This is a genomic window from Leifsonia sp. fls2-241-R2A-40a, from assembly GCF_030209575.1.
Lineage (GTDB): Bacteria > Actinomycetota > Actinomycetes > Actinomycetales > Microbacteriaceae > Leifsonia.
Genome location: NZ_JARVRS010000001.1, coordinates 1,961,074 through 2,018,112, shown reverse-complemented (window position 1 = coordinate 2,018,112; position 57,039 = coordinate 1,961,074). Strand labels below are relative to the sequence as shown.

The following is a 57,039-nucleotide window of genomic DNA, read 5'->3' as shown; positions in this document are numbered from 1 at the left end:
GACGATCGCGTCGCAGGATGCGACATCGGGCGCGAGCGGCTTCTCGCAGAGCACCGGCTTGCCGGCGGCGATCGCGGCGAGGGTGAACTCCGCATGGCTTGCATCGGCGGATGCGACGACGACCGCATCCACGTCCTCCGCGGCGATCAGCTCGAGCGGCGACTCCGCCACGCGTGCGTTCCGCAGGCCGCCCGCGACGGATGCCGCGCGGGCGGCGTCGAGATCGGCCACGGCGGTCACCGTCGCGCCGGAGATGCGTCCATCGGCGATGGCGGCGTGGTCCGAGCCCATGATCCCGGCTCCGATGACGCCGACCCGGACCGTCATCGTGCCGCCTCCGCAATGGCGATGCGCTGCGCAACCGTGACGCGCGCACCGCTCTCGGAGCTCGCGGCGATCGCGTCCAGGACCTCCGCCGCCGCGACGGCATCGGCGAGGCCCGCGCCATCGGCGCCGGGAACACCGGCGACCGCCTGGAGGAAGCCCTCGGCCTCGATCACCTTGAGGTCGTCGTAGCTGAGGCTGAGCGCCGAGCCCGGCTGGAACGCTGCGGACGCGCCGTCACCCGGCCCCGTGAAGACCGTGGCCATCGGCAGGTCCTGCGCGTGCTCGCCTCCCGCCTGCAGGAGCTCGCCCATCCTGCGGAAATCCCACTCGAGGGCGCCGTGGGTCCCGTGGATGCGGAAGCCGTAGTCGTTCTGGTGCCCGACCGCGACGCGGCTGGCCTCGAGTGTGACCTTGGCGCCCGAGTCCAGAGTCAGCAGCGACGCCGACCAGTCCTCGTTCGCAACTGTGACGAGGTCGCCCTCCTCGGCGCGGACGTGGCCGGTCGTCGCGCCCGTCGGCCGACGCCGCTCGCCGATGAAGATCGCGCCTGCCGAGGTCACGTCGACGACCTCTCCGAGGAGGTAGCGGATGAGGTCCACGCCGTGAGCGGCCAGGTCCCCGACGACACCGTGTCCGGCCCGCTCGAGTTCGTAACGCCAGGTGAACGCGCCAGCAGGGTCGGCGGCGTAGTCCCCGAGCAGCCGGAAGGACGCATGCGTCGGAGTGCCGATCGCCCCCTCGGCGATGAGCCGCTTCGCGCGGCGGACCGCTGGAGCGTTGCGGTAGTTGAAGCCGACCCGGGCGGTGACGCCCGACTCCAACGCCGCGGCCTCGACCGCTCGCGCATCGGCAGCGTCCACGCCGACCGGCTTCTCAATCCAGATGTGCTTGCCCGCCCGCGCGAAGGCCTCGCCGATCTCGCGGTGCAGGAAGTTCGGGGCCGTGATGCTGACCGCATCGATGTCCAGTGCGTCGACGAGCGCGCGCCAGTCGGTGGCGGCGCGCTCGAATCCGAAGAGCGCTGCCGCTTCCTCCGCGCGACCGGGGACCTCGTCGGCCACGGCGGCGAGTCTCGGCCGGAGCGGAAGACCGGGGAAATGCTCCGAGACCCGGCGGTAGGCGAGCGTGTGCACCCGGCCCATCCATCCGAATCCGACGACGGCGACCCGTAGTTCGCCCGGGTTCGTGCGTTTGCTCTGCACTCGTTCTCCACTCCATCGTGCGTCCGGTTCTGCGGTCATTGGACCGGTCCAACGCTGTCAGCATGCCGCACCCGCGGCCGTCTGTCAACGCCGCATCCGCGGCTAGAGTTGCAGCATGGAGTCCCCGAACGCTCAGCCGACCATCCGCACGGTGGCCGCCCGCGCGGGGGTGTCGAAGTCGCTGGTCTCCCTGGTGCTTCAAGGGTCGCCGAAGGTCAGCCCGGAGCGTCGCGCAGCCGTGGAGGCCGCGATGGCGGACCTCGGCTACCAGCCGAGCCTGGTCGCCCAGAGTCTCAGCGCCCGCCGCACCGGGGTCTTCGGCGTAGTAATGAACGATCTGCGCAATCCGTGGTTCGTGAACTGCCTGGAGGGATTCGCCGGTGCCGCCGGCAAAGCCGGTTACCGGACGGTGCTCGCCGACGAACGGCTGGATGACGCCGGCGGGGGCCTCGTGGAGAGCGTCCTCCGGCTCCACGTCGACGGACTGGTGCTGATGGGCACGATGGACCCGTCCGCGGTCCTGCGAGACGCGGCGCGTCGGCGGCCGACAGTCGTCGCCGCCAGCCGGGACTTCGCCGGTGCCGGACTGGACGTGGTGGCGAACGACGACGTCGTGGGCACCCGGCTCGCCCTCACACATCTCTGGGAGCTCGGTCATCGGCGGATCGCCCACATCGACGGGGGTCGCGGGGCGATCCCCGCCATCCGCCGCGACACCTTTCGCGGCTTCCTCGCCGAGCGCGGGGTGCACGATCCCGCTGTGGAGGCCGGTGGCACGACAGAGGGCGACGGCTACGCGGCTGCACTGCGCCTACTCGCCATGGAGCAGCGGCCGACGGCGATCTTCGCGTTCAACGACGTGGTGGCGACGGGCGTGCTCGCCGCTGCGGGCGAGAGCGGGTTCACCGTCCCGCGGGACCTCTCCGTCGTCGGATACGACAACACGTCCCTCGCCGCGATGCGGCTGGTGAACCTCACGTCTGTCGACAACGCCAGCACCGCCGTCGGCGCCACCGCCGCCGAAGCGCTCGTCAGGCGGCTCGAGGAGCCCGAGGCCGACGGCCGGCTGACGCTGGTCGAGCCGACCCTCGTGGTGCGAGCGACCACCGCTCCTCTGCCGTGAGCGCGGCGCGGTCCGCCGACGAGTCGACCGCGCACCCGCTCAGAACCACGGACGCAGGACGTCTCGATTGCGCCGGTGCTCCTGCACGATCGCATTGAAGTCGTAGTGGTCGACCGCGAGCACATCCTGCTCTATTACGACCCATCCGGCATAGCCCGCGGCCACCAGACCGTCGAGGAAGCCGGCCACATCGAGGTCACCGTCGCCAAGCGGCACGAAGGTGCCGCCGCACCAGACCTCCACCATCCCACCTCCTGCCCCGACGATCGAGCGAAGGCGATCGCGGTCGACGTCCTTGAGGTGCACGTGGTTGATGCGCGAGCCCCAGCGGGCCCACGCCTCGGCCGGGTCTCCCCCGCCGATCAGCAGGTGCCCCGTGTCGAGAGTGAGGCCGATGTCGATGCGGTCGAGCAGCTCGTCGATCTCGTCTGGGGTCTCGACGAACGTGCCCGCGTGGTGGTGGAACGTGGGCTCCAGGCCCCTGTCACTCACCCGACGGGCGGCGTCCGCGAGATTGCGGCCGACCCGCTCCCAGCCGTGTGCATCCAAACCGTGGCCCTCACCGGCGCCCGGATGCGCGCGACGGTAGTCGTCGCCGGAGTCCGCGAGCGTCGGACGGGGCGCGATCGGCCCTGAGCCGGCCGCGGCGAAGACGTCGAGCGCCGCCTCGAGTTCGGGGACTGCAGCGGCGTATCGCGCGTCATCGCTCAAGGGCAGCTCGATCCAGCCACCCGCGAGGTGCAGGCCCGCCGCCCGGAGACGTGTGCCCAGGTCGCCGTCCTCGCCGACGCCGTCGAGGAAGCCCCGCGGCCCGAGGTCGACACCGTCATATCCGGTCTCAGCGAGGGCGGCCAGCACGGCGGCGCCGTTCGGGAGGGCGACGGGACTGTCCTGCGGCGTCAACTCGAAGACGCCGAAGCTGACCGGGGCACCGGCGACGGCGATGTCGGGGGTACGTTTATCCATCGTTGACCTCCTATGGTCTATGTGCTTACATCTTTACATACTTGTGCACTGACTCCGCCCCGGCGGGTCACACCCCGTCATGGCGGATCGCGGCGCTCATGACCCAGCCGAAGGGCTGGTCGCCCGCGGACGGAGACGCCATGCGACGCGACGAGCTCACAATGCTGACCACCCTTACCTGCGCGGTCTTCGTCATCCTGCTCAACGAGACGCTCACCGGCGTCTCACTGACCGTTATTGCCCACGAACTCGGCACCCACGTCGGCGACAGCCAGTGGGCGACCTCCGCGTACATGCTCACCCTCGCCGTCCTCCTTCCACTCACGGGCTCTCTCCTGAACAGGCACAGGACCCGCACCATCTTCCGCTGGTCGTGCGGACTCCTGGCCGTCGGAGTCGTCATCAGCGCGACAGCGCCGACAATCGCCTGGCTGGTTGCCGGCAGGGTCATCCAAGCGGCCGGAAGCGTGGCGGTCATCCCGATGCTCCTGACGACCATCTTGAGGACCTCGACCCCGGGCGGTCGCGGCCGCGCTCTGAGCATCGCCGGGCTGACCACCGCCGTCGCGCCGGCGCTCGGGCCGGCGGCCGCCGGCATGGTCCTGGCTCTCACCGGATGGCGGGGTCTCTTCCTCCTGCAGCTGCCGCTCTATCTCGGCCTGTTCATCGCGGCCCCTCTGCTCCGCCGCGACCTCCGCACGGGCCAGTCCGACGGCGGCTTTGATCTGCCGTCGATCGCGTTATCCGTTCCCGGATTCGGCGGAGTCGTCGTCGCCGCGGCCTCCGTCGGCGCTCCGGTCGGACTCCCCGCGCTCGCCTGCGGCCTGCTCGGGATCTCCGCCTTCGCGTGGCGTCAGCGCGCGCTCGGCCCCTCACGGGCGACGCTCGACCTCAGCACAATCCGACGCCGCGGGTTCGCGCCCTCAGCGCTCACCCTCGCCCTCGTACTCGTCGCACTGTTCGGTGCGTTCGCGCTCTTCCCGTTGCTTCTCCTGGGCACTGCGCATCTCACGCCGCTGCAAGCCGGTCTTCTGATGCTGCCCGGCGGCCTGCTGATGGGAGCGGTCGCACCATCGGCCGGTCGCGCGGCCGATCGCGGCCTGGGGCGGGTGGTCATCGTGTCGGCCCTCGTACTGCTGGCGTGCGGGCTGACCGGGTGCGCGGTCGCCGCGAACGAGAGCGCAGAATGGCCGGTCTGGTTCGGCCTCCATCTTCTGATCGGATTCGCATTCGGACTGCTGATGACGCCGCTCTACTCCCGGGCGCTCGCCCACGTTCCCGAGCCGCAGCACGCACACGCCAGCGCTCTCCTCGGGATCACGCAGCAGCTCGCCGCCGCCACCGGAACCGCCAGCGCGATCGCCCTTGCCGGCATAGGAGGTCGAGTGCCAGGTACCCCGGGAGCGGACGGCAGCGTGATCAGCCTCGCGGTAGGAGCGGCCATCGTCTTGGTGGCGACGGCTCTGGCGTACGTCGGCGGCGTGGGGCGGCGAATGCCGCCGTCTGCCTGACTAGCCGAACACTTTGCCTTCGAGCTAACTCAACGCATTGTCCACAACAATGCGTCCGCAACCCCAGCGTTACAAAAGACTCCGAGGTCGTGCCCTCGCAGTCTAGGCGCGCAGACAACACCTCAGACTTCCAATTGCTGAGAAGCCACTCCACGTCGGCTGTGGTGCCCGAGAGACGCTGTGAACTTGATCCGTTGCTCGCGGGCGATTTGGTTGACCCCAGAGGCGACAATGCGGACGCGAAAGCGAAAGACGGAAGATCCGGAAAGGGAAGGACGGCTAGACCCATAGAGAACTAGCAGATGAGCCGGATCGGTAAGAACGACCGGGAAACAGCAGTAGTAAACAGGCGACCAAAGGCAAATCCAAGAGGGATGCACGCAGGCACTTAAGTGACGGCTTCCCCCAGGGCCTGGTCTCCCTGCATACTTCCACACGTGCCTTTGCTCGAACCGTCGGCTGCCCTTAGCTCGTTTGAGTCGGCGCTCCGCGAGCTGATGTTGCACGCGTACAAGCAAGCCTGGGGCGACGGGTGGCTCGACCGGGTGTCAACAGAGCAACAGCGGGCGAAGTGGGATCAGCGCCGCGATGCAAGCCGAACCCGGACCCGCCGGGGCGTGGCGGATATTGAGCGGCCAGGCTTGGCCTGGTGCGAGTGCTACGAGCTGATCAACATTGTCGAACAGAACTGGGAGCCTGTGGCTGCAGCGTTGGGCGACCGCGCGAGCACGCTTCCCCTACTACGACGATTCGATGCTCTTCGAAACGACGTCGCTCACAGCCGTCCGCTAGTCCCTTTTGAGCGCGATCTGCTCTCTGGAATCGCGGGCGAGATAAGAAATCGGGTGACGCTTCTACATGAGTCGTGAAGCTAGTGCGGGAGAGATCTACCCCCGAATCGAGTCAGTCGTTGACAGCTTCGGAAACCAGAATCGCCCCGGACTCGATGCAGGGGCACAACAGTCGCTGGTGAGGGTCGACTCGATTCTCCATCCGGGTGATGTCGTGACGTTTGAATGCCTGGGATGGGATCCCGAGGATCGTCCTCTGATCTGGCGACTCGAGGGTCGCAGCGCGACACGTGGCGCAATCACGGCCGACGGAAGGTCTGGAGAGATCTCCCAACTGACGTGGAACGTGACAGTCGACGACGTTGCCGAGGGCACGTTCGCGCAGATTCGACTTGTCTCAGACGCTCCATACCACCGCAATGGCTACTACGACCAAGAAGTAAACCTCGCGTATAGGGTACGTCCGCCGCTTTAGGCCACGCCCTCTGAACGACAAACTCCGCAGCACTTGGCGCGGATCTTGAGGGCCTTTCCGTCGCCCGATCGTAGCTCCCCTCCCGGTGCTACGTGCCGGGCTTTCGCGGCGTATCCTCCCTCCGCTTCGCTCCAGTCCGGTACTCCACGGTCCCGGCACTGCGCCCCTCTCGCTTTCTATCACTCGCCGGAAAGGCACTCAAAAGCGATCGACCTGCGGAGTGAGCGAGATGCGGGTATTCATCATCGACACCGGAGAAATGGCTCCAAAACTGCAAGGCGGACTCCTAAGGGTGGAAGGACCCTGGACCCCGACTGCCGCGGAGAAGATGGAATGCGTGGAGACCGTCGGCCAGCACGTCATGGAGGGGTGGGCGATCGCCGCCGACCCGCACTCGCCCATCGGTTGGCTTGCAGCGCTCACCGCGGAGACCGCTTGCGTGCCCTTCGTCAATCTGAAGCGGCTCGGCGGCATCCGGTAGGGGCGAATTTCGCATTTGCGCGTCAAAACCTGCTGGGAAACACAACGTGTAGGTATGAGGGCATTCGTTCCGCAGGCCGTACCGCGCGGCAGCTCGCCGACGGGCTCGGTGGCGCACCGGATCAGGCTGGTCCCTGCCCGGCCGGGAGAGCGCGACTTGTCGGAAAAACCCGGGTGCGCGCCAAATGCGCGCCAAAACGCCCGGCGAACCGGAAGTAGTAAGTAGAGGGTCATTTCCGAACAAAGGACAAGACTGCCCGATTTCGGAAGTCCGAAACGACGTGTGAGGGAGGTGAGTGCGGGTGCGCGGTGGAGTAGCCCGGTGGAAGCGGGGACAGCAGTCCCACGGGGTCAAGCAAGCAGTCCAGTACGCCTTCTCCGGCGTCTGTGACGCCACCCTCACCGCTAAAACGGCTGACGGTGTCATTGCCGCCGCCGGCTACGCCGGCGCTCTGATGACCCGCTACATCGTCGAGAATGGTGCCGTCCGCGACGACCTGCTCACCGGAGACCAGCTCAAGGACTGGGTGGACGGACTCGACCCGCTGACCGGGGAACGTCGCGGACGCGACCTGGAGTCCCCCGTCGCGGACTTGATCTTGGATGCGACGATCAACGCCCCGAAGTCGTTCTCGATCGCCACCATGCTCGACCCCGACCTCGCCGCCGCGTACGAGGACCTGCAAGACCGGCTCCGCGACCGGATAGTGAAACTGTGGCAGTCCGAGCTCAACGCCCGCCGCGGCCAAGGTGGCAGCGTCCGCGAAGACCTCGCCCGCATCGAGATCGTCGAACTCCGCCACGAACGCTCCCGCTCCCTGGATCCACACAAGCACCGCCACCTCTGGCTCAACGTCAAAGTCCAAGGGCAAGACCGCAAATGGTCCAACATCGACACCCGGGTCGCGTTGCGGTTCCAGAACGTGATCAACGCCGAAGGCGACCTCGCCTCCCGCACCGACCCCACCTGGATCACCGCCCTCGCCGCGAAAGGGTTCACCCTCAACGCCGAGGGGGAGATCACCCAGCTGCAGCACCTGGTGCGGCCGCTGTCGAAGCGGTCCGCGCAGATCGAAGCCAACAAGACCATCCGCACGGTCTGGTGGAAGCAACAGCACTGCGGGCAGGAACCCTCCCGTGATGTGCTGAATCAGATCGACCGATGGGCCTGGGCCGCCGGCCGACCGAACAAACCTGGCAACCTGGACGAAGACGACTGGACCGAGCTCATCCGCCAAGAGATGAGGTCGGCGGACCCGACGATCAGTGAAACCCGTTCCCCCGCTCGTCTGGCTGCAGTCTCGATTGACGACCTGGATCTGGAGCTTCTGGCGGCCAGAGCAGTCGTTGATGCGGATACACGGTCAACAGGCACGGGCGGCCGATTCAGCGACATGGACATCCGGGCCGGCGCCATTCGCGCGATCGCGGCCTCTGGGGTTCTGGGCGAGCGCAGTGAGCTTGCGGCAACTATTGACGCGGTCTCAGAGGCTGCTACTCGCACCTACACGGTGACGTTGCTGAACGAGCCTGATATGCCGAAGCACGTCAAGCATCGGATGTCCATCGCAACGGTTGTCGTGAAGACCACTCTCGCGAACCGGATCGACGCGATGGCAGCACCCGGAGATGCCGTCTCAGCCCGCGAGATCACGGCGATCGCTCACGCGCTCGACCCGGAGCGCGTCCTCGATGGTGACCAGAGCGATGGTGCTGCCGCACTTGCCGGCACAGCCTCGATCGTCTCCGTCACCGGCGCCGCAGGAACGGGTAAGACCACCATGCTCAAGGTCGCCGGAGCCGCGCTTCGCCGGCACGGACACAACATGGTCATCGTCGCTCCGACCAAGAGGGCCTCGACAGTCGCCGGGAGGGAAACCAACAGCGCCGCTTCCTCCCTCCACCAGCTCCTCCATGACTACGGATGGCGGTGGACAGAGAGCACCTCTGGCAGCACAGTGTGGACGCGACTGCTCCCCGGAGCTGTCGACCCAACGACCGGAGCGGAGTATCGAGGCCCTCGAATCGCGATCCGACCGGGTGACCGGATCGTGGTCGATGAGGCCGGCATGCTCGATCTCGAAGCCGCAAACGCTCTTCTGGACGTCATCGAACGCACGCGAGCAACTATCGCGGTCGTTGGCGACGACTACCAAGCCCTCCCCGTCGGACACTCCGGCGCGATGGCCCTGTTCCGATCCGCAGCGTTCGTTGAAGTCGAACTGACGAACATCCACCGATTTCATGATCCCGATTGGGCTGATCTCACGTTGCGACTCCGCGACGCCGACGGCGCTGAAGAAGCACAGCGGCTCGCAGAGGAGCTGATCGACAAGGGGCACGTCGCTTCCGTCACCGCCGAGGGCGACGCCCGGCAGATCATGGTTGACGGATGGTTTGATGCCACCCTTCGCGGCCAGACGATTGCACTCGTCACCGCCACGCACGCCGAAGCCCAGCAGATCAACGACAGCATCCAGACACACCGCGTCGCGTCCGGCGCCCTCACCACCGACCGTCAAGTGCTCGGTCAGGCGAATCAGCCGTGCTTCGTGGGCGACGTCGTTCAGACTCGACGCAACGACAGAATCTCCGGAGTGGAGAACCGTCAAACCTGGATCATCAGGGCCATCACTAAAGATCACGTCCTCCTCGCCAGCGTTAGCGACTCGTCCCACCTGAGGAAGATCACCCACGAGTACGCCGGCTCCCACCTGCATCTCGGATACGCCAGCACCGTCTACGGCGTCCAAGGCGAAACCACCGAACGATCCATCGTCGGCCCTGGCGTCGATGCGGCAGGCCTCTACGTCGGACTCACCCGCGGACGAGGACGAAACGAAGCCATCGTCATCGCAGGAACCACCAGCACCGCAATCAGCGAGCTGGCCGACACTATGCAGCGTCAGCCCCGAGAAGAGACGCTCGAGAAGTCCCGGATCGCCGCCCGCCGCGAACTCGCCCGAGCATCCCGTAGCGACCCGACACGAGTCTCGTCCCCGGCCGAAGCGCCGTCGCCCTCGCATCGCTTCTGAGTTGGACGGCCGACTACGCCGTCCCCAGCCCTGAGACCAAGAGCGCAAGGCCGGGTCGACTACGACCCGCCAACGTCGCATCGACGGCGTGGTACCAGAGGATCGCCACGCCAAGCGCGTCAGCCTGCTCCTGAGCAACCGGTCGAACGCCCCCACGCACAAAGATCAACGCCTGCCGACCATCGGACGCTGCAAGCGTGGCAGCCTTCTCAACCGCATCGACATCGAGGTTCCCACGTCGGTTGTCGACCCAGGCAAGGTAGCGGGAACTGTAGAGGTCACAGAGCTGGCGGGCGGGATTTTGCGCCGCGACGGCGTCCACCGCACCCAGGTAGATCATCCATTCGCGGCACAACTCGACCGCTTCATCGGCGGAGACACCGAACGGCCTCGGCGCCGGAGGCTCCCGTTCCACCCCACCAGTCTGCCCGATACCACGGTCATCCGGCCCTAGCACCCATGCAGACCTCTAGGCCCGCTTTCGCTCCGCCTAACGCTGCTGAACGAGGCCCTCGGCAAACCAAGCAACGATTGTCGTCGCGGCATGGAAGGCCGACCGGGCTTCATCGAGTGCGACCTGACCATCGCGGTGGCGGTCCTCCTGGCCGTCCCAGATCGCCGACATCATGTCCACAAGGAAGGTTGCGTTGTTTCCCGCGTGGTCTGCGCGCTCGTCCAGAGGAATGGTCCACGGACGCGGCGCACGACGCATCACACCCAACATTGTCCCAAGGGTTGCGCCCGCGTTGTTGGGTTCGATGGTCTTATGCGCCGCCGTCTCGACAGCCTTCACCGACATCTTGTAGGCCTCGCCCGCATTCGGATTGAGTTGATAAGCCGCAGTGAACGCACGGTGCAGCAGTTGTCCAGCCGTACCGGCGAGGTCAATAGTCTGCGAAATCTGGTCAAGCACCCCTTCGGGCAGGCGCTCGCCAAGCCGCCATGCGCCGGCTTCCTCGTCGTATTGAAATTCCCACTTCGACGAGGCCAGCTCGAAGGCGTAATCAATATCTGGCGGATGCCCCTTATATGGATACTGGATGTACGCCAGCGCATCGGCAATACGTAGGAGCTCCAACTCGCTTAGCGAGCGCAGCCGTTGTTGGACGTCGTCCCCGTGAACAGTGACTCGTGCGGGCTGGCCGAGATCGATTCGAGTCAACGCCCGAACCCGGTGAGCGAGCTCCTCGTCCATATATCGACCAGCGGCGAAGTCGAACGGGAGGGTTAGAGCGGTGAAGATCCACCCTAGGAGCGGCTCCTTGAGCTCATCAGGTACTCCGTCGCGTAAGACGAGAAGCTGCTGGTACTGCTCGTTGCTATAGCCGAAGGGCCGGAATCGCGCATCGCTCACGCTGTGCACCCTAGCTCAGCGGATCCTCTCGTGCTTCGGACGCCGGTTTGCCGGACTCGACGCCCTCACCCGTTCGAACTAAAGGAAGCAATACGGCCAGAGGCCTATTACAAAGAACGGTTGAACGTTGCGTTCGAAAGTTCACAGAAGAAACGCTGCTCCTACGGCGTGACTACATATTGACTACAAACGCCCGAGATCCAATGCGATCTCACGTGATCTCAGAGCATCCACTTCCGCGGAAACTCAACGATCTGTCACTGTACGAGGGCCTGTGTCACGCCCTGACTTCGACTGAAAATCGAAAGGTCACCGGATCGACGCCGGTCGGAGCCACCAGAGAAAACCCCCGGTCCCAGGCGGAATCCGGGGGTTTTTTGTTTGGCTCCGTCCGCGACGGTGTACGTGATCCTGGGGTTCGACACCGTGCAGACGTCGACGTGGATGCTGAGCACGTGCGTGGCCGGATCGAAGCCGGCGCGCATTTGGAGCCGCATCGGGCGCCGGCCGCTGATCGCCGGCGGCAACGCCAATGGCGATGTGCGGATGCTGGACTTCCCCCGTCGCGGAGGCACGGGTCTTGCACTGCTGATCCACCACGATGACGACACCGGACGTGGAGACTGGTCCGAGGTCTTTCCGGCGGCTCCATCTGCATGAGTCTTAGGAGTCGCCGGAAGTCTCAGCGTCGCGCGCGCACCGGAACCCGATATGCGACATCCCCGTGTCCTCCGCCTGCGGCGAGCGAGCCGCCGGCCGGAAACGGAGGCAGTAGTCGGGAGAGCACAGATGCGAGCCGCCCTTGAGCACGCGCCGAGGGATCTCAGGGAACTCCGGCTGTGCACTCGCAGTCGCGAGAAGGTTCTGGCGCTTGCCGGCGTCCACCGGCTTGTCAGACAGGCGCAGATGCCGCGGCGTGTAGTAATCGGTCGTCCACTCCCAGACGTTGCCGACCATGTCGAAGAGGCCGTAACCGTTCGCAGGATACGAGCCCACCGGTGCGGTCCCCCCGACACCCTGATTGTCATACGGAAAACGTCCCAGCCAGGAATTGGCCTGCGCTTCGCCGCCGGGATAGATCTCCTCGCCCCATGCGAATCGCGCGCCCTCCAGCCCCCCGCGCGCCGCATACTCGTGCTCGGCCTCGGTGGGTAGCCGCAGCCCCGCCCAGGCTGCGTACGCCAGGGCGTCCTCGAACGCGATATGCACCACCGGATGCTGCATCCTGTCAGCGACAGACGAGCCCGGCCCGAACGGCGCGCGCCAGAAAGCGCCCGGCGTCCACGCCCACCAGTTGCGCCATTCATTCAGATCGACCGGACCGGCCGACGGGGTGAACACCATCGCACCAGGGACGAGAACGGCCGGATCAGCGCCGGGAAACGCGGCCGGGTCGAGCTCACGCTCGGCAACGGTCACGTAGCCGGTTGAATCGACGAACTCGGCATACTGCTCGTTGGTGACCTCGTAGCGATCCATCCAGAACGAACCGACTTCACGCTCGTGCACAGGTCGTTCGTCCGGGTAGAACTCGTCCGACCCCATCAGAAATGCGCCACCGTCAAGCAGCACCATGTCCCGAGTCCGCGTGCTCATGCTCCTCACCCTAGCTCGCGGCCCCTCCCTCGGAGAGGGCCCGTGAGAGGCGACGATTCGGCCACATGTGCGCTGAGCACCGCGCGAGCCCGACGAGCCGGCTTCAGGCGTTGAACCCGCGTTCCCGGTAGAGGTCGACGCTCTCCTTGAGCGCTTTGAGCACGTAGGGCGGGAACTCCATGCCGCTGTGCTGCGCCCAGAGCAGCTGCGCCTCGATCCGGCCGACCTCGCGCGCGTACTTCTCGAGGTCGTCGGCGAACCCGAGCACGCTCGCGACGCCACCCATCTGGGCGCGGTAGCGGTCTTGGCCGTTCGTGCCGACGAGGTTGTACGTCTTCTCCCTCAGGATGCGCGCGAGGTAGAGCTGCCACGGCTTGAGCTCGCCGCTCTGCACCAGTTGCGTCGCGCTCATCCGGTAGAACGCGAAGTGGCCCGGCTCCTGCCTGCGGATCGGGCTGATGATCGTCTCGGCGATCGCGGGCTCGCCGAGGTCCAGCATCCCGTCGTAGAGGACGTTGTACGCCAGCACCGCCTGCCGTTCGGTACTCGCGCCGGTCAGGTAGTAGAGCAGCCGCGCGATGTCCTGGATCGAAGAGAAGTGAGCGAGGGCGCCCATGATCTTGATCTTGAACGAGACGGCGAGCTCCGGTTGGGCCGCGGGACGGCCGAGATCCTGCTGCAGACGGTCGAGGATCAGTCCGTGCTGGATCTCCTGCGGCTGCCACACGTCGGCGTAGAACATGCGGTCGACTTCGTGCACGTCCGGCAGCAGGACGAGCAGCTCGAGCACGTTCCGGTCGACTTCGAGCTCCACCCGCGCGAGGTAGTCGATGACGTGGCCGTAGCGATCGGCGACGGCCGCCGGTGCGCGGACGTCACGGTCGACAGAGTCGAGAGCGATCGGCGGATGCTGCTCCCCGAGCCGTTGGACGTGCTCGAGGATCCTCTGCGGAGAGATGCGATCTGCCATCACGTCCATCATGGACCGACATCGTCCCCGTGTCAGGCTTCGCTCGTCGCGACGAAACCTGACGGAAATCCCGACTGCCTACCCTGACGACATGGCAGGGGCAGACGCGTCCGGAGCGGGCGAGTGGAACCGGTTCGCCGAGGGCTCGGTCGAACGGCGGATGCTGTCCGCGTTGAGCGACCGTGTCGGCACCGCGCTCCGCCCTCGCCAGCTGATGGTCGCGGACGGGGTGCGGGTCGAGGTCGAGGGGATGGACGCGGCCGGCACGATCGTCGTCCAGCTGGTGGCCAACCAGGGCGCGTACAAGCCGGCCTTCCGCAACAAGGTGCTGGCCGACATGCTCAAGGTCATCTGGCTGCGGCAGGTGTTCGCGGACGTGGCACGCGCCGCGCTGGTCGTGACCACGGTGACCGCTCAGGCGCTGGGCGGATGGGTGTCGACGGCGGCCGCCGACCTGGGCGTCGAGGTCTGGGTGCTCGACGGCGACGACGTCGTGCCGCTGCCCCACCAGAGTTAACATGCGCGCAATATCCCGGTGCGACTTCGCGAAACACGGCCTTACTACGGTGGTGAATCAACAAGCGGACTCCGCGCGGCAGACATCGAACTCGCCGCGCACGCTCTCCGCCATCTGGGAACGGGCCTGACGGGTTCGTGCACGGCATGGAGGGTGTGGATGGTGACGCCAGCGGTACAACTGACCTCGGTGGGCAAGGCCTACGGATACGGTTCCTCGGCGATGATCGCGCTGAAGGACGTCGGTCTGTCGATCGAGCCGGGACGGTTCGTCAGCCTGATCGGGCCGAGCGGATGCGGCAAGTCGACGCTCCTGCGCATCGTCGCCGGCCTCGAGACCGCCGATCGCGGTGAGGTGCGCGTCCACGACGTGACGCCGAGCGAGGCGGGCGCGGCGAAGCTCATCGGGCTCGTGCCGCAGACGCCGGCGCTGCTGCCGTGGCTGACGGTGCTGAAGAACGTCAGCCTGCCGCAGAAGATCAATCCGGGCGCGGCCAAGCGACGGCAGCGCATCGGCGACTTCGCCGACCGCGGCGACCGCATGCCGGCCCCGGACATGCTCGAGCTGCTCGACCGCGCCGGCCTCGCGGACGCAGCCCACAAGCTCCCCGCCCAGCTTTCCGGGGGCATGCAGCAGCGCGCGGCCATTGTGCGCGCGTTCGGCCTGCAGCCCGATGTTCTGCTGATGGACGAGCCGTTCTCCGCGCTCGACGAGTTCACGCGCGAGAGCCTCCAGGACCAGCTCCTCGATCTGTGGGACGAGTTGAAGACGACCGTCCTGTTCGTGACGCACTCGGTGTCCGAGGCCGTGCGCATGTCCGACACGGTCGTCGTGATGGCGCCGCGACCGGGACGGATCGTCGACGTGATCGACATCGACCTGCCGCGTCCGCGCAACCAGAAGCTGTTCGAGGAGCGTCGCTTCCACGAATACGAAGACCTGATCAGGGACCGCCTGCACTCCGCATGGCGATCGACGGATGCGGCCTAGGGAGGCAGCGATGAGCGTCGCAACAGAACGAGCAACCGTGTCGCCCCCTCTGCAGGAGGACGTCCCCGCCGAGCCTTCGCGGTTCAGCCTCAAGCATCCCAAGTCCCGCATCGCCTGGATCCACCCGGCCGTGTGGCTGCCGCTCATCGCCATGCTCGCCGTCCTCGGCGGCCTCTGGCAGTGGGGCGCGGCCTCCATGCCGTACCTGCTCCCGCCGCTGCAGGCGATCGGCGACTCCCTGGGCGGCAACCTCGGGTACTACCTCGGCAACGCCCTGATCACTCTGGGCGAGGCGACGGCCGGACTGGCCATCGGCTTCGTCGCCGCCTTCGTGATCGCGGTGCTGATCAGCGAGCTCCCGCTGGCGCGGAGGGCAATCATGCCGATCGCCGTGGTGCTGAACGTCACGCCGTTGGTGGCGATCGCCCCCGCGCTCGTCGTCGCTTTCGGGTTCGGACCGCTGCCCAAGCTCATCATCACGGCGCTGATCTGCTTCTTCCCCATCCTCATCAACACCGCGGTCGGTCTGCGCTCCGTCCCGCAGCAGGTCATGCAGGTGTACAAGACGATGGATGCCTCGCGGCTGGAGATGCTCGTCCACCTGCGCATCCCCAACGCGCTCCCCTACATCTTCGCGGCCCTGCGCATCGTCTTCCCGCTCTCGATCATCGGCGCCGTGGTCGCAGAGCTCTCCGCGTCCGGTTCGACGGGCGGTCTCGGGACGGTCATCAGCGTCGCGTCGTCGATGAACCAGCTCGCCGTCGTCTACTCGGCCATCTTCGTCCTGGCCGTCATGGGCGTCCTCCTGCTCGGCGTCATCACGTTGATCGAGCGTCGTGCCCTGCATTGGCACGAGAGCTCCACCGACTGACCGCGGCCGTCGCGCCTCTCCGCCCCCACACCCTGTCGCCGCCCGGCGACGAGGCCCACCCCTGCCATCGCGCAGCCCTGCACCACCCCATCCCCGAAGGAGTGACCCATGCAGCACCGTCTCATCAAGGCCGGGCTCGCGTCCCTCACCGCCGTCGTCCTGACGCTCGGTGTGGCCGCTTGCAGTTCCGGATCGTCCACCGGCTCCGCATCGTCGGGAACCGCCATCTCGTCCAAGCGCTGCGAGCAGAACAAGGCGGCCGGCCCGATCACGTACCTCTCCGGCTACCAGTTCCAGTCCTCCGCCTCGATCCTGGAGTACATCGCCGCCAGCAAGCTCGGCTACTTCTCCGACCTGTGCCTGAACGTGTCGCTCAAGCCGGGAAGCGGCGACACCGCCCAGAACACGAAGCTGCTCGCGAGCGGGCAGGCGACCGTCTCGGCCATCGCGCAGCAGGACCTGATCCAGGCGCGCGCCAACGGCATCGACATCGAGGGCATCTCGTCCTACTCGAACGCGGGCCTCGACATCCTGATGACCAACCCGGGCATCACCGACCTCACGCAGCTTGACGGACAGGTCGTCGGCCACAAGGGCTACGTCCCCGCGTCGGTGGAGGCGATGATGGTCAAGGCCGGCGTCGCCTGGGACTCGCTGAAGCTGGTCAAGGAGGGCTATGACCCCTCGGTGCTGCCCCGCAAGCAGGACGGCCTCGCGGCGCTGACCGGCTTCATCTCCAACGAGCCCAACCAGCTCAAGGCGGCCGGCGACAAGGTGACGGTCTGGCAGCCGGTCACGTACGGCATCCCGAGCTCCCTCGGCGCGATGGCCGTCAACCCGGCGTTCGCGAAGGCGCACCCGACGGCGGTGCAGGACATCCTGCGCGCCGCCCTGCACGCCTACGACTACTGCACCGCGAGCGACGCGAACATCGAGGAGTGCGTCGGCTTCGCCGCGGACCTGTCCGGCGGCGCCACCTACGACAAGAAGCTCAACGCGACCATCTGGAAGACCGAGACGCAGGTCGTGGCCGACAACCCCACCCCCGACCAGCCGCTCGGAGGCATGGACCCGAAGAACGTCACGAAGCTCGTCGACATGCTGCACCAGTTCCAGATCGTCCCCGACTCCGTGACCGGTGACACGGCGGCGAAGTGGTTCGACAACTCCTACATCGAAGCCATCTACACGGGCGACACGCTCATCTGGCCCGCCCCGTAAGACGACACCGACCCCAGCGAAAGGCGCTCAATGCCCGCGAAAGACTATGGGATCTTCCTCCCGATCGGAAACGGCGGCTGGATGCTCTCCACCACCGCCCCCCACCCCGAAGCCACGTACGCCTGGAACAAGCGCGCGGCCGTGCACGCCGAGAACATCGGCCTCGACTTCATCATGTCGATGGCGAAATGGCGCGGCTTCGGCGGGACCACGGATCACTGGGGCCGCTCATTGGAGTCGATGACCATGATGTCGGCGCTCGCCGAGGCGACGGAGCGGGTGCAGATCTGGGCCACCATGCATGCCAACGTGCACAACCCGGCAGTCGCGGCGAAGATGTACGCCACGCTGCAGGACGTGTCCGGCGGCCGCGCGGGAATGAACATCGTCAACGGCGCCTACGCCGGGGAGTTCGAGCAGTTCGGGATCTGGGACGCGACCCTCAGCCACGCGGACCGATACACGATGACCGAGCTGTGGACGGAGGCGGTGACCCGGCTCTGGACCGAGGACTCCGTCACCATGCGCACGCCGTACTTCGAGCTCGTGGACTGCGAGTCGCGTCCCCACCCCTCGTCCACGCCGACCATCATCAGCGCGGGCAAGTCGGAGGCCGCCCGTGCCTTCCAGGCTCGGTTCGCCGACGGGGCCTTCCTCGCCGGCGACAGCCTGGAGGAGATGAAGGACCTCTCGGCCGACGTCCACGCCCGGGCGGCGGCGAACGGGCGGGTCTGCAAGACCTACTCGATGCTCACCGTCGTCCAGGCGGAGACGGACGCGCTCGCCGAGGCGAAGGTGAAGGAGTGGGGCGCGGGCGTCGACCGGGAGGCGCTGGCGAACATGCGCGCGTCGTGGGGCGTGCCCGAGGACCAGGCCCGGGCCTGGGCGTCGGGCGCGGTCGGGGAGGCGGCCTTCCAGACCGCCTACGTGGCCGGTTCTGCGGACACCGTCACCGAGCACATCCAGTACATCGTCGGCGAGGCGGACCTCGACGGCCTGATGCTGATCTTCCCCGAGTACGACCAGGACATGGTGCTGTTCGGCGAGACGGTCCTCCCGGCCCTCCGGGCCCACGATGCGGGCGGCGACCGGTGAGCGCCCTCCGCGATGCGCAGCTCGCTCAGCTGACCCGGCCGGGCACCACGCCCGCCCTGGTCGTCGTCGACGTCCAGCGCGACTTCGGCGACCCGGCCGCGCTCGGCGCCTACGGGCTGACCGAGGAGGTGGTCGCCGAGCTCGACGCGACGGTGACCCGGATCGGCGCCCTGGTCGACGCCGCCCGCGAGGCCGGCGTCCCGGTGGTCTGGGTGGAGCTGGGCAGCGACCCGGCGCGCCCGTGGCGCTCCAGCAACTGGCTGCGCGAGGGCGACTACGATGCACCGATGGCCCCGACAGAGCCCTGCATCGTGGGCTCGGCGGGTGCGGAGTGGTACCGCATGCAGCCCGCCGACGGCGAGCTGCGGGTCGTCAAGCGCGGCTACAGCGGCTTCCTCGGGACCGACCTCGACCAGCGGATGCGCTCCGCCGGCTACGACTGGCTCACCATCGTGGGCCTCACCAGCGAGTGCTGCGTCGACGCCACCGCGCAGGATGCGATGCAGCTCGACTGGCCGGTCGTGGTGCCGCGGGACGCGACGGCCGCGTACGACCTGGCCGTGAACGAGGCGGCGCTGGTCCAGCTGGAGCTCAATGTCGCCGTGCTCTCGGACAGCGACGAGGTCGTCTCGCTCTGGAAGCGGGTGACCGCATGAGCGGCATGCATATCGCGTACGACCTCTCCTTCACGCACACCGAGGGCCGCTGGGCGCAGCCGGGTTCGTGGGTCGGGCAGCAGTTCCCCGACGTCCGCATGTACCTGGAGGTCGCGAAGACCGCCGAGCGCGCCGGCGTCGACATGCTGTTCTTCGGCGATGGATCGGGCATCCCGAGCACCTGGCGGGGGAGCATCGACCCGGCGGTCGAGTGGGGCATCCAGTGGCCGAGGCAGGACATGTCGCCGGTCATCGCTGCGATGTCGATGGTCACCGAGAAGATCGGCTTCGGGCTCACCTACTCCTCGACCTTCATGCACCCCTTCTATGTCGCCCGCCTCCTCAACTCGCTCGACCACGTCACGGGAGGCCGGATCGCCTTCAACGTCGTGGCGTCGAGCCGAGGGGCCGACGCGGCGAACTACGGCTACGCCCAGCTCATCGACCACGACCTCCGGTACGAGCGGATGGAGGAGTTCATCCGCGTGTGCAGGGCGCTGTGGGACTCGGTCGCCCCGGATGCGATCATCCGCGATGCGGCGACCGGGCGGTTCGCCGACCCGTCGAAGGTGCACCCGATCGACCACGACGGCGAGTTCTTCACGGTGAAGGGGCCGCTCGCCTCCGTACCGAGCCCACAGGTGCACCCGCTGATCGTGCAGGCCGGCAACTCGCCCCGCGGCATCGCGGGCTCGGCGTCCTTCGCCGACCTCGTCTTCGGGTTCGGCGGCAGCCTTCCCGGCCAGCAGCGGCACCGCCGGATGCTCGACGAGGCGCTCGTCGCCGAGGGGAGGGATCCGGCGAAGGTCGGCATCCTCTGGGCCACGCAGGCGATCGTGGGTCGCACCACCGCGGAGGCGATGGCCCGGCGGGATGCGGTGCTCGACTTCTGGACGGAGGAGGCCGTCGGCGCGATGCTGTCGCACAACGCCGGGTACGACTTCTCGACCCTGCCGGACTCGTTCCGGCTGGGCGATCTCCGCGACGAGATCGTGGCGGCCCAGGCGAGCCCTGCCGGTTTCGTCGGCTCGCTCGTGGCCGAGCTCGGTGAGGACCACACCCTGACCCGGGCGGAGTTCTTCACGCACGGCTTCGGGGCTGCGACCGGGCTGGACCACACCATCGTCGGCGACGCCGCGACGGTGGCGGACGCCCTGCAGGAGAACTTCGCGCAGACCGGGTCGCGCGGCGGGTACATGCTGTCGAGCCCGCTGTCGATGCCGTCCGGCCTCGCCGAGCTGAGCGAGCTGCTCATGCCCGAGCTCCGCCGGCGCGGGGCGCTGGCGCCGCGCTATCCCGGGTCGACGCTTCGCGAGAATCTGGCGGTCTGAGATGAGCGGCGCGGTGCGGCGGTCGACCGCGGACTGGCTGGCCCTGAGCAGCCTCTGCCTCGGTTTCTTCATGCTCCTGCTGGACAGCACCATCACCTCGGTGGCTCTGCCCGCGCTGATCACGGGCCTCGGCACCACGGCCACCCTCGCGATCTGGGTCAATAGCGGCTACCTCATCGCCTACGCCGTCCCGCTGCTGATCGCGGGCCGGCTCGGCGATCGGTTCGGCCGCCGGCGGGTCTACCTGATCGGGCTTGCGGCGTTCACCGTCGGCTCGGTGCTGTGCGCGCTGTCGCAGGACATCGGCTCGCTGATCGGCTGGCGCGTCGCGCAGGGGGTCGGGGCGGCGCTCATGACTCCGCAGTGCCTGACGATCATCCGGACGCTGTTCGCCCCGCCGCGGCTCGCGATCGCCCTCGGGATCTGGGGTGCGGTCGGCGGAGCCGCGACAGTCGCCGGGCCGATCCTCGGCGGGCTCCTTGTCGGGGCCGCAGGCTGGCCGTCGATCTTCGCGGTCAACCTGCCGATCGGTCTGGTCACCGCTGTCGCGGTCCTGCGATGGGTGCCGGTCTCCGAGCGGCATCCGGCGCGCATCCCGCTGTGGGCGATGGCGGGCAACGCGCTCGGCGGATGCGCACTGGTGCTCGGGATCCAGGGCACCGATGCCGCATCGCCCACCGTTGCGGGGGTGCCGCGGTGGCTCCTCGTCGTGGTCGGCATCATGCTCGTGGTCGGCGTGGTGTGGGTGCAGCGGCGGTCGGGCGACCGTGCGCTGCTGCCCGTCGCGTTGCTCCGCCGCCGCGGTTTCGTCACCGCGTCCTGGGGCGCCGCCGCCGCTGCGTTCTGTGTCGGCTCCGCGCCCATCCCGCTGATGCTGGCGCTGCAGGCCGAGCGCGGGCTGAATGTCGTCACGGCGTCGGTCGTCCTGGTGCCGATGGGGCTGGTCTGCCTCGTTGCTGCGCCGTTCTCCGCACGCCTCAACAACACGGTCGGCCTACGGGTGGTCGCCGTCATCGGCGGCGCGGCGCTGGTCGCCTCCATCGGCGGCACGGCGGCGCTCGTCTGGGCCGGGGCGCCGCTGTTGGCTATCGCCGCCGTCTTCGCCCTGTTCGGGATCGCGAACTCGTTCCTGTGGTCGCCGTTCTCGATCGCGACGGTCAGCTCGGTCGAGCGGTCGTCGATCGGCGCGGCGTCCGGCGCCTTCAACGCGATGAAGCAGCTCGGTGCCGTGCTGGGGAGCGCCGTGACGTCGGTGGTGCTCGCGGCGACCGGCACCGCCGCCTCGCTCGCCGCACTGGCGGCCGTCGGCGTGGTGAGCATCGTCGCCGCGGCCCTCCTGCCGGCGCGCCCGGCGGCCGACGACGTCCTCGTGGGCACCGTCGTGCCGGGAGCCGGGACCGGGCACGACCTCGGCTTCCCCACCGCCAACCTCGATCTGGAGGACCCGGCCCGCTCGCCCGCCGACGGCGTGTACGTCGGCGCCTTCCGGGCCGAGACCTGGCGGGAGCCCCGGCCCGCGCTGATCTCGGTCGGCAGCAACGACACCTTCCCCGGCCGGGCGAGAACCGTCGAGGTGCACGTCCTCGACTTCGCAGGCGACCTGTACGGCCGCCGCGCCGAGCTCACCCCCGGGCTCCTCCTCCGCGCCCAGCGCGCCTTCGGCACCGCGGAGGAGCTCATCCAGGCGATGCGGGACGACGAGCGGGACGCACGCTCCCTGCTCCGCGACCGCGAATCAGACGAAAGGACGAAGGCCTGATGGTCACAGCAGCAGTCATCGTGGGCAATCCCAAGCCGCAGTCGCGCACCCGCGACGCCGCCGAGCGCCTCGCCGCAGCCCTTGGCGCGCGAGCGGAGACGATCGAGGTCTCCGAGCTGGGCCACGGGCTCCTCGGCTTCGGCGATCCGCTCGTCCGGGAGGCTGTAGCCCGGGTGCAGGAGGCGGACCTCGTGATCGCCGCGTCGCCCACCTTCAAGGGCACGTACTCCGGCCTGCTCAAACTCTTCCTCGACCAGTTCGCGACGGCCGACGGCCTCGCCGGACAGGTCGCGGTGCCGTTCATGCTGGGCGCCGGCCCCGCCCACGCACTCGCTCCTGAACTCAGCCTCAAGCCGGTGCTCGTCGAACTCGGCGCGGTCTGCCCGGCCCAGGGCTTGTACCAGCTGGACTCCCGGTACCCGGAGGACGGCACATTGGACAAGTACGTCGCGGCTTGGGGCGCCGCCATTCAGGCGTCGCTCGGCGAGGGGCGATCGCGATGACGATGACGTACGACTTCACGACCGATCCGGACGAGATGCGGGCCGCATTCGCGGGCTTCCCCTCCGGGGTGGCGGCGCTCGCCGCAACGATCGCGGACGAGCCCGTGGTGATGATCGCGTCATCGTTCTCGGTCGGCGTCTCCTTCGATCCCCCGATGGTGTCGTTCGCTGTGCAGCGCAGTTCGACCACCTGGCCGGACCTGGCGGCTGCGCCGACGATAGGAGTGTCCGTCCTGGGAGCAGACCACGCGGGGAAGACGAGCCAGTTGGCGTCACGGGACAAGCAGAGCCGGCTCCGCGGCGTACGCAAGGCCGAACTGCCGTCCGGTGCGGTGTTCCTCGAAGGCTCGCCCACGTGGTTGGAGTGTGTCGTCGAGCACACCTACCCGGCCGGCGACCACGACATCATCGTGCTCCGGGTCCTGTCCCTGATGAGCGACGAGCTACCGGCGCCGATCGTGTGGCACCGGCGCAAGGTCAAGGTACTGCTCGAGTGATGGGCCAGGAGCATCACGGTTGATCAGCGCGCGGTCTCGCTGGAGTCTGTCGACGGTTGAGCGCACCACCGCTCTAGCGCCGTCCGGCCCGAATGCCTCACCATGGCTGCCATGGCAGAGGTGATGCTCGCGGTCATGCCGTTCTCCGGCCACGTCGCGCCGATGCGGGCGGTAGCACGCGCCTTTTCTGCGGCCGGGCACCGGGTGCGCGTGTACACAGGGTCGGCCCACGCCGACGCCTTCCGCGCCGACGGGGCGGAACCGGTGCTGTGGATGAGGGCGCCGGACTTCGACGAGAACGACCTGTCCCCGACGTTCCCGCGGCTGCGCGGCCGGAAGGGGCCCCGCCAGCTGATCGTGAACGTCGAGGACCTGTTCGTCCGGACGGGAGCCGCGCAGTGCGCCGACCTGACGGCGTCCTTCGACAGGCGGCCTTGGGATGTCCTCGTCGCCGACGGTCTCTCCCTCGGCGCGCATCTGGCCGCCGAACGGACCGGCACTCCGCGGGTCACGGTCGCGCTCGTCCCCCTCGCGACGCCCTCCCCGGGTGCTCCGCCGCCCGGCCTGGGCCTGCAACCGGCGACGTCGGTGCTCGGCCGCCTGCGAGACCGCGCACTCTGGGCGGCGCTCTCGGCCGCATCCCGCCCGATTCAGCGTGCGTTCCACGAGCAACGCGCGCTCGCCGGCCTTCCACCGACGGCACTCACCTTCCAGGAGGCGCTGTACTCGCGCGATCTGGTGTGCGCCAGCGGCGTCGAGCAACTGGAGTACCCCCGGCCTCAGTGGCCGGGGCGGATCGTCTGGGTCGGCGAACTCGCAGACCATGCCGGGAGCGGCATCCCGGAGCCCGCGTGGTGGCCGGAATCGCTCGCGGACCCGCGTCCGGTGGTGCACGTGACGCAGGGCACCCAGAATGTGGATCCTGCCGACCTCATCCGGCCGACATTCGCAGCGCTCGGACGTCAATGGGTACAGCTTGCCGTCGCGACCGGAGTGCGCGGGAACAGCGAGTTGCCGTTCCCTGCGCCGCCGAACGCCCGCGTCGCAGACCTGCTCCCGTACGATCGGCTGCTGCCCCGCGTCGACGTGATGGTGACCAACGGCGGGTGGGGCGGCGTGCTGGCAGCGCTGCACCACGGCGTCCCTCTGGTGGTCGCGGGCGGAGACCTGGACAAGCCGGAAGTCGCAGCCCGCGTCACCTGGGCCGGCGCCGGGATCAATCTCCGCACGGGAACACCGTCTCCGCGTGCGATCCTGCGCGCGTGGCGGCGGGTCTCCGGCGGGGACGCCTACCGGACGGGCGCCGAACGCATCGGCGAGGCGCTCCGCCAGCATGACGGACCCCGTGAAGTCGTCGAACACACGGAGGCCCTCCTCGCGTCAGCCCGCCGGTAGGGCGAGCAGGATCGTTCAAGGAATCCCCCACTCGACACATCGCCGACCAAACCGGTCAGTGAGCGAAACGGTGTATAGCCAACCCCCGTCACATCACTGCATCATGCGGGCTACAGGATGAGGGCGCGCGTCGAGATCCCGCCCGGAGAGGTTGGTAGTGATGTCTCAGACACAAGCTCATGCCGCCAGCGAGAGGACCGGCTGGGTGGGCTGGATCTACTTCGCAGGAATCCTTCTCCTGCTCGGCGCGGCCATCGACATCTTCTACGGGATCATGGCGATCGTCGGGCCGAACACCGCCTACTTCGTCGGCCCGCAAGGCAGGGCGGCATCGTTCGACGTGGCCGGCTGGGGCTGGTGGTCACTGATCGTCGGTCTGGTGATGGTCGTGCTGGCGTTCTTCCTGCTCACCGGTCGGGCCTGGGCGCGCATCGTCGTCGCGATCGTGGTCGCGATCAACGCGGTCAGTCACGTGATGTCGCTGCCCGCGCAGCCCTGGTGGTCCCTCGTGATGATCGCGCTGGATGTCCTCGTGATCTACGCGGTCACCGTCCACGGCCGCGAAGTGCGCTCCTGAGCGCGCCGGCCGGACGAGACAGTCGGGAGGGGATGTCATGGCGATCCATGCAGCTGTACAGCACCAAGCGCACCCCGATGAGTCGGCACCTGTCCCGTATCTGCGGTGCGGGCAGATGATCTCTCTGGTCCGCTGGGACCGAGTGGCCGGCGACGGGAAGTACACGACCATCCTGGTCGAGTACGCGGGCCGTGACGAGGCGACCTGGCAGGTCATCGCGAAGGGCCAGCCGATGATCCTCGACCGCGTCGAGTGGGCGATCTTCACGTAGCGGGCCGGTCCCCGGGCCGCTGACGGCCCGGGGACGAAGGGCCGCCGGTCGTCGTGCTCAGCCGGATGAGCCGGAAGGGCTCGGGGTAGCCGTAGGCGCCGGCGCTTTCGCCGCGGCGAGGGCCTGGTGAAAGGCGTTGACGGTGACGGCGTCGACGACACCGGTCGGAGGCAGGCCCAGGTCGCTCTGCAGGGCTTTCACCGCGTCGGTCAGCGCCGGACTCCAGACCCCGTCGATCGGCCCGGTCCAGTATCCGGCGAGCTTCAACGTCTGCTGAAGCGCGGCCGTCGTCGCGGTGTCGCGCTGCGCGGCCGCGCCGCCGAGCGCGGCGAGCTGAGCCTGCAACGCGGCAGCGGTCGCCTTGTCCATGGCACCCGTGACCGTGAGCCCATGCGCCTTCTGGAGCGCCTCCACCGCGGCGGTCGTCTCGGGGCCGTAGATCCCGTCCACCGCGCCGGAGTAGTAGCCCGCCGCGGCGAGGTCCTGCTGGACCGCGGTCACGTAGGACGCCACCGCAGCCTGCGCCTTCTCGGCCTCGTCGCCGGTGAGGCATCCCGCGTCGGCGAACAATCGCAGCCAGGCGAATTCGAGAGCGACCGCGGCGGAGTTGAACCGTTGCGACGCGTCGGCGAGGGGGGTTTCGTCGGTGATCGACTCCTGTGCGGCTGCGAAGTCGTCCTCCGCCTTCTTCACCCGGTCGACGGTCGCTGCCGGAACCAGCGGCGTAGCGGTGGGACCAGGCGAGGCTGCACTGGGAGCTGCGGCACTCGGAGAACCGGTGGAGCCGGACTTCGCGGCCTCGAGGGCCGCCTGGGCCTCGGCCAAGTCCTGGCGCGCGGCAGCCAACTCCGCATGGGCGTCCACCGCGGCCTGCGCGCCGTCGAATGCCGCATCCCGGGGCTTGGCCAGGTCGGAGCCCGCCTTCCGGACGTCGCCGACGGTCGGAGCGCTCTCGGCCAGCACATCCCCATACCGATCCAGCGCGCGGATGTAGGTCTCGCTCGCCTGGCAGAATGTCTGAGCCGACGTGGACGCGGTCGCCTCGGCCTCCTTCACCGCCTTCTCCTTGGCGGTCACCTGAGCCTGGGCGCGGTCGAGCTCGCTCGTGCCGGTCGCGCATCCGCTGAGGGCCAGCGCGGCGCCGAGCAGAAGCGACGTTCCGACGGCCGGCACACCCCACGGCGTGCCGTGCCTTGTGACATGAACCATCACACCTCCATCGCCTCGGGCACAGGAGCCCGTGTCCCCGCGAGTCGCACGATGACACGCGGCGACAGCGCTTGGGAAGTCACTCGCGATCGGGGCCGTCCTCCGGGTCCGACACCTCCGCCTGGACTGCTCGATGGATGTTGCCGTGGATCCTCTGCGCGCCCAGCTGCTCGATGACACCGTCGCGTTCGAGGACGGCGCGGGGGCCCGGCTTCAGACGGGTGAGGCGGAGGTTGACGTTCGCGTCGCGGGTGAGGGTCACGATGTCCGCCATCGTCGCGGCCCCCTGGGAGTCGATGAAGTTGATCCCGCCGCAGTCGATGACGATCCCGGTCAGCTCCGGGTTGTCGTGGATGACCTGGCGGAGGCGGTCCTCCAGAGCGTCGGCGGTGGCGAAGAAGAGCCCGCCGTCGAACCGGACCACCGCCACGCCCGGCACCATCTCATCCCCCGGATGCGACTCGACCTCCCGGAAGACCTGCGTTCCCCGTTCCCGTGCGAGGGTCGGCATCTCGGGGTGCGTCGCCACCGCGACCAGCCAGATCAGCGAGAGGACGATCCCGATGATGACGCCGGCCAGCACACCGAAGACCAAGGTTGCGAGGAGCGCGACGACGGCGATCCAGAAGTCGACCCTCTTCACGCGGAACAGCCGCCGCATCTCGGGGAAGTCCATCATGCCGGACACGACCGCCTCGATGATCAACGCTCCGAGGACCGCCTTGGGCAGGGAAGAGAACAGCGGTGCAAGGAACAGCAGCGTGAGCAGGACGGTGACTCCCGAGGTCAGGGAGGCCAGACCGGTCTTCGCTCCCGAACGGTCGTTCAGGGAGCTCGCGGACAGGCTCGTCGAGACCGGCATCCCCTGGAAGAGACCGGCGGCGATGTTGGCGAAGGACTGGGCGAGCGACTCCTGGTTGATATCGATCTCGTAGCGGTGCTTGGCGGCGAACGTGCGGGCGTCCCCGGCCGTCTGGGAGAACCCGATCATCACCAGCGCCACCGCCGCGAGCGCGACGGTGCCCGCGTGCTCCCACAGTTGCGGACCGTTCGGGAGCTGAGGCACCGGGAGCCCGCGCGGCACATCGCCGACGAGGGCCACGCCCTTGTCGCCCAGGTTGAACAGCGCGGCGGCCAGCAGCCCGCCCACGACGAGAACGAGCGCACCGGGGATCCGCGGCGCGACCAGCCGGAGTCCGAAGACGACGACCAGCGAGATCACGCCGACGAGCACGGTCGTGCCGTGCGCATCCCCGAGGGTCCCGAACCACGACCACAGCTCCTGGATCGGGTTGGAGCCGGTGGTCTTCGTCCCGGTGAGCTTCGGAAGTTCGCCGATCACCACATCGATCGCCGCACCGAACAGGAACCCCGTGACCACGGCTCGCGAGAGGAACTGCGCGATCCACCCCATCTTGAAGACGGCGAGCAGCAGGAACAGGATGCCGGAGGCGAGCGTGATGCCGGCGACGAACGACGCCACATCCTGCTCGCCGGCGATGCCCGCCGCCAGCACGGCGCTGGCGGCAACGGCCGCGAGACCCGAACTGGGACCCATCGAGATCTGTCGGCTGGTGCCGAAGATCGCGTACAGGATGGCTCCGGCGGCCGCCGCATAGAGGCCGTTCTGCAGAGGGATCCCCGCGATGCCCGCGTAGCCCAGGTTCTTCGGGACGATCAGGGCGGCAACCGTGACACCAGCGATGACATCACCGCGCAACCACCCACGCTGATACGAACGAAGCTGGCCGAGGAGCGGCACCCGGGTCGGCCCCTGACCATGTGTCGTGGGCATGGGCACTTCATACCGCAACAGGGGCCTCGTGAGACAGACACCAAACGGCCGCGGAGGCGCATCGATGACAGCCGCAGATGCTCCCTAGCCGAGGTGAGCCTCACGGGCGCATGATGCCCCCAACCGGGAACTCGAGCAGGGAGAACGCAATGACTGTCACCGAAAACGCCGCGTCGGATCCGGGTCTCACGGTCGGCCCGACCAGCGAATTCAGCCTCTTCTTCCGGGTGAAGGAGGGCGAGTCGCAGGCGTTGCGTCAGGCGTTGAGCGATCTTCAGCAGACCCCTGGATACCGACCTGGCGACTACGACGTCGCCATCAAGACCATCCATGAGGCACGCTTCGTGCTGTTCGACGACGACACGCGCCTGCTCTTCGTCACCAGCTTCGACGGGCCGTGGGACGCCTACATGGACGACTTCTTCAACTCAGGACCGACGCTGGCGCTCTTCGACGTCATCTTCCGGCACACCGAGGGCTACGAGGGCCTGCCGGACCTCGCGACGGAGAAGCAGTTCATCCTCGGCGCCCAGGAACGCGCCGCCGCCTACGCCCGCAACTACCCCGGAACGGTGAAGCAGATCCGCAAGGCGCTGCGGGTCGCCGCCGCGTTCCAGGAGGTGCTCGACCACCCCGACGCCGCCGCTGCCCTGGAGCATCCCGCGCTCCGCCCGCTGCTCGACGAAGCCGCGGACTGACCCGGCATGTCGGATCACATCTCCGGCCCCCGGGCGATCTCGAACCCCATCGCGGACATCACCGACGTCTACGCCTTCCCGAGCCCCGAACGGCCGGACGCCCTGGTCGTGGTGATGGACACGCTCCCGTTCGCGAAGCCGACGGACGCGTTCTCGGAGGGGCTGATCTACCGGTTCCGCTTGCGGCCGCTGGCCCCGAACACGGACGACGGCGCGCCGTTCACGCCCGGGGAGCGGGAGCTCCGCTTCGACTGCGTCTTCGAACCCCCCTCCCGCTCGGAGGACGGCACCTTCACGCAGACGGGTCGCATCACGACGCCGGCGGGCGAGGTCGTCGAGTTCCGCGTGAACGACGAGGCCGGCAGCGCGGAGCACGGCGTCCGAGTCTTCGCGGGAGTGCGGTGGGATCCGTTCATCCTCGACGCCCCCGCGGCCCTCAAGACGATCGCGACCGGCGCACTGGCGTTCACCGACCCCGGGGCGATCTTCATGGACGGCAAGGATGTGCTCGGCCTGGTCGTCGAGATCGATCGCGCCCTGCTGGGCGACGGCCACCTGTTCGGTGTGATCGCCGAGACCCTGACCCGCGGCGTCTTCACCGTGCGGATCGAGCGGGTGGGGCGTCCCGAGGTGAAGAACATGCTGCTGGCGCCCAAGCAGTTCGATCAGGTCAACCGGGACATCGAGCTCCGCGACCTGTACAACATGGAGGACGGCTTCCACCTCGAGGACGGTTATCTCAGCGCCTACCGCGCACGGCTCGATGCGAATCTCGCGTTCTGGGACTCCCTCGACGGGACCGTCGACTGGCCTCCGGTGGACGGACGGCATCCGCTCACCGAGCTGGTGCTCGCCGACTACCTCGTCGTCGATCTGGACAAGCCGTACCAGGAGGCGGGCTCGTTCCTGGAGATCGAGCTCGCCGCGATGAAGGGTCGTGAGCACACGACCTGCGGCGGGAGAGCCGTGAACGACGACATGATGGACACCTTCTTCACCACCTTCATCAACGCCGGCAACGGCCCGACCATCCGGGACGGCGTGGATGCGTCCTCCCGGCCGGCCTCCCGCACGTTCCCGTACCTGGCTGAGCCGAACCCCGAGCCGCCCGAGAAGCCGGAGCACCACTGATGCCCGGGACGGAGGAAGTCGTCCTCGAGCTCGACGACATCCAGAGCGGCGCGCTGCACGAGAGGCCGTCGCCCTACGTCGCGACGTACGTCCTGCTGCGCATCGACGACCGGGCAGCCGGCCAGGAGCTGGTGCGGAGGCTGGTGCCGTTGGTCGACTCCGGTGTCCCGTCCGACGACCCGAGCCGTGACGCCTGGATCACCGTCGCGTTCACCTACCAGGGGCTTGCCACACTCGGAGTGCCGCAAGAGTCCCTCGACTCGTTCTCGCCGGAGTTCCGCGAGGGCATGGCGGCACGCGCCGCCCACCTCGGCGATGTCGGCGAGAGCGCCCCTGAGCACTGGGAGCATCCGCTCGGGACAGCCGAGGTTCACGTCGCCATCGCCGTGCTCTCCCCCGACCGGGCGCGGCTGGAGTCAGTGGCCGAGCGGGCGCGCCGTGCCCAGCAGGAGTTGCCCGGGATCACCGTCGTCTGGCGGCAGGACGCCTACCAGCTCCCCACCGGACGCACCTCGTTCGGGTTCAAGGACGGCATCGGCCAGCCTGCGGTCGAAGGCAGCGGGCGCCCGCCGACCAACCCGCACGAGCGGCCGCTGAAGGCCGGCGAGATCGTGCTGGGCTACCCCGACGAGACGGGCGAACTCCCTCCGATGCCGACGCCGGACGTCCTCGGCCGCAACGGCACGTACGTGGTGTTCCGCAAGCTGCACACCAAGGTCGCCGACTACCGTCGCTACCTGCGGGAGAAGGCCGCCGACCGCCAGGAGGAAGCCCTGCTGGGCGCCAAGATGGTCGGTCGCTGGCAGTCCGGTGCACCGCTCGCCGTCTCCCCCGACGCGGACGACCCCTCCCTGGGCGCGGACCCGCACCGGAACAACGACTTCACGTATGGCGACGACCCGCGGGGTTTCCGCTGCCCCGTCGGCGCGCACGCCCGCCGTGCCAACCCGCGGGATGCGCTCGAGGGCGACGGCAGCGTCGACGTCCGCCTCCACCGGATGATCCGGCGCGGCACCAGCTACGGCCCCGAGCTCCCCGAAGGCGTCCTCGACGACGACGGGGTGGATCGCGGCATCATCTTCGTCTTCGCCGGGACCCACATCCGCCGGCAGTTCGAGTTCGTGAAGACCCAGTGGCTGAACGACGGCATCTTCATCGGCGCGCCGGACCAGGCGGATCCACTGGTCGGCTCGGCACGCGGACCCAGCGACTTCACCATCCCGCACCACCCCATCCGGCGACGGCTGACCGCGGTCCCGCCGTTCGTGGTGACCCGCGGCGGCGAGTACTGCTTCGCGCCGAGCCTGTCGGCGATGCGTTGGCTCTCCGAGCTGCCCTGACCTGCCCGAACCGAGGAGGATGCGATGACCGATACGGCTGGAATCGGCCGGTGGAAGAACCTCGACTTCCCGCTGCCGCCCGCGGACGCCGAGGAGCCGGCCTCGTCGGTGCTGTCCGAGGACCACGACGGCGGCCGGATCGTGCTGCTGACCCTCAACCGGCCGCACGCGGGGAACGCGATCACGACCGAACTGGGCGCCCGCCTCACACGGGCCCTGGAGGACGTCGCCGTGCGCACCGAGGTGCGGGTCGTCATCCTCACGGGCGCGGGCGACCGCGCGTTCTCCATCGGCAGCGATCTCCGGCAGCGCAACCGGATGACCAAGGAGGAGTGGTTGCGACAGCGGCAGGACTTCGACCGCACCCTGTACACGGTGCGGCAGCTCCGCACGCCGATCATCGCAGCGGTCAACGGCGTAGCCTACGGCGGCGGCTCGGAGCTCGCGCAGAGCTGCGACTTCATCATCGCCTCCGAGAGCGCGTCGTTCGCGCAGCCGGAGGCGATGCTCGGCCTTGCCGCGGGCGGCGGCTCTCCCGTCTTCCTGCCGCGGCTCCTCGGGCGTGGCCCGGCGATGCAGATGCTGCTGACGGGCGACCCGATCAGCGCCGCGGAAGCTCATCGGCTCGGCATGGTCAACGAGCTGCATCCCACCGGAGCGCTGCTCGACGCCGCATTCGCCATCGCGCGGAAGATCGCCGGGAACTCCCCCACCGCGGTCCAGGCCGTCAAGCGCGCCGTCCAGCTGGGCGAAGGGCAGCCGGTCGAGCAGGCCATCGCGATCATGATGGACGCCCACTGGCGGACGGCGATCCATCCCGACCGCGCCGAGGGCATCGGCGCATTCAACGACGACCGCGAGCCCGACTTCCGGGACGCGGACTTCTGATCGCACGGACATCCCGAAGGCACAGAGAAGGAGCACCGATGGACACGGAACAGTTGCGCGAGGACCGCGCAGCCCTGCAGCTCATCAACCCGGCGCCGTACAACGCGGAGGCACCGCCGGAAGCACTGGCGGGCGGGATCACCCCGATCGCACTCCACTACGTGCGCAGCAATTTTCCGCTGCCGGAGCACGACGGCACGCTCTCGATCGGGGGTGCCGTCGCGAACCCGCTCACCCTCACCCTCGAGGATCTGAAGGCGATGCCCGCGCACGAGCAGGCCGTCACTCTGGAGTGCGCGGGGAACGGCCGGCTGCAGATGCGGCCCCTGCCGACGGGAGAACCGTGGGGGGACTACGCCGTGTCCACGTCCCGCTGGCGGGGCGCCCGCCTCAGCGATGTGCTGGCGATGGCGCAGCCGGCCGAGGGCGGGGTCGAAGTGCTCCTCACGGGCGCCGACCACGGGGCGTACCACCTGACCCCAGTGCTTGCAGACATCGACCGCGAAGACCTGAGGTTCGAGCGCGCCCTTCCTCTGCCGCTCGCCGCGGATCCCGCGTCCGACATCCTGATCGCCTATGAGATGAACGACGAACCCCTCCCCGTCGACCACGGAGCCCCGTTCCGGTTGATCGTCCCGCGCTGGTACGCCGTCACGTCGGTCAAGTGGCTCGCACGCATCGACGTACTGACCGATCCGTTCTCGGGCGAATTCCAGACGGGCCACTACATGTACGAGTGGCCGGATCGGCCGCCCGAGCGGGTGGACATCATGCGCGTGCGCGCCCGGATCACCTCGCCCGCGCCCGAAGCGGTCATTCCGGCGGGTCCGTGCCTCGTGCGAGGGAAGGCGTGGGCAGGCAGAGGCCCCATCCAACGCGTCGAGGTCAGCCTGACCGGGGCCGGCGAGTGGTACCCCGCCGACCTGCATCCGCCGACGGGACCCTACCAGTGGCAGGAGTGGACCTTCGAGTGGGACGCATCCGACGTCGGCCGGCACACCCTTCGCGTTCGCGCCACCGACTCCGCCGGGAACGTCCAGCCCGAGGTGCCCGAGTGGAACCGGCTGGGGTATGGGAACAACGCGGTCGAGGTGATCTACGTCGACGTGGTTTGACCCGCACGTGCCGGTCTGGATGATCCGTCGGGATGCGGGCTCGCCGCGGGGTGCGGCGGGCCCGGTCGGCGCGATGGCGGCCGCCATCGTCCTGCTTCATCTCGCCGGAGCGACTCTGCTCCTCACGGGCACCGGGCGCCCCGATCGGGGTGCGGCGTGGGGGCTGGCGCTCACCGCCTACACGCTCGGCCTGCGCCACGCCTTCGACGCCGACCACATCGCCGCCATCGACAACACGACGCGGGCACTCCTGGCCGGGAGGCGCCGCCCGGTGTCCGTCGGCTTCTGGTTCTCGCTGGGGCACTCCACCGTCGTGTTCGGCCTGACACTCGCGCTCGCGCTGGGCGCTCACGCCCTGGTCGGGGCCATCCGCACGGACTCCTCGACCCTTCATCAGGTGACCGGCGCCGTCGGGACGACGGTGTCGGCGGTGTTCCTCTACGCCATCGCCGCGGTCAACCTGGTCGCACTGCTCGGCATCATGCGAAGGATGCGCGACGCTTCCTCCGGAGCGGAGCCCGCAGAGCAGCCCGACCAGGTAGGCGGCGGACCGCTCGTCCGGGTCTTCGGCCGGGCCGTGCGGTGGGTTCGCCAGCCGTGGCAGATGTTCCCGCTCGGGCTGCTCTTCGGTCTCGGATTCGACACCGCCACCGAGGTCGGGCTGCTGGCCGTTGCGGCGACCAGCGCGGTCGCCGGCCTCCCCTGGTACTCGCTGCTCGCCCTCCCGCTGCTCTTCGCGGCCGGGATGTCGCTGCTCGACACGGCCGACGGACTCATCATGCGCTTCGCCTACGGGTGGGCACTCCGCGAGCCCGGGCGCCGCCTGCGCTACAACCTCACCGTCACGTCGCTTTCCATCGGGGTGGCACTCGTCATCGGAACGGTGGAGCTCCTCGGCGTGGTCGGCGGGCGGCTCGATTCCACCGGGCCGCTCTGGAGCTGGGCCGCGAGCCTCGACCTGAACGCCGTAGGGTTCGGCGTGGCGGGGCTGCTCATCGTGGTGTGGCTCGCCGCAGTCGCGGCCCAGCGGCTGACGCGCGGCCGGGACGTCAGGCTGCGCCGGCGCCCGCTGGCTAGATTGAAGGGATGACGATCGAGTTCCGGCGGGCAGACTTCGACGATGCGCGGCTGGGTTCGTTCCTGCAGGCGTACCTCGACGAGCTGGCGCCGACCGCGCCACCCGAGAGCCGCCACGCCCTCGACTTCAGCGCGCTGCAGCGCCCCGGTGTGCGGCTCTTCGTCGCGTACGAGGGCTCGGACATCGTCGGCACCGGTGCTCTCGCGGTCATGGAGCCGGGCCACGAGGAGCTCAAAAGCATGCGCACCGATCCCGCGCGCCGGGGAGCCGGGATCGCCTCCCGGATGCTGTACCACCTCCTGGCCGACGCGCGCAGCCGACGCGTCCGCCGCATCTCGCTGGACACCGGCAGCATGGACTTCTTCCGGCCGGCCAGAGCCCTCTACCGGAAGGCGGGGTTCGAGGTCTGCGACCCGTACGGTCGGCACGTGCCCGACCCGAACACCGTCTACATGACGCTCGCGCTCTGAGGGACTCCGGGCTGCGACGGAGAGCGCGCATCCCTGTCACAACCGCGCCACCTTTCCGGTCAGAGTTGGCGGCGACCCGTGTGGGCGCCGCCGACCTGACGAAGGAAGACCATGACCGCCCCTACGACAAGGCAGCTGCGGACCGTGCTGACCGTTGCCATCCTCGCGACCTTCATCGCCTTCCTCGACGGCACGGTCGTGAATGTGGCCCTGCCGGCCATCGGGCGGGAGCTGGGCGGCGGCCTCGCCGCCCAGCAGTGGGTCGTCGACGCCTACCTCCTCACCCTGGGCTCGGTGATCCTGCTGGCGGGTTCGCTCTCCGACCTGTTCGGGCGCAAGCGGGTCCTGTTCTGGGGACTCGTGGGGTTCGCCGTCGCGTCCGCAGCCTGTGCTCTGGCCCCGACGGCCGCGTTCCTGATCGTCGCGCGCGGCGTGCAGGGCATCGCGGGGGCGCTGCTCGTCCCGAGTTCGCTGGCCCTGATCCTCAGTTCCTTCGTCGACGGGAAGGCGCAGGCGCGGGCCATCGGGGTCTGGACGGCCGTCACGAGCATCGCGAGCATCGCGGGGCCGGTGATCGGCGGCGTCCTGGTGGATGCGCTCTCCTGGCGGTGGGTGTTCGGGATCAACCTGTTGCCGATCGCCGTCACCCTGCTCCTCCTGCGCGGCCTGCCCGCCGGGGCCGAGCGTTCCCACGGCACCCGCATCGATTGGACGGGCGCCGTGCTGGGAGTGGTCGGTCTGGGCTTCCCCGTCTACGCCCTGATCGAGCATCCCCGGTTCGGGTGGGACTCCCCCGTCATCATCGGCTCGCTGGCGCTGGGACTCGCGGGGCTGGTCGCGTTCGTCGTCTGGGAGCGCCGATCCGCCCAGCCCATGCTCCCGCTGGGCATCTTCCGCGAACGGGACTTCTCGGTCGGCAACGTCTCGACCGCGTTCGTCTACGGCGGCGTGGCCGTCGGCACCTTCGCGCTGAGCCTGTTCCTGCAGCAGGGCGCCGGCTACAGTGCGACGCTCGCCGGGTTCGCCATGGTGCCGTCGAGCATCCTCCTCATCGCGCTCTCCGCGTTCTTCGGGCGCCTGAGCGGACGGGTCGGTCCGCGCGTGATGATGACCGTCGGGCCGCTGGTCGCCGCCGCCGGCTTCGGCCTGATGCTGCGGATCGGGAACGACGCGGACTACCTCACTGAGGTGCTGCCGGCAGTCGCGGTGTTCGGTCTGGGGATGGCGATCACCGTGGCCCCGTTGACCGCCACGATCCTGGGGGCGGTCGACCGGTCACGCTCCGGGATCGCGTCCGCGGTCAACAACGCGGTGTCCCGGATCGCCGGGCTCGTGGCCATCGCGCTCGCGGGGTCCGTGGGCGGAGCGACGCTGGATGCGGGCAGCTTCCACCAGCTCGTGGGCGCGGCCGCGGTGGCGGTGGCCGCCGGGGGCATCGTGTCCGCGGTGGGCATCCGCAATCCTCAGGCGGCCGTCGGGACGCCGGCGCTATCGCCGGTCCGTCGCACGCCTACGAGTGCGCCGCCAGCTGGTTCGTGAAGGCGGAGTCCTTGCCGAGGGCGAAGTCGATCAGCTTGCGGAAGCGGTCGGGTTCGATCCCGGCGCTCATGGCCTGCTCCACAGTGTCGGCCGTCTGGTAGTACAGCTGGTTCCAGTTGCGGGCCTGAGTGATGCCGCCGTCGGCGTCGGCGTTCGCGTACAGGATGTTGTTGCTGGCGCGGTCCCAGAAAATCACGACGAAATGGGGGAGACCCGCGGGCGGGTTCGGGCAGTAGTACAGCCGTCCGCGCCCCTCCCGCCGGATCGCGGTCTTCTCGTTCTGTCGTGACTGGTTGACCGCGTTGACCGCGTTGTTGACGGCGGCGTCCACGATCTGCTGGAGGTCGCTGAGGGAGGCCATGTCGAACTCGTCTCCTTGCCCCGGCGAGCCGAGGTACGGCGGCCGGATGTAACTGAGGATGTACCGCGCCGAGCGGGTGCGGTCGCGCATATCGTCGCCGGGGTTCGAATTGGTGCCACGAGAGGTGACGACGGAACCGTCGGGCGAGACGGCGACCGCGATCTCGGTGTGGTCGTAGTCGCCGTCGCCGTTCCAGTCGAACCCGATCACATCGCCGCGCTGGATGCCTGCGGAGCCCTCGTGGTAGACACCGGCGTGGGCTCCCCAGTTCTGGATCTGCGACACGAACGTGTAATACGGGTTGTCGAACGAGTTGAGACCGAAGAGGTAGAAGCTGACGCAGGCGGCGCAGTCGTCGTAGGTGCTGTTGCCGCTCGGCCACCAGGGGTTCGGCCAGGTGATCCCCCAGGTCCCGGGGGAGCCCATCGAGGCGAGCATGTCATCCATGCTCCGCGGAAGCAGGTCAGGCATCGCGCGGGACCTCCTCCCCGAAGCTGGAGCTGATCGCGGGAGGCGCGGGCGTGCGGTCCGCGTCGAGCGGCGGGAGCGGATAGCCGTCGTCGTCGACGCGCCGGTTCGAATCACGAGGGACGGGAAGCGGCTCGTCCTCGGGAGTATTCGTGGCGTCGGTCATCGCATCCCCCTTGTCTGGTGTGTCGGGGTGCGAGGCGATGGTAACGCCGACGAGGATCCTGCGGAAAGACGGTTCCGGGCCTGCTACCGCTGCCGGGCGAGGTGGCGGCCGAGGGTGTCGAGGAGACCACGGGTGCCCTCCTCGCGGTTGATCCCGTCGGCCCAGAACCGGTCGAAGAAGACGCCGTGCTCGACGTGCGTGAAGCGGGTGCCCTCCTCGATCGGCTCGAACTCGAACGACGCGACGGAGGTCGACATGTGCTCGCCGTCGAGCCACATGTCGTAGGTCGCGACGATGCGGACGCCCTCGACGATGTCCGTGTAGATTCCGACATACCGCGAGACCGGGCCGTTGTGGAACGTGCCCTCGGCGACGTCCTGGCCGCCGACACGGAAGTCGAACGCCCACTCCCCCGCGTCGAAGCCGTCGCCGGTGCCGAACCACTCCAGCTTCTGGTCCTCCTCGGCGAAGGCGGACCAGACGCGGTCCACGGGGACGGGGTAGTCGCGGGTCAGGGTGAACCCGGCGCGGGCGAGGCGGCGTTCGATCGTCATGGGGAGGTCCTATCGCGAGAAGGTGACGTGGATGGTGCCGCTCTCGGCCACTTCGCTCGTCACGTCGTGGGTGCGGTCGAGACCGGCCAGGTCGTCCCAGACGCGCGCTCCCCTGCCGAGCAGGATCGGCGCCACCATGACGTGCAGGTCGTCGACGAGGCCGGCGCGGAGGAACTCGCGAGCCGTTCCGATCCCGCCGCCGACGCGGACATCGCGGCCGTCGGCGGCGTCGACGGCCTCGGCGAGCACGTCCTGGATGGATGCGTCGCGGAAGTGGAACGTCGTCCCTCCCTCCATCGGGATGGACGGACGCGGCGCGGTGTGCGTGAGCACGAACACCGGGGTGCCGAACGGCGGCCGGTCGCCCCACCACCCCTTCCAGTCGGGGTCGTCGGGGTAGGCGTGCAGGCCGAACATCGTCGCGCCCATGATCTCAGCGCCGATCCCCTCGAAGAACGCGGCGGCGTGCGCGTCGTCGAGACCCGACGTGCCGGCTCCGCTCGTGTCGCCGAAGATCCGCTCGCGGAAGGTGCGGGTCGCGGCGTAGGCGGCCGTCAGCCGGCCCCAGTCGTCGCCCATCGGGTTGTCGGCGGTCGGTTCGGGGACGGCGGTGAAGCCGTCCAGCGAGGCGAACAGGGAGATGCGTACGCGGGTCATGTCAGGTCTCCTTCGGGGTGGTGCGAGTGAGGTGGATGCCGAGACGGTCGGCTTGGCGCTCTGCCGGGGTGCTCTGCTCGCCCAGCCAGAGGTGGAGCACGTCGAGTGCGCCCGGGCGCAGGCTGACCGTGCGGACCCGTCCGTGCTTCTCGGACGTGATCACCCCCGCCTTCTCGAGGACCCCGAGGTGCTGCAGGAAGGACGGGAGCGCCATGTTGAACGGCTCCGCGAGCTCCGAGACGACGGCAGGCGAGATGACCAGCCGTTCGACGATGGCCCGGCGGGTCGGATCCGCGAGGGCGCGGAGCACCGCGTCCAGCTCATCCGAATACCTAGGCATGTGCCTAAGTATTGACCGACGGCGCGCAAACGTCAACCGGCGGCGTACCCACCCCGCTGATCCGCCGACCACCGCGCGAGGGTGGCCAGGCCGTCGTCGATGGTCACCGTCGGCGACCAGCGGAGCTCCTCGCGGGTGCGGCGCTGGTCGAACCAGTGGGCGGTGGAGAGCTGCTCCGCGAGGAAGCGGGTCATCGGCGGTTCGTCGCGTCCGGGCCGGATGCGCCACACGCCCTCGACGGCACCGCCGGCGGCCCGGGCGACGCGCGCCGGCACGTGCCACGACGGAGCGGGGACGCCGCTGGAGGTGCAGATACCGCCAAGCAGTTCGGCGACGGGACGCGGCTCGCCGTTGGTGACCACGTACGCGCGCCCGTGGACATCCTCGGCGCGGTCGAGGGCGGCGAGGAGCGCGGACACCGCGTTGTCGATGTAGGTGGTGTCGATGAGCGCGGCGCCGGAGCCGATGAGAGGCAGTCTCCGTTGACGCGCGCGTTCAACGATGCGTCCGACCAGTTGCGGATCCCCCGGCCCCCACACCAGGTGCGGACGCACGACGACGACCGCGAACCCCGGCGCGTCGGCCTCCAGCGCCAGGAGCTCGGCGGCCGCCTTGGTGCGCGCGTAGTCTCCGCGTGCGCGAGCGGGGTCCGCCGGACCCGCGCCGTCGCCCACCAGCGAGTCGCCCGCGTGGGCGACCGAGGGCGACGACACGTCGACGAAGCGGTGCACGCCGGCAGCGCGCGCCTCCGCCAGGAGAGTGCGGGTGCCCTCGACGTTGATCCGGTCGAAGTCGGCGACGGGACCGGCCAGCGACACCTTCGCAGCCAGGTGCAGGATCGCGTCGACACCCTCCACCGCGGCGCGGACGCGACCCGGATCCGTCAGGTCGCCGAGCACATCCTGCACGCCGGCCACCCCCGACGGGCGCCGTTGGAAGGTCCGGACCTCGTCGCAGCGGGCGACGAGCGCCTGGGCGACCGCGCCTCCGAGGTAGCCGCTCGCTCCGGTGACCAGGACCCTCACGGCCGGTGCGCCCTTTCGCCGCGGAGCACGGAGTCCGCCCATGCCGCCAGCGCCGTCCGGTCGATCTTGGAGTTGTGGCGGATGTCGGTCGGCAGGGTCGCCACCGTGAGCACGGCCGCAAGTGGATGCGGCGAGGCGTCACGCACCGCTCGGGCGAGGGAGGCGTCGGCGAGACCGGGCCGGGCTCGGGCCTCCGTCTCGACGACCGCGACCAGCGCCTGCACGCCGCGCGGCCCGACGCCGACGAGGGCGGCACGGCGGACGCCCGGGACCGCCTCGATCGCCTGCTCGGCACCGACCGGGGTGACGACGCCTTCGGGGGTCACGAGGACGTGCTGGAGCCGGCCCTCCACCCAGAGCCGGCCCTCTGCATCGAGATGGCCGACGTCGCCCGTGCTGTGGCGGCGCGCGCCGGGGCCTGCGCTGTGCGCCCTCGCGACGCGATCCACGGCCCAGAGCCGGTCGTAGCCATCGCGCAGGTGCGGCGCCTCGACGACGATCTCGCCGGAGATGCCGGGCTCGGTCGTCAGAACGGCGGTCGGTCGGCCGTCGGCATCCAGCGGGCTGATCGCGACGGTCACGCCGGCGACCGGCCGACCGACGCAGACGCCGCCCGGACCTGCCGCGTCAGCGTCGTCCGCAGCCCGGATGCCGTCCAGGGTGATGTCGGTCATCAGCAGCCCCTCGGTCATTCCGTAGGGCGTGTGGGCGGTCGCCTGCGGCATCAGCGCGACGATGCGTTCGAGCAGACGCGCCGGGACGGGTGCCCCGGCCGAGAGGACGGTGCCGATGTGTGCGAGGGCTTCGCGTTGTCCGGCGTCGAGGGCGTCCGCAGTCGCGACCACGTTCGCGAGCGCCGCAGGCGACAGGAACAGCACCGTCGCGTCGGCGGAGCGCGCCGCATCCGCGACGGCGGACGCCGTGAGGGTGCGCGGGGCCGTCACGTCGCCGACCGGGATGACCGACCGAGCCCCGAGCGCCGGTCCGAGCAGCGCGAAGGGGGCGAATCCGGCGACGATCCCGGCGCCCGGGCCGACGTCGTACTGGGCGGCGAGCGCATCTCTCAGGGCACTCAGCTGCGCGTGGGTGTACCGGACGCCCTTCGCCGGACCGGTCGAGCCCGAGGTGAAGAGGACGGCGGCGAGATCCGACGGTGCCGGGGCCGGGAGGGGTGCGCCGCCCGACGAGACGGCGACCCGCTCCCGTCCCAGGCGCAGCAGGTCGCCCAGCGAGTGCTCGACCCCGAGGGATCGCGCCAGCGCGGGCGACAGCGTCGGGACGGAGATACGGCGACCCGGCCAGCCGAGGGCGCGGGCCGCGGCGAGTCCGGGGAGGGCGCCGACGATGACGTCGGTGTGCGCTCCCCGGATAGCCCGGCCGAGACCGCGCACGCCGAGACCGGCATCCGCTACGACGACGACCGTGCCGATCCGGACGGCCGCATACAGCACGGCGGTGAGGTCCGCGGACGGGGGCACCAGCAGGCCGATCCGGTCGCCGGGCCGTACGCCCGCGGCCACCAGGCCGTGCGCCAGCTCGTCGACGCGCCGGGCCAGCAGTGACCAAGAGACGATCCGCGCCGATCCCTCGGGACCAGCGCCCATGTCTATCAGTGCCGGCGCATCGCTGCCCTCGTTCGCCTCGATGGACGCCCACAACGGTTCACTCGACCACTCCCCGGCCGCGCCCTCCGACCGGTGGGATCCGGAGCTGTCGGCGACCGGCCGCGCGGTCCGCTCCCCGAGCCAGTCGAGGACGATCGGCGCGTACCCGATCTCTTCGGCGATGAGGTGCCCCGCGCCTTCGAAGCGATGAACGTGCGCCTGCGGCATGCGCTCCAGCAGGTCGCGCAGGTACGTCTCCCGGAAGACCGGGTCCTGCGGACCCCACAGGATGAGCGCAGGGACGCGCAGGGCGGCGACGCCTGCGGCGATCCGGCCGAGTTCGGCGAAGCTCGGGTGCGACGCATCCACGGGGATGTCGGCGACGAAGTCGCGGATACCGGCCCGACGACCGGACGACGCGTACGGCGACCGGAAGGCGGCGCGCACGTCGGAAGCGAGCCCGGGCCGGGCGAGGGACAGCGTCGTGTCGAGGAACGCGGACGTCTTTTCGGTGGCCACTCCGAGCACGCCCGGAGCGAGCGCGGCCCGCAGCGGTGCCGGGATGGGACGCCCACCCGGATTGTGCACCGCGGTGTTCAGCAGGACGACACCGGCGAGGAGCTCGGGGTGGTCCACCGCCCAGCCGAGGCTGACCGGTCCGCCCCAGTCGTGCCCGACGGTCACAACGGGCCCCCCAAGGCCGAGGGTGTCGGTGAGCGCGCCCAGGTCGGCGACCCGGTCGGCGAGGCGGCGGACGCGGCCGGTGCGCTCCGAGAACCCCATCTCGAGCTGGTCGACCGCGATCACTCGCCACGCCCGCCCGGGATCGATCGTCGCTGCCTCCACGGACTCGGCCACGAGCGCGCGCCACAGGTACGACCACGTGGGATTGCCGTGCACGCACAGCAGGGTGCCCACCGGTGCGACGCCCGCCGCCTCCAGCGCCGGGCCGGTGTCCAGCAGGTGCCACTCGGCGCCGGCGGCCGCGACGATGCGCGAGTGGGCCGGCGTGAGTCCGGGCAGGCCGGGCGGCGGGACGGACGCCCGCGAATGCGGAGCCGTCACCAGGCGAGCTCGAGCATGGACGTGTTCAGCCCGGAGCCCACCCCCATGAGGAGGACGCGGTCGCCGCGCTTCAGCGAGGGAGCCTCCTGGGCCAGCGTGACCGGGATCGACGCGGGCCCCATGTTCCCCAGCGTCGGATACGTGAGCGGGATGCGCGTCCGGTCAAGCTTCACGGCCTTCACGATGGCGTCGGTGTGCACGTCGGACACCTGGTGCATGATGTAGCGGTCCATCTGGGTCCAGTTCCACTGCTTGCGCGCTTCCTTCCAGGCGGCGGTCACGAGGTCCATGCCGCCCCGCAGGAGAGCCTTCGCGTCGGTGAACATGCCGTCGACGCTGCCCACGCACAGGGCGTTGAACTGCGTCGCCGCCCGGGTGACGCCTCCCAGCATCCGGTGACCCTCCGGGTGGCGGTCGGTGCGTCCGATGACCGCGGCCGCCGCGCCGGAGCCGAGGGTCAGGCTCGCGAACTCGCTCATGAAATCGGCGCGCCCGATACCGGCGCGCTGCAGGCGCTCGATCGTGTTCACCTGCACCTGGTCGGCATCCTCGCCGTCCACCACCACCGCGTAGTCGATCTGGCCGGAGTCGATCATCCCGGCGGCCAGGTTCATCCCGTTCACGAAGCCGAGGCACGCGTTGGTCACGTCGAAGTTGATCGCCGACGACCCCAGGCCGAGGCCGTGATGGATGCGCACGGCGACGGAGGGCTCGAGGTGCGGGCGCGTGATGGAGGTGTTGATCAGCAGCCCCACCTGGTCGGGACGCACTCCCGCCTCGGCGAGTGCGCGCCGGCCCGCGTCGACCGCGGCCGAGTCGAAGGTGACCCCGTCCTCCCAGTTGCGCCGCTCACGGACGCCCGCGATCCGCTCCAGCAGCCCGGTCGGCAGTTTCAGCCGCTGAAGTACCGGCAATAAACGGCTCTCGATCTCCTCGGAGGTGGTTACGCGATTCGCCAGTGTGGTGGCAACCGAGAGCAACGAGACGTTGCTGTGCCGGGTGGTTGCATTCCCGAGGAGAGGGGCCATGTCCTCACCATAAGTGTCGAGCGCTGGAAAAGCGTGGGCGTTGACAGTGACCGTTCCGTGAGGTCACCCTCGCTCAGGCCCCCGCGGGCACCAGTGCGGAGGCGATCGCGGCCGCCGTCTCGCGTCCGACGCGGATCGCGCCGTCGACGTGCTGGTAGCCCTTGCCCGCCATATCGCTGCAGGAGAAGTGGATGGGGCCGACGGGTGTGCGCAGGTCGGCGCCGTAGCGGGCGAGGCCGCCCATGTCGAAGCTGGCGGCGTAGGCGCCGCGGGTCCACTCCTCGCTGCCCCAGTCGCTCTCGTAGTACACGACCGGGTCGAGCGCCTTCTCGCCGTAGTAGTGCGACAGCGATTCGAGGATGCGCGCCTTGCGCTCCTCCGGCGTCAACCGGAACACGTCATCCGCCGCCTCGTCGGACACGAAGCCGACGAGCGTGCCGCGCGGGTCGCCGTGATAGCTGTTGTCGTACGCCTCGTGGACGAGCTCGTACGGGCTGAAGGCGGTTCCGCTGTAGCCGAGGTCGCGCCAGAACGGCGTCTCGTAGACCGCGTGGACCTTGATGACGAAGCCCATCGAGAGGTGCTGGTGCAGCTGCTGCTGCCGGCGCGGAAGCGGCGGGTCGTACTGGATGCGGCTGATCAGCACCGGGGGGACGGCCAGGATCGCGAAGCGGGCGCGCACCTCCACGCCGTCGGCGATCGCCGTCACGCCGGACTCGTCCCAGCGGAGGGTGCGCACGGGAGCGCTGAGGTGCACATCCTCGCCGAGTCGCGCAGCGAGGAGCAGCGGAACCTGCTGCAGGCCGCCCTTGACGCGCTTGTCGAGGATGAAGTCGGCGTCCACCAGGTTGGAGAAGCTTCCGGCGCTGGCTGCCATGAGCAGCGCCTGCAGGGCGGAGAAGGCATGTGCGGGCTTGGTGAGCATGGCGCCGGCGATGAACATCCCGATGTTGCGGCGGGCCTCTTCGTCGTCGGTCTGCGTCTCGAGCCAGCGGCGGAACGAGATCTCGTCGAGCTCCTTCGCCCGCGGATGCGCCCACGGCCGGTCGGGATCGATCTCGGCGACGAGGGCGTCCAGCCGCTCGATGAGTCCGACGATCTCCTTCTCCGTGCGCGGCGCGACCGGGAAGATCTCGCCCTCGAAGGTGCGGCGCTCGCCGTTCTCGCCGAGGTAGACGTTGATGCCGTCGCGGTACCGCGAGTACGTCTCGAGCCCGAGGTCGGCGAGGGTCTCGAGCAGCGCATCCTGATCCGGCGAGACCCACTGGCCGCCGATCTCCAGGGTCGCGCCGTCGATGTCGTCGGTCCAGAGCCGGCCGCCCACGCGGTCGCGCGCCTCGAGGACCGCGACGGTCAGGCCGGCCCTCTTCAGTTCGGTCGCGGCGGTGAGGCCCGACGCTCCGGCGCCCACGATGACGACGTCACGTTCGATGGTGGCCATGGTTATCAGCTCCGATATTCGAGAGATTCGATCGAGGGCAGACTATCGATATCGACTGTCGAAATGTCAAATCGATACTGAATCCACACCAAAATCTCGCAAACAGCGATGTGATGGTCTTCGCTCGATTCGGATTTCGCACTTCTGGGCTTTAGGATGGCGCGGTCCCGAAGAAGAGCGAAGGAGCTCGCGTGCCCTCCACCCCCGCACCCAACTCGCTGCGGCGATCCCTCGGCCTCTGGGCGATCGTCGGACTGGGTCTCGGCTACATGACGCCGATGACCGTGTTCGACACGTTCGGCATCGTCACCGGCGAGACGAACGGGGTCGTGCCGGCCGCCTATCTGGTCGCGCTCGTCGCGATGGTGTTCACCGCGATCAGCTACGGCCGCATGACGCGGGTGTTCCCCTCCGCCGGTTCGGCCTACACCTACGCCTCGGAGACCATCCACCCGAACGTCGGCTTCCTGGTGGGCTGGTCGTCGCTGCTCGACTACCTGCTCCTCCCGCTGGTGAATGCGCTCATCGTGCGCCTGTACCTGGAGTCGTTCTTCCCGCAGGTCCCCGGGTGGATCTGGGTGGTCGGCTACGTCGCCCTGATCACCGCGATGAACCTGTTCAGCATGTCGTCGACTTCGCGCGTCAACGGCATCCTGGTCGTCTTCCAGATCGTGCTGATCGGCGTCTTCGTGGTGCTCACCTGGGCGGCGCTCAACTCAGGGGCCGGGAACGGGACGCCGTTCAGCCTGGACCCGCTGGTCCACCAGGGCGTGCACCTCGGCGCGGTGATCGGAGGGGCGACGGTCGTCTGCTTCTCGTTCATCGGCTTCGACGCCATCACCATGTACACGGAGGAGGCGAAGGATGCGCGCACCGTCCCCCGTGCGATCGTGCTGGCCCTGCTGATCGGCGGCGCCATCTTCCTCATCGCGGCGTGGTTCGCGCAGTCGCGCTTCCCGACCACGGCCGGGTTCCACTTCACCGACGACACGCTGCCCGAGATCGCGCTGAAGACCGGCGGCCTGTTCTTCCAGATCCTGTTCATCTCGGCCGCCGTCGCCGCGGCCGTCGCGTCGAGCCTTGCGTCGCACGCGAGCGTCTCCCGCATGATCTACGTCATGGCCCGCAACGGCAGCGGCCGCGTCTCGCGGACCCTCGCGTACATCCACCCGCGCTTCCGCACCCCGGCGACGGCCGTGCTGCTCGTCGGCGTCGTCTCGCTGCTCGCCGCCGCCTTCACCCTCGAGTTCGTCTCGTCGATGATCAACTTCGGCGCCCTCATCGCGTTCACCGTCGTCAACGCGACGGTCATCATCCACTTCGCCATCCGTCGCCGGGAGCGGCGCGGTGCGAAGCAGGTGGTCCGCAACATCGTGCTGCCCGGCATCGGGATGCTGCTGACCGGTGTTCTCTGGGCGAACCTCCACCTGGATGCGCTCACCTACGGGATCGTCTGGCTGACCATCGGCATCATCACCCTGTTGGTGCTGACGCGGGCCTTCCGGAAGCCGCTGCGCGCGAAGCTCGACGAGGACGGAGACGCCGCGATCATCACGCGTGAGGGCGCACCGTCGGAGGCGGCGCGGTAGGACCTGGCTCTCGCGCGGGGCGCGGAGGCGCCGGCCGAATCCGCGGAATTCCGCGCTTCTTACCATGATCCTTCACACAGCGAAACGGTCTTCCTGAGCGTCTCGAGGCCGGCGTAACTTCCGCCGGGAGCGCGCAGAAGGCCTGCGCCCACCAGGGCTCGTGCCCGGAGACGGAGTCGCACGTGAACGACGAACAGAACGATGACCTGCAGCCGCTGTCGGCCGACGAACTGGCCGCCGAGGGGGTCACGGCCCTCCCCGACAAAGAGGTCGCCTCGATCCTCGACCTCAACGCCGACCTGAACCTCGGGCTCGGCCTCGCGGCCCCGGTCGACCTGGGTGTCGCGGCCAACGCCAACGTCGCCGCCCCCGTCGAGGCGTCGGCGGGTGCGAACGTGCTCTCCGCCGGGTCGACAGCGGTGGCCGGCGCGGACCAGTCCGCCGCCATCGGTCAGGGCATCACCGGAGACGCGATCGCCCACTCCGACCAGGCCAGCACGCTGACGCCGGCCGATGCAACCACGGCCGCGCCGACGCCGGATCCCGCCCCGGCGGCGACCACGACCCCGGGCTCGCTCACCGACGGCAGCCTGCTCAACGTCGACCTCAACCTCGACGCCAACGCCAACCTCGACGCCCCCGTCAACGGAGCGATCGCGGCCAACGCCAATGTCGCGGCCCCGATCGATGCGAGCGTCGCCGCCAACATCGGATCGATCGACAGCCAGGCCGCGGCGGTCTCGCACCAGGACGCGGTCATCAACCAGAACATCACGGGCTCCGCCGACGCGACTGCCGGCCAGCAGTCGACGATCCAGCAGTAGCCGACAGTGACGGTCACCCCCGAGCGCAGCCCCGCCCAGGGGCAGCGCCCCTCCGCGGACTCGCCCGGTGCGGAAGGCGCGGACCGGGACGCTCACGTCCCGGTCCGCGCCGACGGCGTGCAGCTGCTCGGCTCCCTGCGCGGCTCCGGCTACCGCGAGCCGCCGGCGCTGGTACGGCGCTCAGACGGTCAGACGCTGCAGCTCACACCGCTCCTCTACGCGATCCTGGATGAGATCGACGGCCGGAGCAGCAGTGCCGACGTGGCGGCCCGAGCATCCGACCGGGTCGGACGGCTGGTCGGCGCCGACGACGTGGATGCGCTGATCGACTCGTCGCTGCGCCCGCTGGGCCTGCTGACCCGCGCCGACGGGTCCCAGCCCGAGCTCAAGCGCTCCGATCCGCTGCTCGCGCTGCGCCTGCGGAAGGAGATCGTCGACCCGGAGGCGACCCGTCGCGTGACGGCGCCGTTCGCCGCGCTGTTCCATCCGCTCGCCGTCATCCCCGTGCTCTGCCTGTTCGTGGCGGCGTGCTGGTGGCTGCTCGCCGTCCAGGGGCTGGCGGGCGCCACCTACCAGGCGTTCCAGGACCCGGGCGTTCTGCTCCTGATCGTCGCGGTGACCATCGTGTCGGCCGGTTTCCACGAGTTCGGCCATGCCGCCGCCGCCCGGTACGGAGGCGCGACGCCGGGCAGGATGGGCGTCGGGCTCTACCTGTTCTGGCCCGCCTTCTTCACCGACGTGACCGACTCGTACCGGCTCGGACGGGCGGGCCGCGTGCGCACCGACCTCGGCGGCCTGTACTTCAACGCGATCGTCGCCGTCGTCATCGTCGGCGTCTGGTGGGTCACCCGGTACGACGCACTGCTGCTCGTCGTCGTGACCCAGCTCCTCCAGATGCTGCACCAGCTGCTGCCCATGGTGCGATTCGACGGCTACCACGTGCTCGCCGACCTGACCGGCGTTCCGGACCTGTTCCAGCGCATCCGGCCGACCCTCCTCGGGCTGCTCCCCTGGCGGTGGAACCGGCCCGAGTCGCGGATGCTCAAGCCGTGGGCGCGCGCCGTCGTGAGCGTCTGGGTGCTCACCGTCGTGCCGCTGCTGATCTTCTCGCTGGCCATGATGGTGCTGACCCTTCCCCGGGTCCTCGCCACCGCCTGGGTCGCGCTCTCCGAGCGCGGGCACACAGTGGCCGGCGCGTTCGGGCGCGGGGATGCGACCGCGGGTGCGGCGCAACTCGTGCTGATGGCCGCGACCGCACTGCCCGTGCTCGGCACCCTCTACATCCTGCTGCGCCTGGCGCGATCCGGACTGGCGCGGATGTGGACCTCGACCCGAGGCCGACCGGTCCGCCGCGGGATCGCCGCGGCCACGGTGCTCGCCCTGATCGCCGGTCTCGCCTGGGCCTGGTGGCCGGCGCCGCAGACCTACCGGCCCATCCAGGCGTACGAGCGCGGCACGATCTCGGACATCATCGCCCCCGCGCAGTACCGTCCCGGCCACCTGTCGGCCGGGTCCTCGGGACAGGTGCAGACCATCTGGACGGGAGGCTCGCGGCCCACCGCCGATCATCCGCAGTTGGCCATGGTGCTCCTCCCCCGCACGACGAACGCCCCGTCGTGGGTGTTCCCGTTCGACAAGCCGCTGCCCCCGCGTCCCGGCGACAACCAGGCGCTCGCGGTGAACACCACCGACGGCTCGGTGCTCTACGACGTCGCCTTCGCCCTGGTCTGGGTGACGGACGGCGCGTCGGCGCTGAACACCAACGGCGCCTACGCCTTCGCCAAATGCTCCGGCTGCACGACCGTCGCCGTCGGCTTCCAGGTCGTGCTGGTGGTCGGGCAGTCGGACGTCGTCGTTCCGCAGAACCTGTCGGTGGCCGCGAACTACGGCTGCCTGAACTGCCTCACCGCCGCGCTCGCGGAACAACTGGTGATCACCCTCAGCGGACCGCCGAGCGCGGAAACGGTCGCGAGCCTCAACGCGCTGTGGGCGCAGATCATGGCGTTCTCGAAGAACCTCGGGGGCCTCTCGATGACCGAGGTCCAGGCCCAGCTGCAGCAGTTCGAGCAGCAGCTCAAGGCCGTCATCCAGAAGGACCCGTCCGCGACTCCCGCCACCGGCAGCACTCCGGCGCCGACGGCGCCGCCCACGAGCACGGCGACCCCTGCCCCCGGCAGCGGACCGACGGCCGCGCCCGGGACCGACGCCACAGCTCCCCCGGCCGCGCCGGGCAGCACGCCCGGCCCGGCCGGAACGCCCGCGGCCTCGCCCGAGCCGTCCGCCGAGGCCACCGCGCCCGCCGAACCGTCGACCCCGACGGCGACTCCTACGCCGTAGGGCGGATCAGCCGGCCGGCGGGGCGACGTCCCGGGACCTCACCCGACGCAGGGGGTGAGTGCCGCGGTGGATGCGGTGAGCACCGCCGGTCCGCCGATCAGGGTCACGGTGCCGATCCTCAGCCGACCTAGGTCGGCGAGGACTCCGCGCGGAACGCACGAGCCCGGCGCGAGGTAGAGCGGCGAGGAGGTGGTGGCCGCCCAGGTCGTCGCCGACAGGGCGTCCGGGAATCCGAACCCGGTGGCCAGGACGGCGGTCGAGGCGTGGGTGTACGCGTGCTCGTTGACGGCCTGCGCCGTCGCGTACCGGTCGGAGCCCGCGAGCCGGGCGACCGTGTAACCGGCATGGGTGAGCGACGTGGCGATCCCCGCCGACACCGCCGCGGTGCCGCCGACCAGCTCGACGTTCTTCGCCTTCAGCGTCGACAGGAGGGACGCCGTCGCCGCATCGACACTGCTCGCCGCACCGTCGACCAGGAGGATCGGCGCGCCCTGCGCGCCCGCGGCCCCGCCGGCGGCGAGCGCGTCCGGGAAGTTCGAGCCGGACGCGAGGTACACCGTGCCCGCGGTCGTGAAGGCGCCCGCGACCACCGTGCGCGAGGTGGCGAACCGGTCGTCCCCGGCCGCACGCGCGATGGTCGCTCCCGGGGCGATCGCACGCAGCTGGGCGAGCACGTCATCCGAGACGGATGCGGGGCCGCCGACGACCACGATCGTCGCGGGCGTGAGGCGCTTCACCTCGGCGGCGACGTCGCCGGGAAGGGCGTACGGGGCGGACAGCAGCAGCGGACCCCCGCGCTTCGCAGCGGCAGGACCGGCCGCGAGGGCGTCCGGGTAGTTGGCTCCGGAGGCGATGTAGACCACGGGCGCGGTGCCGGGAAACGCGCGCTGCGAGACCGCGACGGACGTCGCGTAGCGATCGCCGCCGGCGACGCGGGCCACTCCGAACAGACGGAGCGCCGCGATGGTCGTATTGCCGGCCATGGCTCCCGAGACGAATGCCGTTCCGGTCGTCGTGTCCAGCGCCAGACCAGCGGGAGTGGGGAGCGGGCTGCTCGCGACGATCGCACGGGAGGCGGTGCTGATCGCGAGCAGCTCGTTGACCGTGCCCCCCTCGAACGGCTGCGAGATGGCGACGAAGAGCGTGCCGAGGTTCGGGTCGACCTCGAGCGACTCTCCTCCGGCGGGGAGGGCGATGGTCGCGGTCGCCGCAGCGGCGCCGCGCGGCACCGCGGCCAGTGCATACCCGGCGGGTGTCCGCTGCGAGACGTAGACCGTGCCCGACGCGGAGTCGACGGTCAGATTGTTCGGGAGCCCACTGAGCGGGATGGTCGCGGTCACCGCGTTCGAGGCGGCGCTGATCGCGTACAGCGATGAGCCCGACAGACCCTCGCCCACGGCATAGACGATGCCGGCGGCCGAATCGACGGCGACCGCTCTCGCCCCCTGCGTCGTAGACGGCAGCGAGATGACGGTGGGCGTGACGGTCGTCCCTCCCACGGCGGTCGAGATCTGGGCCGCGGTCAGGACCTGGAGGGACGGAACGCTCGTGCCGCCCTGGAGAAGACCCCCGGGGACGTAGACGGATCCGGTCGATGGGTCGACGGCGATCCCGGCGTTGCCGCTGGCGCCGACGACCTGGAAGACGCCCAGCGGGATCGTGGCGACGTGGGCCTTCGTGCTGCTGCTGATCACCCACAGAGCCGACGTACCTGCGTTGATGTCGCTGACGGTGACGTACACGAAGCCGCGGGCGGCGTCGATCGAGACGCCGTTCGGGATGTGCGGCAGCGCGACGCTGCTCGTCACCGTGCGCGTCGCCGAATCGATCACCGCCAGGCTGCTGTGGCTGCCGCCCTCCTCGAGCGCGTACAGCGCGTGATGCGCAGCATCCACCGCCATGTTCGGCACGGTCGCGAACGTGTCCCCGCCGTTCGGGGCTGTGACGGAACCGATGACCGCGAGCGTGGGCGTCGTGCCCGGAACCGCGCCGGCCGGAGCCGCGCCGAGTCCGGCCAGGACGACCGCTGCGGCGGCCGCGACTGCGGCGGCAAGCCGCCCGAAAATGCTGCTATTACGTGACATCCACGTCCCCCCAGGGTTCTGCGCTCGAGACCGAGCCAGGCGCGATTATTGCAGTCATGCACCTGGCTGGGCCGCTCACGCCACGAGGGAGCGACCTACCATGAAAGAACTCTCAGTGACGCCCGCGTCAGGACCGTGGGGTTCGCTTACAGAACGTCCGCTTCCCTGGCCGTGTGGAGGCAGCGGGGTTACCATCCAACAAGCATCGCCGAGCGTGCCTGCGCCCCCGACGCTGTCGTGAGAGTCCTCACGACGTGCAATCTGGGAGTAAGCCCGTGGCAAGTTATCTCGTGAACATCGCCGGCCGGCGTTTCGTCGCCGACGAGGACGACATCGACCGCGTGCGCGAGCAGATCCTCAGCGCGGTGCGCTCGGGAGGCGGGTTCATCACCCTGACCTCCGCCGGCGCGCAGATCGAGGTACTGGTCCGGCCGGGCGCCCCCGTCTCCATCGAGAAGAGGCCGGAGCCCGAGCAGGACGAGGAGCTCACCGCGGCAGGCGCGTCCACGATGGAGTCGGTGGGTCCGCCCACCGACGAGTTCGACGAATGGGGTATCTGAGTCGTCGAACCCGCCGGGGAAGCGGCGCTCAGGCCGCCTGACGCTCCGGGACGGCGAGCAGCTCGACCAGCTCGTGCTGGCTGCCGCCGGTGCAGGCGAAGAAGGTGAACTCGGCCGGGGAGTCGACGACGAGCGTCAGCTCGACGTTGTCCCAGACCTCGGAGGGGACCTCGAGGAGGCGGCCCATCTCGAAGGAACGTCGCTCGGCGTCGCGGGCGGAACCCTGCACGGCGAAGAACGCGTCGAGCGCGTCGTCGTCGGCAGCGTCAGCCAGCCAGCCGATGATCGGCTCGGCCTGGCTGCTCAGCGGGACCGCCTGGAACAGCGCGGGCGCCATCCGGTCGAGCGGGGCGTCGACGGTGATCGTGTCGGCGGTGCCGGGAGCCGCAACGGACGTGATCGCGATCCAGCCTCCCGGTTTCACCGCCTCGAGGGCGGACAGAAGGGGACCTTGAATGATGGGATCGATGTTTCGCAGCATGGAAGCTCGGGTACTTTCCATAAAAAAGCGCAAACGTTGATGTGATGACGCACTGGGCATCAGCGTCGACGGTAACGGATGATCGGGTAAGCCGTCTGCGATCTCTCGTCGACGGTGCATCCCCCCAACGGTTCGGGGCCGGTGGGGTTGGGATAAACAGTACCGGTCTGTCCACCAAAGTGCGGACCCCAAGATGGGGGTCAATTTCGGGGGTCGCGCGGATCGCCCCCAGGGGCCTCAGGCGCCGGGTGGGGCGCCCGGAGCGACAATGGCCCGCTCGAGCCGGCGGACGACCTCCAGGTAGTCCGCGGTCCAGATGATGCGTACCGCGGTGGCCGTCGCACCGCTCGGGTCGGCCGCCTCGCCGAGCACCGCGGCAGCGAGGGCGCTCTCCGCCGATGGGTCGGCATGGTCGGGGACGGGGAGAGGGTCGCGCGCGGTCAGGGCGTCGGAAAGCGAGCGGTACCAGCCCTCGAGACGACCCAGCCGCGCATCCAGCGCGTCACGCGCCGCACTCCGGTCGCCGTCCCCCGCCGGCTGCCCGCGCCACAGCTCGACGATGGCATCGGCGGCCAGACGCACCCCCGCCACGCCGGTCGCCAGCGCCGAGACCTCGGCGAGCGGGCGCTGCTTCGTGCCGCGCTCGGTCAGGTAGGTGCGGAAGGCGTCGTCGAGCCGGCGGGAGGCGGCGGCGGCCTCCAGGGACTGCTGCCTCGGCTCGGAGCGGTGCGGCGCCGTCCGGTCGCAGCGCGTCATCCCGTAGGCGACGGCCGCACGCAGGTACTCCATGCTCGCCAGGTAGGCGTCGCCCACGGCGGACCGGAGCGACGCGGAGGCCCCGCGGGGCCAGAACAGGACGCCGACGACCAGGCTCACCGCACAGCCGAGCGCGATGTCCTCGATCCGGATGAGACCGACGGTCCAGCCGGTGGGCGCGATCACGTTGAAAAGCAGGACGAGCACGATCGTGAAGGCCGCCTGACCGGCCGCGAACGAGATCGCAGCGGGCGCGATCCCCGCGATGAGGATCGCCGGAGGGAGCACCAGCCAGAGCACGACCGGATTCGCCCCGATCACGAACAGCGCCGCGGCCCCGACGATCACTCCGACCACGGTGCCGATGACCCCGCGCAGAGCGGTCTGCCCCGTGCTGAGCGCACTCGAGCGGAGCACCGACATGGTGCCGAGGACGACCCAGAACGAGTGCTCGACGCCGGTGAGCTTCGCGAGCAGCACCGCGAGTCCGAGGCCGATCGCCCCACGGATGCTGTTGCGCAGCCACACCGAATTCGGGCCGACGAAGCCGGTGGCGCGCTCCGTCGCCGCGGCGAGCGGACCGCTGAGGCCGCCCGGCTGGCGGCCGAGCATCCGCTGCCACCACGTCCGGCGCTCGGCGCGCGCGGTGAGGGCGATGTTCCCGGCGACGGTCGCGACGGCGTAGGCGAGCTCCTGGGCCCGGAAGCCGGGGCCCAGCGCCGCGGCGAACTCCTCCGCAGCCTGGATGCCGCCCGTGCCCGGCGGCATCGGGGCGGGCGCGAGCGTGGCGACCTCGACCCGGCTGCGCTCGTCGGCGAGGCGCGCGAGCGCTGCCTCCAGAGCCGTCGGGTCGCCGCCGTGCTGACCGAGGAGGACAGCGCCCTCGTCGAGCACCTCCGCCGCAGCGGTCCGCATGCGCCAGGCGGCGGCATCGGCCGGCAGTCCGGCGTCGGGGTCGCGGCCGTGGCGGGCGAACTGGGCGATCACCGCATCCAGCCAGGTCAGCTCGTCGACCAGCCGGACGACGGTGCGGGCGGGCGCGCTCAGGCCGGTCGGCCGGTAGGGCGCGGCGAGGAAGGTCCGCTGCAGCGCGGCGACCGATGAGTCGCCCCCGGGAACGGCGACGTCCGGCCCGGGCGCGGGCACGACGCCGTCGGCGCGCAACCGCGCAGCGAGTGCCCGGCACGCCTCCATCGCCGGGCCGCGCAACGGCTCGCGCACCGGCGCCGGCCACAACAGGGAGACGGCGAGGACGCTCACCGCGGCGGCGATACCCCAGCCGAGCAGCCGCGGCCCGATCGAGGCGGCGGTTCCGGAGAGCGTCACCGGAAGGACGAAGGCCAGCAGCAGCGACGTGCCGGACGACGCGATCACCGAGCTCACGGAGCCCGCGAACAGCACGCCGAACGCCACCACGGCCATCGCCACCGCCGACAGCCAGAGCTGCGTCGAGGCCAGCGTGCCCAGGCAGATGAGGACCGCCCCGGCCAGCGCCAGCGCGACCTGGGCCTGGATGCGCTCGCGCACGGGACCGCCGAAGTCGACGAACAGCAGCATCGCGAAGGCGCCGAACGCCCCGAAGAGGGCGATCTCCGGATTCCCGAGCACCCGGCTGCCGAGGAGGAACAGGAGCGGCACGGCGATCGCGGCACGCCCGGCCCGGCGCAGCGCGCTGTACCCCGGGTCGTGCCGGCCCAGCCACGTCAGAACCCGCACGCGGCCTCCTCCCGTCGACGCACACATTAGCGGCCCGCGTCGCCGATGAGGAGCGGCGCCGACTAGGTCGGGATGCGTGGCTCGCGCTCGGACGCACCCGTCTGGTTGAACAGGTAGTAGAAGCTCAGCGCGGCGAGCGCCGCCAGCATCGCGGGCGCGCTCACCAGGCCGATCACGGTTGTGACCGGGTAGAGCACGGTGCCGACACCGAACCGGCGGATCGCCCGCCTGCGCGTGGCCGCATCCATCCGACCCTCCGTCACCTGCGACTTCGTGATGCGGCCGTACAGGAACGTGAACGCCACGGCGAAGCCCGTCGTGGTGCAGCCGTACAGCACCGCGGCGACGCGGACGTCGGATGCGCTGCCATCGGCCAGGGCGCCCGCGAGGGTGGCCGTCGTGAACGGCAGCGCCGTGACGAACAGGAGCAGGATGAGGTTCCAGAACAGCAGCGGGCGGTCGACGACCTCGACGAACCGGACGATGGCGTGATGGTTGACCCAGATCACGCCGATCACCAGGAAGCTGACGATGTAGGCGACGAAGGACGGCCAGGCCGCGAGCAACTGCGCCAGCAGCCCCTCACGCGCTCCCGGATCGACATGCAGGTCGAGTACGAGCAGAGTGATCGCGACGGCGAGCACGCCGTCGCTGAAGGCTTCCAGGCGACCCTTCGACATCCGCGCCCCTCTCCGTCGGCACCATTCTGTGCCCCGAGCGGGGTCAGGAGGCGAGTGCGAGCTGGCGGAAGTCGATGACGGAGGAGCCGGAACCCCGATCGGCGCGGTCGTACGCGGCACGGAACGGATTGACGGCACGGCCGTTGGGCAGCACGACCTCCAGCCCGGTGTCGTCCCGGCCGCCGCGGCGGTGGGCGGTGCGACTCCAGTGCCCGCCATCCGTCCGGACGAGGATCTCGCCGATCAGGCAGCCGAGGCTCTGCAGGGTGAAGTCGTCGCCGACGAAGCCCTCGTCCGAACCGAGGTCGGTGAACAGCCGCTCGACGTAGACGAGGTCCTCCGGCACGAAGGTGACGGTGTGGCCGTAGATGTCGCGGATCCCGCCCGCCATGGCGCCCGCGAGCAAGGAACCGACGGCGGGGTCGGGCCGCCGCCGGCGCATCGCTTCACGGGGGAACCGGAACATGCCCCCACGGTAGGCCGGTGCCCGGACGGCGGTCGCGCCCCATTTCGAGTGCCCCCGGAGC

At 69.7% G+C, this 57,039-nt stretch carries 53 protein-coding genes (1 of these 53 only partly in view); 30 read left to right on the top strand and 23 right to left on the bottom strand.

All coding sequences use genetic code 11. From position 1 onward, the window contains the following. Both QRN40_RS10060 and QRN40_RS10055 read right to left on the bottom strand, forming a co-directional pair. Positions 1-327, bottom strand: the 5' end (the start) of a protein-coding gene (locus tag QRN40_RS10060; protein WP_285115474.1) for a Gfo/Idh/MocA family protein. Its footprint begins 669 nt before the window's first position; 327 of the gene's 996 nt are visible here — the first part of the coding sequence; the start codon lies at positions 325-327; its stop codon lies off the left edge, out of view. Continuing rightward, positions 324-1,529 (bottom strand): Gfo/Idh/MocA family protein, encoded by a 1,206-nt coding sequence (locus QRN40_RS10055; protein ID WP_285115473.1) that lies wholly within the window; start codon positions 1,527-1,529, stop codon positions 324-326. Before QRN40_RS10055 ends, QRN40_RS10060 begins: the two co-directional genes overlap by 4 nt. 115 nt (positions 1,530-1,644) lie before the next feature. Here QRN40_RS10055 and QRN40_RS10050 point away from each other — a divergent pair, with 115 nt between their 5' ends. Further along, positions 1,645-2,652, top strand: a complete 1,008-nt coding sequence (locus tag QRN40_RS10050; RefSeq protein WP_285115472.1) for a LacI family DNA-binding transcriptional regulator — start codon at positions 1,645-1,647, stop codon at positions 2,650-2,652. A 39-nt stretch (positions 2,653-2,691) separates the two neighbouring features. Here QRN40_RS10050 and QRN40_RS10045 read toward each other — a convergent pair whose 3' ends face one another. After that, positions 2,692-3,618, bottom strand: a complete 927-nt coding sequence (locus QRN40_RS10045; protein WP_285115471.1) for a sugar phosphate isomerase/epimerase family protein — start codon at positions 3,616-3,618, stop codon at positions 2,692-2,694. 98 nt (positions 3,619-3,716) lie between these two features. On the opposite strand from QRN40_RS10045, the gene QRN40_RS10040 reads away from it, so the two are divergent. The 3 genes from QRN40_RS10040 (at position 3,717) to QRN40_RS10030 (ending at position 9,910) form a co-directional block, all read left to right on the top strand. Beyond that, positions 3,717-5,129 (top strand): MFS transporter, encoded by a 1,413-nt coding sequence (locus QRN40_RS10040; RefSeq protein ID WP_285115470.1) that lies wholly within the window; start codon positions 3,717-3,719, stop codon positions 5,127-5,129. A gap of 1,603 nt (positions 5,130-6,732) precedes the next feature. Then, positions 6,733-6,876, top strand: a complete 144-nt coding sequence (locus QRN40_RS10035; protein WP_285115469.1) for a hypothetical protein — start codon at positions 6,733-6,735, stop codon at positions 6,874-6,876. Positions 6,877-7,330: 454 nt separating this feature from the next. Beyond that, positions 7,331-9,910, top strand: coding sequence for an AAA family ATPase (locus QRN40_RS10030; protein ID WP_285115468.1), 2,580 nt, complete (start codon positions 7,331-7,333; stop codon positions 9,908-9,910). A gap of 13 nt (positions 9,911-9,923) precedes the next feature. On the opposite strand, the gene QRN40_RS10025 is transcribed toward QRN40_RS10030, so the two are convergent. Beyond that, complete coding sequence (locus tag QRN40_RS10025) at positions 9,924-10,325, bottom strand: hypothetical protein (RefSeq protein WP_285115467.1); 402 nt, start codon at positions 10,323-10,325, stop codon at positions 9,924-9,926. A gap of 75 nt (positions 10,326-10,400) precedes the next feature. Next, positions 10,401-11,264 (bottom strand): hypothetical protein, encoded by an 864-nt coding sequence (locus tag QRN40_RS10020; protein ID WP_285115466.1) that lies wholly within the window; start codon positions 11,262-11,264, stop codon positions 10,401-10,403. Between the two features lie 405 nt (positions 11,265-11,669). On the opposite strand from QRN40_RS10020, the gene QRN40_RS10015 reads away from it, so the two are divergent. Next, the gene (locus QRN40_RS10015) at positions 11,670-11,924 is read left to right on the top strand and encodes a hypothetical protein (RefSeq protein WP_285115465.1); all 255 of its coding nucleotides are present in this window, start codon (positions 11,670-11,672) and stop codon (positions 11,922-11,924) included. 3 nt (positions 11,925-11,927) lie between these two features. Here QRN40_RS10015 and QRN40_RS10010 read toward each other — a convergent pair whose 3' ends face one another. Next, on the bottom strand, positions 11,928-12,860 hold the full coding sequence (locus tag QRN40_RS10010; protein WP_502878911.1) for a formylglycine-generating enzyme family protein: 933 nt from the start codon (positions 12,858-12,860) through the stop codon (positions 11,928-11,930). 103 nt (positions 12,861-12,963) lie between these two features. After that, complete coding sequence (locus tag QRN40_RS10005; protein WP_285115464.1) at positions 12,964-13,830, bottom strand: GTP-binding protein LepA; 867 nt, start codon at positions 13,828-13,830, stop codon at positions 12,964-12,966. Positions 13,831-13,921: 91 nt separating this feature from the next. Between QRN40_RS10005 and QRN40_RS10000 the strand changes: the two genes are divergently transcribed. The 13 genes from QRN40_RS10000 (at position 13,922) to QRN40_RS09940 (ending at position 25,513) form a co-directional block, all read left to right on the top strand. Beyond that, positions 13,922-14,347, top strand: a complete 426-nt coding sequence (locus QRN40_RS10000; RefSeq protein WP_285115463.1) for a hypothetical protein — start codon at positions 13,922-13,924, stop codon at positions 14,345-14,347. Positions 14,348-14,506: 159 nt separating this feature from the next. Next, positions 14,507-15,337: an ABC transporter ATP-binding protein gene (locus QRN40_RS09995; RefSeq protein WP_285115462.1), complete on the top strand. Its 831-nt coding sequence runs from the start codon at positions 14,507-14,509 to the stop codon at positions 15,335-15,337. Between the two features lie 10 nt (positions 15,338-15,347). Further along, entirely contained in the window at positions 15,348-16,208 is an 861-nt protein-coding gene (locus QRN40_RS09990) for an ABC transporter permease (RefSeq protein WP_285115461.1), read from the top strand. Between the two features lie 108 nt (positions 16,209-16,316). Then, positions 16,317-17,429 carry an ABC transporter substrate-binding protein gene (locus QRN40_RS09985; protein WP_285115460.1) on the top strand — a complete coding sequence of 371 codons (1,113 nt, stop codon included), beginning with the start codon at positions 16,317-16,319 and terminating at the stop codon, positions 17,427-17,429. Between the two features lie 30 nt (positions 17,430-17,459). Continuing rightward, the gene (locus QRN40_RS09980) at positions 17,460-18,524 is read left to right on the top strand and encodes an LLM class flavin-dependent oxidoreductase (RefSeq protein ID WP_285115459.1); all 1,065 of its coding nucleotides are present in this window, start codon (positions 17,460-17,462) and stop codon (positions 18,522-18,524) included. Continuing rightward, entirely contained in the window at positions 18,521-19,180 is a 660-nt protein-coding gene (locus tag QRN40_RS09975) for a cysteine hydrolase family protein (protein WP_285115458.1), read from the top strand. Before QRN40_RS09980 ends, QRN40_RS09975 begins: the two co-directional genes overlap by 4 nt. After that, positions 19,177-20,511 (top strand): NtaA/DmoA family FMN-dependent monooxygenase, encoded by a 1,335-nt coding sequence (locus QRN40_RS09970; protein ID WP_285115451.1) that lies wholly within the window; start codon positions 19,177-19,179, stop codon positions 20,509-20,511. The genes QRN40_RS09975 and QRN40_RS09970 overlap by 4 nt, the downstream gene beginning before the upstream one ends. Before the next feature lies 1 nt (position 20,512). Continuing rightward, positions 20,513-22,270 carry an MDR family MFS transporter gene (locus tag QRN40_RS09965; protein ID WP_285115450.1) on the top strand — a complete coding sequence of 586 codons (1,758 nt, stop codon included), beginning with the start codon at positions 20,513-20,515 and terminating at the stop codon, positions 22,268-22,270. After that, a complete protein-coding gene (locus tag QRN40_RS09960; RefSeq protein ID WP_285115449.1) occupies positions 22,270-22,773 on the top strand; it encodes an NAD(P)H-dependent oxidoreductase in 504 nt (167 codons plus the stop codon). The genes QRN40_RS09965 and QRN40_RS09960 overlap by 1 nt, the downstream gene beginning before the upstream one ends. Continuing rightward, positions 22,770-23,270 carry a flavin reductase family protein gene (locus QRN40_RS09955; RefSeq protein WP_285115448.1) on the top strand — a complete coding sequence of 167 codons (501 nt, stop codon included), beginning with the start codon at positions 22,770-22,772 and terminating at the stop codon, positions 23,268-23,270. Before QRN40_RS09960 ends, QRN40_RS09955 begins: the two co-directional genes overlap by 4 nt. 111 nt (positions 23,271-23,381) lie before the next feature. Continuing rightward, positions 23,382-24,665, top strand: coding sequence for a glycosyltransferase (locus tag QRN40_RS09950; RefSeq protein ID WP_285115447.1), 1,284 nt, complete (start codon positions 23,382-23,384; stop codon positions 24,663-24,665). Between the two features lie 160 nt (positions 24,666-24,825). Further along, the gene (locus QRN40_RS09945) at positions 24,826-25,242 is read left to right on the top strand and encodes a DUF7144 family membrane protein (protein WP_285115446.1); all 417 of its coding nucleotides are present in this window, start codon (positions 24,826-24,828) and stop codon (positions 25,240-25,242) included. A 115-nt stretch (positions 25,243-25,357) separates the two neighbouring features. Beyond that, positions 25,358-25,513, top strand: a complete 156-nt coding sequence (locus QRN40_RS09940; protein ID WP_285115445.1) for a hypothetical protein — start codon at positions 25,358-25,360, stop codon at positions 25,511-25,513. Between the two features lie 57 nt (positions 25,514-25,570). On the opposite strand, the gene QRN40_RS09935 is transcribed toward QRN40_RS09940, so the two are convergent. Together QRN40_RS09935 and QRN40_RS09930 are read right to left on the bottom strand one after the other, a co-directional pair. Then, on the bottom strand, positions 25,571-26,722 hold the full coding sequence (locus QRN40_RS09935) for a peptidoglycan-binding domain-containing protein (protein ID WP_285115444.1): 1,152 nt from the start codon (positions 26,720-26,722) through the stop codon (positions 25,571-25,573). Positions 26,723-26,801: 79 nt separating this feature from the next. Beyond that, positions 26,802-28,517 (bottom strand): SulP family inorganic anion transporter, encoded by a 1,716-nt coding sequence (locus QRN40_RS09930; RefSeq protein WP_285115443.1) that lies wholly within the window; start codon positions 28,515-28,517, stop codon positions 26,802-26,804. 149 nt (positions 28,518-28,666) lie between these two features. Here QRN40_RS09930 and QRN40_RS09925 point away from each other — a divergent pair, with 149 nt between their 5' ends. The 8 genes from QRN40_RS09925 to QRN40_RS09890 all read left to right on the top strand — a co-directional run bounded on the left by QRN40_RS09925 (position 28,667) and on the right by QRN40_RS09890 (position 36,776). Further along, a complete protein-coding gene (locus QRN40_RS09925; protein ID WP_285115442.1) occupies positions 28,667-29,215 on the top strand; it encodes a hypothetical protein in 549 nt (182 codons plus the stop codon). Between the two features lie 6 nt (positions 29,216-29,221). Further along, a complete protein-coding gene (locus tag QRN40_RS09920; protein WP_285115441.1) occupies positions 29,222-30,346 on the top strand; it encodes a DUF4331 family protein in 1,125 nt (374 codons plus the stop codon). Continuing rightward, on the top strand, positions 30,346-31,686 hold the full coding sequence (locus QRN40_RS09915) for a Dyp-type peroxidase (RefSeq protein ID WP_285115440.1): 1,341 nt from the start codon (positions 30,346-30,348) through the stop codon (positions 31,684-31,686). Before QRN40_RS09920 ends, QRN40_RS09915 begins: the two co-directional genes overlap by 1 nt. Positions 31,687-31,710: 24 nt before the next feature. Beyond that, complete coding sequence (locus tag QRN40_RS09910) at positions 31,711-32,574, top strand: enoyl-CoA hydratase/isomerase family protein (RefSeq protein ID WP_285115439.1); 864 nt, start codon at positions 31,711-31,713, stop codon at positions 32,572-32,574. A 38-nt stretch (positions 32,575-32,612) separates the two neighbouring features. Further along, positions 32,613-33,689, top strand: a complete 1,077-nt coding sequence (locus tag QRN40_RS09905; RefSeq protein ID WP_285115438.1) for a sulfite oxidase — start codon at positions 32,613-32,615, stop codon at positions 33,687-33,689. A gap of 7 nt (positions 33,690-33,696) precedes the next feature. After that, the gene (locus QRN40_RS09900) at positions 33,697-34,779 is read left to right on the top strand and encodes a HoxN/HupN/NixA family nickel/cobalt transporter (protein WP_285115437.1); all 1,083 of its coding nucleotides are present in this window, start codon (positions 33,697-33,699) and stop codon (positions 34,777-34,779) included. Beyond that, positions 34,776-35,237 (top strand): GNAT family N-acetyltransferase, encoded by a 462-nt coding sequence (locus tag QRN40_RS09895; protein WP_285115436.1) that lies wholly within the window; start codon positions 34,776-34,778, stop codon positions 35,235-35,237. Before QRN40_RS09900 ends, QRN40_RS09895 begins: the two co-directional genes overlap by 4 nt. A 111-nt stretch (positions 35,238-35,348) precedes the next feature. Beyond that, the gene (locus tag QRN40_RS09890) at positions 35,349-36,776 is read left to right on the top strand and encodes a DHA2 family efflux MFS transporter permease subunit (protein ID WP_285115435.1); all 1,428 of its coding nucleotides are present in this window, start codon (positions 35,349-35,351) and stop codon (positions 36,774-36,776) included. Here the strand turns inward: QRN40_RS09890 and QRN40_RS09885 are convergent. From QRN40_RS09885 to QRN40_RS09845, 9 genes are all read right to left on the bottom strand, one after another. Next, positions 36,748-37,608 carry a CHAP domain-containing protein gene (locus QRN40_RS09885; protein WP_285115433.1) on the bottom strand — a complete coding sequence of 287 codons (861 nt, stop codon included), beginning with the start codon at positions 37,606-37,608 and terminating at the stop codon, positions 36,748-36,750. The two genes, QRN40_RS09890 and QRN40_RS09885, sit on opposite strands and share 29 nt — an antisense overlap. Continuing rightward, a complete protein-coding gene (locus QRN40_RS09880; protein ID WP_285115432.1) occupies positions 37,601-37,771 on the bottom strand; it encodes a hypothetical protein in 171 nt (56 codons plus the stop codon). Before QRN40_RS09880 ends, QRN40_RS09885 begins: the two co-directional genes overlap by 8 nt. 83 nt (positions 37,772-37,854) lie before the next feature. Continuing rightward, complete coding sequence (locus QRN40_RS09875) at positions 37,855-38,325, bottom strand: SRPBCC domain-containing protein (protein ID WP_285115431.1); 471 nt, start codon at positions 38,323-38,325, stop codon at positions 37,855-37,857. Positions 38,326-38,334: 9 nt separating this feature from the next. Continuing rightward, positions 38,335-38,982 (bottom strand): dihydrofolate reductase family protein, encoded by a 648-nt coding sequence (locus QRN40_RS09870; RefSeq protein WP_285115430.1) that lies wholly within the window; start codon positions 38,980-38,982, stop codon positions 38,335-38,337. Between the two features lies 1 nt (position 38,983). Further along, positions 38,984-39,322, bottom strand: coding sequence for an ArsR/SmtB family transcription factor (locus tag QRN40_RS09865; protein ID WP_285115429.1), 339 nt, complete (start codon positions 39,320-39,322; stop codon positions 38,984-38,986). A gap of 32 nt (positions 39,323-39,354) precedes the next feature. Continuing rightward, complete coding sequence (locus QRN40_RS09860; protein ID WP_285115428.1) at positions 39,355-40,347, bottom strand: NAD-dependent epimerase/dehydratase family protein; 993 nt, start codon at positions 40,345-40,347, stop codon at positions 39,355-39,357. Then, a complete protein-coding gene (locus tag QRN40_RS09855) occupies positions 40,344-43,016 on the bottom strand; it encodes an alpha/beta fold hydrolase (RefSeq protein ID WP_285115427.1) in 2,673 nt (890 codons plus the stop codon). Before QRN40_RS09855 ends, QRN40_RS09860 begins: the two co-directional genes overlap by 4 nt. Continuing rightward, the gene (locus QRN40_RS09850) at positions 43,013-44,044 is read right to left on the bottom strand and encodes a 3-oxoacyl-ACP synthase III (RefSeq protein ID WP_285115426.1); all 1,032 of its coding nucleotides are present in this window, start codon (positions 44,042-44,044) and stop codon (positions 43,013-43,015) included. Before QRN40_RS09850 ends, QRN40_RS09855 begins: the two co-directional genes overlap by 4 nt. Positions 44,045-44,117: 73 nt before the next feature. Further along, on the bottom strand, positions 44,118-45,485 hold the full coding sequence (locus tag QRN40_RS09845; RefSeq protein ID WP_285115425.1) for a flavin monoamine oxidase family protein: 1,368 nt from the start codon (positions 45,483-45,485) through the stop codon (positions 44,118-44,120). 191 nt (positions 45,486-45,676) lie between these two features. On the opposite strand from QRN40_RS09845, the gene QRN40_RS09840 reads away from it, so the two are divergent. The 3 genes from QRN40_RS09840 to QRN40_RS09830 all read left to right on the top strand — a co-directional run bounded on the left by QRN40_RS09840 (position 45,677) and on the right by QRN40_RS09830 (position 50,235). Next, entirely contained in the window at positions 45,677-47,074 is a 1,398-nt protein-coding gene (locus QRN40_RS09840; protein ID WP_285115424.1) for an APC family permease, read from the top strand. 182 nt (positions 47,075-47,256) lie between these two features. Next, positions 47,257-47,898 (top strand): peptidoglycan-binding protein, encoded by a 642-nt coding sequence (locus QRN40_RS09835; RefSeq protein ID WP_285115422.1) that lies wholly within the window; start codon positions 47,257-47,259, stop codon positions 47,896-47,898. A 6-nt stretch (positions 47,899-47,904) separates the two neighbouring features. Continuing rightward, complete coding sequence (locus QRN40_RS09830) at positions 47,905-50,235, top strand: hypothetical protein (RefSeq protein ID WP_285115420.1); 2,331 nt, start codon at positions 47,905-47,907, stop codon at positions 50,233-50,235. A 38-nt stretch (positions 50,236-50,273) separates the two neighbouring features. Here the strand turns inward: QRN40_RS09830 and QRN40_RS09825 are convergent, their stop codons facing one another. Next, complete coding sequence (locus tag QRN40_RS09825; RefSeq protein ID WP_285115419.1) at positions 50,274-52,319, bottom strand: cell wall-binding repeat-containing protein; 2,046 nt, start codon at positions 52,317-52,319, stop codon at positions 50,274-50,276. Positions 52,320-52,594: 275 nt separating this feature from the next. On the opposite strand from QRN40_RS09825, the gene QRN40_RS09820 reads away from it, so the two are divergent. After that, positions 52,595-52,879, top strand: coding sequence for a hypothetical protein (locus tag QRN40_RS09820; RefSeq protein WP_285115418.1), 285 nt, complete (start codon positions 52,595-52,597; stop codon positions 52,877-52,879). A gap of 28 nt (positions 52,880-52,907) precedes the next feature. Here QRN40_RS09820 and QRN40_RS09815 read toward each other — a convergent pair whose 3' ends face one another. From QRN40_RS09815 to QRN40_RS09800, 4 genes are all read right to left on the bottom strand, one after another. Next, a complete protein-coding gene (locus QRN40_RS09815) occupies positions 52,908-53,360 on the bottom strand; it encodes an RbsD/FucU family protein (protein ID WP_285115417.1) in 453 nt (150 codons plus the stop codon). A 237-nt stretch (positions 53,361-53,597) separates the two neighbouring features. Beyond that, entirely contained in the window at positions 53,598-55,832 is a 2,235-nt protein-coding gene (locus QRN40_RS09810) for an FUSC family protein (RefSeq protein ID WP_285115416.1), read from the bottom strand. Positions 55,833-55,894: 62 nt separating this feature from the next. After that, the gene (locus QRN40_RS09805) at positions 55,895-56,512 is read right to left on the bottom strand and encodes a TMEM175 family protein (RefSeq protein WP_285115415.1); all 618 of its coding nucleotides are present in this window, start codon (positions 56,510-56,512) and stop codon (positions 55,895-55,897) included. Between the two features lie 43 nt (positions 56,513-56,555). Next, a complete protein-coding gene (locus QRN40_RS09800) occupies positions 56,556-56,978 on the bottom strand; it encodes a hypothetical protein (RefSeq protein WP_285115414.1) in 423 nt (140 codons plus the stop codon). Between the last annotated feature and the right edge of the window lie 61 nt (positions 56,979-57,039).

Excerpts from the sequence above, each read along its gene's own strand:
- QRN40_RS09950 (WP_285115447.1), top strand. The coding sequence starts at position 23,382 with ATGGCAGAGGTGATGCTCGCGGTCATGCCGTTCTCCGGCCACGTCGCG.
- QRN40_RS09940 (WP_285115445.1), top strand. The coding sequence starts at position 25,358 with ATGATCTCTCTGGTCCGCTGGGACCGAGTGGCCGGCGACGGGAAGTAC.
- QRN40_RS09970 (WP_285115451.1), top strand. The coding sequence starts at position 19,177 with ATGAGCGGCATGCATATCGCGTACGACCTCTCCTTCACGCACACCGAG.
- QRN40_RS09935 (WP_285115444.1), bottom strand. The coding sequence starts at position 26,722 with ATGGTTCATGTCACAAGGCACGGCACGCCGTGGGGTGTGCCGGCCGTC.
- QRN40_RS09925 (WP_285115442.1), top strand. The coding sequence starts at position 28,667 with ATGACTGTCACCGAAAACGCCGCGTCGGATCCGGGTCTCACGGTCGGC.
- QRN40_RS10005 (WP_285115464.1), bottom strand. The coding sequence starts at position 13,830 with ATGGCAGATCGCATCTCTCCGCAGAGGATCCTCGAGCACGTCCAACGG.
- QRN40_RS09955 (WP_285115448.1), top strand. The coding sequence starts at position 22,770 with ATGACGATGACGTACGACTTCACGACCGATCCGGACGAGATGCGGGCC.
- QRN40_RS09880 (WP_285115432.1), bottom strand. The coding sequence starts at position 37,771 with ATGACCGACGCCACGAATACTCCCGAGGACGAGCCGCTTCCCGTCCCT.
- QRN40_RS09930 (WP_285115443.1), bottom strand. The coding sequence starts at position 28,517 with ATGCCCACGACACATGGTCAGGGGCCGACCCGGGTGCCGCTCCTCGGC.
- QRN40_RS10000 (WP_285115463.1), top strand. The coding sequence starts at position 13,922 with ATGGCAGGGGCAGACGCGTCCGGAGCGGGCGAGTGGAACCGGTTCGCC.
- QRN40_RS09865 (WP_285115429.1), bottom strand. The coding sequence starts at position 39,322 with ATGCCTAGGTATTCGGATGAGCTGGACGCGGTGCTCCGCGCCCTCGCG.
- QRN40_RS09995 (WP_285115462.1), top strand. The coding sequence starts at position 14,507 with ATGGTGACGCCAGCGGTACAACTGACCTCGGTGGGCAAGGCCTACGGA.
- QRN40_RS09850 (WP_285115426.1), bottom strand. The coding sequence starts at position 44,044 with ATGGCCCCTCTCCTCGGGAATGCAACCACCCGGCACAGCAACGTCTCG.
- QRN40_RS10040 (WP_285115470.1), top strand. The coding sequence starts at position 3,717 with ATGACCCAGCCGAAGGGCTGGTCGCCCGCGGACGGAGACGCCATGCGA.
- QRN40_RS09920 (WP_285115441.1), top strand. The coding sequence starts at position 29,222 with ATGTCGGATCACATCTCCGGCCCCCGGGCGATCTCGAACCCCATCGCG.
- QRN40_RS09965 (WP_285115450.1), top strand. The coding sequence starts at position 20,513 with ATGAGCGGCGCGGTGCGGCGGTCGACCGCGGACTGGCTGGCCCTGAGC.
- QRN40_RS09910 (WP_285115439.1), top strand. The coding sequence starts at position 31,711 with ATGACCGATACGGCTGGAATCGGCCGGTGGAAGAACCTCGACTTCCCG.
- QRN40_RS09905 (WP_285115438.1), top strand. The coding sequence starts at position 32,613 with ATGGACACGGAACAGTTGCGCGAGGACCGCGCAGCCCTGCAGCTCATC.
- QRN40_RS09980 (WP_285115459.1), top strand. The coding sequence starts at position 17,460 with ATGCCCGCGAAAGACTATGGGATCTTCCTCCCGATCGGAAACGGCGGC.
- QRN40_RS09960 (WP_285115449.1), top strand. The coding sequence starts at position 22,270 with ATGGTCACAGCAGCAGTCATCGTGGGCAATCCCAAGCCGCAGTCGCGC.
- QRN40_RS09845 (WP_285115425.1), bottom strand. The coding sequence starts at position 45,485 with ATGGCCACCATCGAACGTGACGTCGTCATCGTGGGCGCCGGAGCGTCG.
- QRN40_RS09825 (WP_285115419.1), bottom strand. The coding sequence starts at position 52,319 with ATGTCACGTAATAGCAGCATTTTCGGGCGGCTTGCCGCCGCAGTCGCG.
- QRN40_RS09800 (WP_285115414.1), bottom strand. The coding sequence starts at position 56,978 with ATGTTCCGGTTCCCCCGTGAAGCGATGCGCCGGCGGCGGCCCGACCCC.
- QRN40_RS09945 (WP_285115446.1), top strand. The coding sequence starts at position 24,826 with ATGTCTCAGACACAAGCTCATGCCGCCAGCGAGAGGACCGGCTGGGTG.
- QRN40_RS10050 (WP_285115472.1), top strand. The coding sequence starts at position 1,645 with ATGGAGTCCCCGAACGCTCAGCCGACCATCCGCACGGTGGCCGCCCGC.
- QRN40_RS09870 (WP_285115430.1), bottom strand. The coding sequence starts at position 38,982 with ATGACCCGCGTACGCATCTCCCTGTTCGCCTCGCTGGACGGCTTCACC.
- QRN40_RS09885 (WP_285115433.1), bottom strand. The coding sequence starts at position 37,608 with ATGCCTGACCTGCTTCCGCGGAGCATGGATGACATGCTCGCCTCGATG.
- QRN40_RS09985 (WP_285115460.1), top strand. The coding sequence starts at position 16,317 with ATGCAGCACCGTCTCATCAAGGCCGGGCTCGCGTCCCTCACCGCCGTC.
- QRN40_RS09915 (WP_285115440.1), top strand. The coding sequence starts at position 30,346 with ATGCCCGGGACGGAGGAAGTCGTCCTCGAGCTCGACGACATCCAGAGC.
- QRN40_RS10010 (WP_502878911.1), bottom strand. The coding sequence starts at position 12,860 with ATGAGCACGCGGACTCGGGACATGGTGCTGCTTGACGGTGGCGCATTT.
- QRN40_RS09895 (WP_285115436.1), top strand. The coding sequence starts at position 34,776 with ATGACGATCGAGTTCCGGCGGGCAGACTTCGACGATGCGCGGCTGGGT.
- QRN40_RS09805 (WP_285115415.1), bottom strand. The coding sequence starts at position 56,512 with ATGTCGAAGGGTCGCCTGGAAGCCTTCAGCGACGGCGTGCTCGCCGTC.
- QRN40_RS10045 (WP_285115471.1), bottom strand. The coding sequence starts at position 3,618 with ATGGATAAACGTACCCCCGACATCGCCGTCGCCGGTGCCCCGGTCAGC.
- QRN40_RS09890 (WP_285115435.1), top strand. The coding sequence starts at position 35,349 with ATGACCGCCCCTACGACAAGGCAGCTGCGGACCGTGCTGACCGTTGCC.
- QRN40_RS09990 (WP_285115461.1), top strand. The coding sequence starts at position 15,348 with ATGAGCGTCGCAACAGAACGAGCAACCGTGTCGCCCCCTCTGCAGGAG.
- QRN40_RS09815 (WP_285115417.1), bottom strand. The coding sequence starts at position 53,360 with ATGCTGCGAAACATCGATCCCATCATTCAAGGTCCCCTTCTGTCCGCC.
- QRN40_RS09875 (WP_285115431.1), bottom strand. The coding sequence starts at position 38,325 with ATGACGATCGAACGCCGCCTCGCCCGCGCCGGGTTCACCCTGACCCGC.
- QRN40_RS10030 (WP_285115468.1), top strand. The coding sequence starts at position 7,331 with ATGACCCGCTACATCGTCGAGAATGGTGCCGTCCGCGACGACCTGCTC.